This window comes from Rhizobium sp. RHZ02, from assembly GCF_014851575.1.
GTDB lineage: Bacteria > Pseudomonadota > Alphaproteobacteria > Rhizobiales > Rhizobiaceae > Rhizobium > Rhizobium altiplani.
The window spans coordinates 1-55,991 of record NZ_JACUZX010000030.1 but is presented as its reverse complement, the minus strand read 5'-3'; the positions used below and the strand labels follow the sequence as shown (position 1 = coordinate 55,991).

The 55,991-nt window shown below is 60.4% G+C and carries 57 protein-coding genes (1 of these 57 running past the window's edge); 40 read left to right on the top strand and 17 right to left on the bottom strand.

All coding sequences use genetic code 11. The annotated features are described in order from the left end of the window. Together IB244_RS27575 and lpxB are read left to right on the top strand one after the other, a co-directional pair. Positions 1-728: the 3' portion of an LpxI family protein gene (locus IB244_RS27575; RefSeq protein ID WP_192240713.1), read on the top strand. It extends 154 nt beyond the left edge of the window; the window shows 728 of its 882 coding nt (coding positions 155-882); its start codon lies beyond the left edge, outside the window; it ends in the stop codon at positions 726-728. Beyond that, a complete protein-coding gene (gene lpxB / locus IB244_RS27570; RefSeq protein WP_192306304.1) occupies positions 725-1,906 on the top strand; it encodes a lipid-A-disaccharide synthase in 1,182 nt (393 codons plus the stop codon). Before IB244_RS27575 ends, lpxB begins: the two co-directional genes overlap by 4 nt. Positions 1,907-1,935: 29 nt before the next feature. On the opposite strand, the gene gltA is transcribed toward lpxB, so the two are convergent. Beyond that, the gene (gene gltA / locus IB244_RS27565; protein WP_018858813.1) at positions 1,936-3,225 is read right to left on the bottom strand and encodes a citrate synthase; all 1,290 of its coding nucleotides are present in this window, start codon (positions 3,223-3,225) and stop codon (positions 1,936-1,938) included. A 675-nt stretch (positions 3,226-3,900) separates the two neighbouring features. Here gltA and IB244_RS27560 point away from each other — a divergent pair. The 3 genes from IB244_RS27560 to IB244_RS27550 all read left to right on the top strand — a co-directional run bounded on the left by IB244_RS27560 (position 3,901) and on the right by IB244_RS27550 (position 4,982). Continuing rightward, on the top strand, positions 3,901-4,257 hold the full coding sequence (locus tag IB244_RS27560) for a ComEC/Rec2 family competence protein (RefSeq protein ID WP_192241963.1): 357 nt from the start codon (positions 3,901-3,903) through the stop codon (positions 4,255-4,257). Beyond that, a complete protein-coding gene (locus tag IB244_RS27555) occupies positions 4,248-4,508 on the top strand; it encodes a hypothetical protein (RefSeq protein ID WP_192306302.1) in 261 nt (86 codons plus the stop codon). The genes IB244_RS27560 and IB244_RS27555 overlap by 10 nt, the downstream gene beginning before the upstream one ends. A gap of 66 nt (positions 4,509-4,574) precedes the next feature. Next, positions 4,575-4,982, top strand: a complete 408-nt coding sequence (locus IB244_RS27550) for a hypothetical protein (protein WP_192306300.1) — start codon at positions 4,575-4,577, stop codon at positions 4,980-4,982. Here the strand turns inward: IB244_RS27550 and lexA are convergent. Continuing rightward, the gene (gene lexA / locus IB244_RS27545) at positions 4,963-5,679 is read right to left on the bottom strand and encodes a transcriptional repressor LexA (RefSeq protein ID WP_018858812.1); all 717 of its coding nucleotides are present in this window, start codon (positions 5,677-5,679) and stop codon (positions 4,963-4,965) included. The genes IB244_RS27550 and lexA overlap by 20 nt on opposite strands. Before the next feature lie 199 nt (positions 5,680-5,878). Here lexA and IB244_RS27540 point away from each other — a divergent pair, with 199 nt between their 5' ends. Further along, positions 5,879-6,763 (top strand): VOC family protein, encoded by an 885-nt coding sequence (locus tag IB244_RS27540; RefSeq protein WP_018858811.1) that lies wholly within the window; start codon positions 5,879-5,881, stop codon positions 6,761-6,763. Beyond that, complete coding sequence (gene kdsA / locus IB244_RS27535; RefSeq protein WP_169683859.1) at positions 6,760-7,605, top strand: 3-deoxy-8-phosphooctulonate synthase; 846 nt, start codon at positions 6,760-6,762, stop codon at positions 7,603-7,605. Before IB244_RS27540 ends, kdsA begins: the two co-directional genes overlap by 4 nt. 20 nt (positions 7,606-7,625) lie before the next feature. On the opposite strand, the gene IB244_RS27530 is transcribed toward kdsA, so the two are convergent. Further along, complete coding sequence (locus IB244_RS27530) at positions 7,626-9,470, bottom strand: methyl-accepting chemotaxis protein (protein WP_192306298.1); 1,845 nt, start codon at positions 9,468-9,470, stop codon at positions 7,626-7,628. A gap of 415 nt (positions 9,471-9,885) precedes the next feature. On the opposite strand from IB244_RS27530, the gene eno reads away from it, so the two are divergent. The 12 genes from eno to IB244_RS27470 all read left to right on the top strand — a co-directional run bounded on the left by eno (position 9,886) and on the right by IB244_RS27470 (position 20,766). Then, complete coding sequence (gene eno / locus IB244_RS27525) at positions 9,886-11,160, top strand: phosphopyruvate hydratase (protein ID WP_112659422.1); 1,275 nt, start codon at positions 9,886-9,888, stop codon at positions 11,158-11,160. Between the two features lie 145 nt (positions 11,161-11,305). Beyond that, a complete protein-coding gene (locus tag IB244_RS27520) occupies positions 11,306-11,626 on the top strand; it encodes an FtsB family cell division protein (protein ID WP_007532419.1) in 321 nt (106 codons plus the stop codon). A 146-nt stretch (positions 11,627-11,772) separates the two neighbouring features. After that, positions 11,773-12,819: a pyruvate dehydrogenase (acetyl-transferring) E1 component subunit alpha gene (gene pdhA, locus IB244_RS27515; protein WP_018858807.1), complete on the top strand. Its 1,047-nt coding sequence runs from the start codon at positions 11,773-11,775 to the stop codon at positions 12,817-12,819. A gap of 17 nt (positions 12,820-12,836) precedes the next feature. After that, a complete protein-coding gene (locus tag IB244_RS27510; protein WP_192241959.1) occupies positions 12,837-14,219 on the top strand; it encodes a pyruvate dehydrogenase complex E1 component subunit beta in 1,383 nt (460 codons plus the stop codon). An 18-nt stretch (positions 14,220-14,237) separates the two neighbouring features. Continuing rightward, on the top strand, positions 14,238-15,578 hold the full coding sequence (locus tag IB244_RS27505) for a pyruvate dehydrogenase complex dihydrolipoamide acetyltransferase (protein ID WP_192306296.1): 1,341 nt from the start codon (positions 14,238-14,240) through the stop codon (positions 15,576-15,578). 19 nt (positions 15,579-15,597) lie between these two features. Further along, entirely contained in the window at positions 15,598-16,239 is a 642-nt protein-coding gene (locus tag IB244_RS27500) for an SGNH/GDSL hydrolase family protein (RefSeq protein ID WP_018858804.1), read from the top strand. Between the two features lie 2 nt (positions 16,240-16,241). After that, positions 16,242-16,823: a GNAT family N-acetyltransferase gene (locus IB244_RS27495; protein WP_018858803.1), complete on the top strand. Its 582-nt coding sequence runs from the start codon at positions 16,242-16,244 to the stop codon at positions 16,821-16,823. A 15-nt stretch (positions 16,824-16,838) separates the two neighbouring features. Beyond that, entirely contained in the window at positions 16,839-18,284 is a 1,446-nt protein-coding gene (gene lpdA, locus IB244_RS27490; protein ID WP_192306294.1) for a dihydrolipoyl dehydrogenase, read from the top strand. 121 nt (positions 18,285-18,405) lie between these two features. Continuing rightward, entirely contained in the window at positions 18,406-18,654 is a 249-nt protein-coding gene (locus IB244_RS27485; protein ID WP_018858801.1) for a GlsB/YeaQ/YmgE family stress response membrane protein, read from the top strand. A 42-nt stretch (positions 18,655-18,696) separates the two neighbouring features. Beyond that, positions 18,697-19,668: a lipoyl synthase gene (lipA, locus tag IB244_RS27480; RefSeq protein ID WP_192241956.1), complete on the top strand. Its 972-nt coding sequence runs from the start codon at positions 18,697-18,699 to the stop codon at positions 19,666-19,668. 72 nt (positions 19,669-19,740) lie between these two features. Next, on the top strand, positions 19,741-20,313 hold the full coding sequence (locus tag IB244_RS27475; protein WP_026371999.1) for an ATPase AAA: 573 nt from the start codon (positions 19,741-19,743) through the stop codon (positions 20,311-20,313). Between the two features lie 9 nt (positions 20,314-20,322). Then, a complete protein-coding gene (locus tag IB244_RS27470; protein ID WP_007790436.1) occupies positions 20,323-20,766 on the top strand; it encodes a type II toxin-antitoxin system RatA family toxin in 444 nt (147 codons plus the stop codon). On the opposite strand, the gene IB244_RS27465 is transcribed toward IB244_RS27470, so the two are convergent. Both IB244_RS27465 and IB244_RS27460 read right to left on the bottom strand, forming a co-directional pair. Next, the gene (locus IB244_RS27465; RefSeq protein WP_169683865.1) at positions 20,757-21,257 is read right to left on the bottom strand and encodes a CinA family protein; all 501 of its coding nucleotides are present in this window, start codon (positions 21,255-21,257) and stop codon (positions 20,757-20,759) included. The two genes, IB244_RS27470 and IB244_RS27465, sit on opposite strands and share 10 nt — an antisense overlap. Before the next feature lies 1 nt (position 21,258). Continuing rightward, positions 21,259-22,470: a bifunctional 2-C-methyl-D-erythritol 4-phosphate cytidylyltransferase/2-C-methyl-D-erythritol 2,4-cyclodiphosphate synthase gene (locus tag IB244_RS27460; protein ID WP_169683866.1), complete on the bottom strand. Its 1,212-nt coding sequence runs from the start codon at positions 22,468-22,470 to the stop codon at positions 21,259-21,261. Between the two features lie 236 nt (positions 22,471-22,706). On the opposite strand from IB244_RS27460, the gene dusB reads away from it, so the two are divergent. The 8 genes from dusB to hflX all read left to right on the top strand — a co-directional run bounded on the left by dusB (position 22,707) and on the right by hflX (position 32,739). Continuing rightward, the gene (gene dusB / locus IB244_RS27455) at positions 22,707-23,633 is read left to right on the top strand and encodes a tRNA dihydrouridine synthase DusB (protein ID WP_018858796.1); all 927 of its coding nucleotides are present in this window, start codon (positions 22,707-22,709) and stop codon (positions 23,631-23,633) included. Then, positions 23,630-24,784 carry a two-component system sensor histidine kinase NtrB gene (locus IB244_RS27450; RefSeq protein ID WP_169683867.1) on the top strand — a complete coding sequence of 385 codons (1,155 nt, stop codon included), beginning with the start codon at positions 23,630-23,632 and terminating at the stop codon, positions 24,782-24,784. Before dusB ends, IB244_RS27450 begins: the two co-directional genes overlap by 4 nt. Next, positions 24,781-26,232, top strand: a complete 1,452-nt coding sequence (ntrC, locus tag IB244_RS27445) for a nitrogen regulation protein NR(I) (protein WP_018858794.1) — start codon at positions 24,781-24,783, stop codon at positions 26,230-26,232. Before IB244_RS27450 ends, ntrC begins: the two co-directional genes overlap by 4 nt. A gap of 190 nt (positions 26,233-26,422) precedes the next feature. Beyond that, a complete protein-coding gene (locus IB244_RS27440; protein WP_018858793.1) occupies positions 26,423-28,693 on the top strand; it encodes a sensor histidine kinase NtrY-like in 2,271 nt (756 codons plus the stop codon). Beyond that, positions 28,683-30,047: a sigma-54-dependent transcriptional regulator gene (locus IB244_RS27435; protein WP_062375417.1), complete on the top strand. Its 1,365-nt coding sequence runs from the start codon at positions 28,683-28,685 to the stop codon at positions 30,045-30,047. The genes IB244_RS27440 and IB244_RS27435 overlap by 11 nt, the downstream gene beginning before the upstream one ends. Positions 30,048-30,110: 63 nt before the next feature. Next, the gene (locus IB244_RS27430; protein ID WP_025659011.1) at positions 30,111-30,974 is read left to right on the top strand and encodes a D-amino-acid transaminase; all 864 of its coding nucleotides are present in this window, start codon (positions 30,111-30,113) and stop codon (positions 30,972-30,974) included. A 110-nt stretch (positions 30,975-31,084) separates the two neighbouring features. Then, on the top strand, positions 31,085-31,327 hold the full coding sequence (gene hfq, locus IB244_RS27425) for an RNA chaperone Hfq (protein WP_192306292.1): 243 nt from the start codon (positions 31,085-31,087) through the stop codon (positions 31,325-31,327). Positions 31,328-31,404: 77 nt separating this feature from the next. Continuing rightward, positions 31,405-32,739 (top strand): GTPase HflX, encoded by a 1,335-nt coding sequence (hflX, locus tag IB244_RS27420; RefSeq protein WP_169683870.1) that lies wholly within the window; start codon positions 31,405-31,407, stop codon positions 32,737-32,739. 63 nt (positions 32,740-32,802) lie between these two features. Here hflX and mazG read toward each other — a convergent pair whose 3' ends face one another. Together mazG and IB244_RS27410 are read right to left on the bottom strand one after the other, a co-directional pair. Next, on the bottom strand, positions 32,803-33,636 hold the full coding sequence (mazG, locus tag IB244_RS27415) for a nucleoside triphosphate pyrophosphohydrolase (RefSeq protein ID WP_192306290.1): 834 nt from the start codon (positions 33,634-33,636) through the stop codon (positions 32,803-32,805). 6 nt (positions 33,637-33,642) lie between these two features. Further along, positions 33,643-34,230 (bottom strand): nucleoside deaminase, encoded by a 588-nt coding sequence (locus IB244_RS27410; protein ID WP_018858788.1) that lies wholly within the window; start codon positions 34,228-34,230, stop codon positions 33,643-33,645. A 262-nt stretch (positions 34,231-34,492) separates the two neighbouring features. On the opposite strand from IB244_RS27410, the gene cysG reads away from it, so the two are divergent. The 5 genes from cysG to IB244_RS27385 are packed head-to-tail and all read left to right on the top strand — an operon-like array spanning position 34,493 to position 39,698. Further along, the gene (gene cysG / locus IB244_RS27405) at positions 34,493-35,929 is read left to right on the top strand and encodes a siroheme synthase CysG (protein ID WP_169683871.1); all 1,437 of its coding nucleotides are present in this window, start codon (positions 34,493-34,495) and stop codon (positions 35,927-35,929) included. A gap of 2 nt (positions 35,930-35,931) precedes the next feature. After that, entirely contained in the window at positions 35,932-36,246 is a 315-nt protein-coding gene (locus tag IB244_RS27400; RefSeq protein WP_018858786.1) for a DUF2849 domain-containing protein, read from the top strand. Positions 36,247-36,254: 8 nt separating this feature from the next. Then, entirely contained in the window at positions 36,255-37,925 is a 1,671-nt protein-coding gene (locus IB244_RS27395) for a nitrite/sulfite reductase (protein WP_169683872.1), read from the top strand. Positions 37,926-37,935: 10 nt separating this feature from the next. Continuing rightward, a complete protein-coding gene (locus IB244_RS27390; RefSeq protein ID WP_018858784.1) occupies positions 37,936-38,448 on the top strand; it encodes a DUF934 domain-containing protein in 513 nt (170 codons plus the stop codon). 38 nt (positions 38,449-38,486) lie between these two features. Further along, entirely contained in the window at positions 38,487-39,698 is a 1,212-nt protein-coding gene (locus tag IB244_RS27385) for a UbiH/UbiF family hydroxylase (protein ID WP_169683873.1), read from the top strand. Here the strand turns inward: IB244_RS27385 and IB244_RS27380 are convergent. The 5 genes from IB244_RS27380 to IB244_RS27360 all read right to left on the bottom strand — a co-directional run bounded on the left by IB244_RS27380 (position 39,678) and on the right by IB244_RS27360 (position 42,678). After that, complete coding sequence (locus tag IB244_RS27380) at positions 39,678-40,628, bottom strand: AEC family transporter (RefSeq protein WP_018858782.1); 951 nt, start codon at positions 40,626-40,628, stop codon at positions 39,678-39,680. The two genes, IB244_RS27385 and IB244_RS27380, sit on opposite strands and share 21 nt — an antisense overlap. 40 nt (positions 40,629-40,668) lie before the next feature. Beyond that, the gene (locus IB244_RS27375) at positions 40,669-41,418 is read right to left on the bottom strand and encodes a cytochrome c biogenesis CcdA family protein (protein ID WP_112666929.1); all 750 of its coding nucleotides are present in this window, start codon (positions 41,416-41,418) and stop codon (positions 40,669-40,671) included. A 167-nt stretch (positions 41,419-41,585) separates the two neighbouring features. Continuing rightward, a complete protein-coding gene (locus tag IB244_RS27370; RefSeq protein WP_169683876.1) occupies positions 41,586-41,870 on the bottom strand; it encodes a hypothetical protein in 285 nt (94 codons plus the stop codon). A gap of 218 nt (positions 41,871-42,088) precedes the next feature. Continuing rightward, the gene (locus IB244_RS27365; RefSeq protein ID WP_018858778.1) at positions 42,089-42,316 is read right to left on the bottom strand and encodes a hypothetical protein; all 228 of its coding nucleotides are present in this window, start codon (positions 42,314-42,316) and stop codon (positions 42,089-42,091) included. Positions 42,317-42,522: 206 nt separating this feature from the next. Beyond that, positions 42,523-42,678, bottom strand: a complete 156-nt coding sequence (locus tag IB244_RS27360; RefSeq protein ID WP_018858777.1) for a hypothetical protein — start codon at positions 42,676-42,678, stop codon at positions 42,523-42,525. A 499-nt stretch (positions 42,679-43,177) separates the two neighbouring features. On the opposite strand from IB244_RS27360, the gene msuE reads away from it, so the two are divergent. The 8 genes from msuE (at position 43,178) to IB244_RS27325 (ending at position 48,952) form a co-directional block, all read left to right on the top strand. Then, on the top strand, positions 43,178-43,741 hold the full coding sequence (gene msuE / locus IB244_RS27355) for an FMN reductase (RefSeq protein ID WP_112659451.1): 564 nt from the start codon (positions 43,178-43,180) through the stop codon (positions 43,739-43,741). A gap of 19 nt (positions 43,742-43,760) precedes the next feature. After that, a complete protein-coding gene (locus tag IB244_RS27350; protein WP_018858775.1) occupies positions 43,761-43,931 on the top strand; it encodes a hypothetical protein in 171 nt (56 codons plus the stop codon). 20 nt (positions 43,932-43,951) lie between these two features. After that, positions 43,952-44,110 carry a hypothetical protein gene (locus IB244_RS27345; RefSeq protein ID WP_169683877.1) on the top strand — a complete coding sequence of 53 codons (159 nt, stop codon included), beginning with the start codon at positions 43,952-43,954 and terminating at the stop codon, positions 44,108-44,110. A gap of 9 nt (positions 44,111-44,119) precedes the next feature. Further along, positions 44,120-44,251, top strand: a complete 132-nt coding sequence (locus IB244_RS32825) for a hypothetical protein (RefSeq protein WP_018858773.1) — start codon at positions 44,120-44,122, stop codon at positions 44,249-44,251. A gap of 40 nt (positions 44,252-44,291) precedes the next feature. Beyond that, positions 44,292-44,891 (top strand): RBBP9/YdeN family alpha/beta hydrolase, encoded by a 600-nt coding sequence (locus tag IB244_RS27340; RefSeq protein WP_026371995.1) that lies wholly within the window; start codon positions 44,292-44,294, stop codon positions 44,889-44,891. 153 nt (positions 44,892-45,044) lie between these two features. After that, a complete protein-coding gene (locus IB244_RS27335) occupies positions 45,045-45,704 on the top strand; it encodes a peroxiredoxin (protein WP_018858771.1) in 660 nt (219 codons plus the stop codon). A 37-nt stretch (positions 45,705-45,741) separates the two neighbouring features. Then, positions 45,742-47,073, top strand: coding sequence for an LLM class flavin-dependent oxidoreductase (locus IB244_RS27330; protein ID WP_169683878.1), 1,332 nt, complete (start codon positions 45,742-45,744; stop codon positions 47,071-47,073). A gap of 229 nt (positions 47,074-47,302) precedes the next feature. Further along, positions 47,303-48,952, top strand: a complete 1,650-nt coding sequence (locus tag IB244_RS27325; RefSeq protein WP_192306288.1) for a Na/Pi cotransporter family protein — start codon at positions 47,303-47,305, stop codon at positions 48,950-48,952. Positions 48,953-49,034: 82 nt separating this feature from the next. Here the strand turns inward: IB244_RS27325 and IB244_RS27320 are convergent, their stop codons facing one another. The 5 genes from IB244_RS27320 to IB244_RS33255 form a co-directional block, all read right to left on the bottom strand. Further along, entirely contained in the window at positions 49,035-49,907 is an 873-nt protein-coding gene (locus IB244_RS27320) for a transporter substrate-binding domain-containing protein (protein WP_018858768.1), read from the bottom strand. 301 nt (positions 49,908-50,208) lie between these two features. After that, a complete protein-coding gene (locus IB244_RS27315; protein ID WP_192306285.1) occupies positions 50,209-51,741 on the bottom strand; it encodes an FAD-dependent oxidoreductase in 1,533 nt (510 codons plus the stop codon). Between the two features lie 876 nt (positions 51,742-52,617). Continuing rightward, a complete protein-coding gene (locus IB244_RS27310; RefSeq protein ID WP_169683881.1) occupies positions 52,618-54,531 on the bottom strand; it encodes a heavy metal translocating P-type ATPase in 1,914 nt (637 codons plus the stop codon). 828 nt (positions 54,532-55,359) lie between these two features. After that, positions 55,360-55,488, bottom strand: coding sequence for a hypothetical protein (locus IB244_RS32820; RefSeq protein WP_018858765.1), 129 nt, complete (start codon positions 55,486-55,488; stop codon positions 55,360-55,362). Between the two features lie 383 nt (positions 55,489-55,871). Then, on the bottom strand, positions 55,872-55,985 hold the full coding sequence (locus tag IB244_RS33255) for a DUF2950 family protein (RefSeq protein ID WP_409564090.1): 114 nt from the start codon (positions 55,983-55,985) through the stop codon (positions 55,872-55,874). Positions 55,986-55,991 lie beyond the last annotated feature (6 nt).

Sequence of the window (55,991 nt, the reverse complement as noted above, 5' to 3'; positions counted from 1 at the left end):
TTGACCATGCGGTTATCGGGGTCGGAGATTTTGCCGCTCTCAGTCGGATATTCGAAGGCAACGGCATCGACCGCGTCGTGATGTCTGGTGGTGTACGCCGGCGTCCGGAATGGCGCGAAGTGCGGCCGACGCTGAGGACCCTCGTGAAATTACCGTCGACAATCCGGACGCTGCTCGCTGGTGGCGACGATACCGTGTTGCGGATGGTCATCACGCTGATCGAAGAGAATGGGCGCCGGGTCGTCGGCGCGCACGAGATCGCACCGGATCTGCTGGCATCGGTCGGTCCGCTGGGCGCCGTGCGACCAAGCCTCGATAATGCGAAGGACATCGCGCGAGCCGCAGAAGCAGCGGATGCGCTCGGCAGGCTGGACGTCGGTCAAGGGTCGGTGTCGGTCGGCGGTCGCATTGTCGCGCTCGAAGGCGTGGAAGGCACGGACAGCATGCTGGAGCGTGTCGCCGAGCTGCGGTCGGCGGGGCGAATTTCTCAGCGCCGCCACGGCGTGCTGGTGAAACTGTGCAAACCGCAGCAGGATATCCGCGCGGACCTGCCATCGATCGGCATTTCGACGATCGAGAACCTGCAGAGAGCAGGACTTGCCGGAGTGGCTGTGGAGGCGGGCCGCTCGCTCATCCTGGAGCGCGACGCCGTCATCAAGGCTGCCGATGAAGCCGGTATCTTTGTATGCGGACTGGATAGGGGATTGCCATCCTGGGGGCTGGCGTGAGCGAAGCTTCACTGAGAGTTGCCATTGTTGTTGGAGAGGTTTCGGGCGACCTCCTGGGTGCCGACCTGATCGCCGCTCTGAAACGAAAGTTTCCTGGCGACGTGGAACTCATCGGCGTTGGCGGCGAGGGGCTGGAGGCGCAGGGTCTGCGCTCGCTTTTCGATTTCGCCGACCTTCAGGTCATGGGCATCACCCAGGTGCTTTCGAAGCTGCCGCGGCTCGTTCGGCGTATCGGTGAGACGGCGTCGGCCATCATCGCCGCAAAGCCTGATGTGCTTATTATCGTCGACAGTCCCGACTTCACGCACAGGGTCGCAAAGCGTGTTCGCACGGTGCTGCCCACCTTGCCTGTCGTCAACTACGTTTGCCCCAGCGTATGGGCGTGGAAGGAATACCGGGCGCAGCGCATGCTCGCCTATGTCGACCATGTGCTCGCTGTGTTGCCATTCGAACCGGACGTGATGCGCAAGCTGGGCGGGCCGCCGACAACTTATGTCGGCCACCGCTTGACAGCCGATCCCAACCTGTTGGATGCACGACGCCAGCGCGCGCAGACGAAGCCGCGAAACCAGGCCGACCGCAAGACAGTCATGCTTCTGCCGGGTTCGCGCTCGTCGGAGATCGCCAAGCTGCTGCCACACTTTGGCGATGCCATTAGCGAGTTGGTAGCGCGCAACGGCGAGATGCGTATTATTTTGCCGACGATGCCACGCCGCGAAGCCATGATCCGTGAGCTCGTCAAGGATTGGACGGCCAAGCCGGAGATCGTGACGGGAGCCGAGGCGAAGTGGCGAGCGTTCACGGAGGCCGATGCCGCCATGGCTGCCTCCGGCACTGTCGTGCTTGAGCTGGCTTTGACGGGCGTTCCCTGTGTTTCGGCGTACAAGACGGACTGGATCATCAGGCTCATGACCAGCAAGATCAAAACGTGGAGTGCTGCGCTTCCGAACTTGATCGCCGATTACGCTGTTGTGCCCGAGTATATCAACGACGTGGTCCGAGGCGGCAGCTTCGCTCGCTGGATGGAGAAGCTTTCAGCGGATAGCCTGCCACGGCAGGCAATGATGCAGGGCTTCGACGTTCTCTGGCAGAGAATGCAGACCGAGAAGCCGCCGGGAGAACATGCGGCAGAGATTGTTCTTGACGTTCTCCAAAAGAAAAAGCCCGGTCATTTCTGACCGGGCTTTTTGCTGTCTGTGATCGCCGATTAGCGCTTGGAAACCGGCACGTAGTCGCGCTCCGGTTCGCCGACATAAAGCTGGCGCGGGCGACCGATACGCTGCTCTGGATCTTCGATCATCTCGTTCCACTGGGCAATCCAGCCGACCGTACGGGCCAGGGCAAACAGCACGGTGAACATAGTCGTGGGGAAGCCCAGGGCCTTCAGCGTGATGCCGGAGTAGAAGTCGATGTTCGGATAGAGCTTCTTCTCGATGAAGTATTCATCGGTTAGGGCGATGCGCTCGAGTTCCATCGCAACTTCGAGCAACGGATCGTCCTTGACGCCGAGTTCGCCGAGAACCTCATGCGTCGTCTTCTGCATGATCTTGGCGCGCGGATCGTAGTTCTTGTAGACGCGGTGACCGAAGCCCATCAGGCGGAACGGATCGTTCTTGTCCTTGGCGCGGGCGATGTATTCCGGAATGCGGTCAACAGTGCCGATCTCAGTCAGCATGTTCAGCGCTGCTTCGTTGGCGCCGCCGTGTGCCGGGCCCCAGAGGCATGCAATGCCGGCTGCGATGCAGGCAAACGGGTTTGCACCCGACGAGCCGGCGAGGCGGACGGTCGAGGTCGACGCGTTCTGCTCGTGGTCGGCGTGCAGGATGAAGATGCGGTCCATGGCGCGGGCCAGAACCGGATTGACCACATATTCCTCGCAAGGAACTGCAAAGCACATGCGCAGGAAGTTCGACGCGTAGTCGAGATCGTTCTTCGGGTAAACGAAGGGCTGGCCGATGTGATACTTGTAGGCCATGGCGGCCAGCGTTGGCATCTTGGCGATCATACGCAGGCTTGCGACCATGCGCTGATGCGGATCGGTGATGTCGGTGGAGTCGTGGTAGAACGCCGACAGCGCGCCGACGCAACCGCACATGACAGCCATCGGATGTGCATCGCGGCGGAAGCCCGTGAAGAACCGGCTCATCTGCTCATGCACCATCGTGTGATGCGTCACGCGATAGTCGAAGTCCTTCTTCTGGGCTGCGGTCGGCAGTTCTCCGTAGAGAAGCAGGTAGCAGACTTCGAGGAAGTCGCCGTGCTCGGCGAGCTGCTCGATCGGATAGCCGCGATGCAGCAGTACGCCGGCGTCACCGTCGATATAGGTGATTTTCGATTCACAGGACGCGGTCGAGGTGAAACCAGGATCGTACGTGAAGGAAGCCGTGTTCTTGTACAGGGCGCCGATATCGATGACGTCAGGACCGATGGTGCCGCTCTTGACGGCGAGATCGACTGATTTGTCACCGATTTTCAGTGTTGCGCTTTGTTCCGTCATTATGATCCTCCAAACTGGCGGTTGGCGCCATAAAAGCGCCATAGGGTTAAGCGTCGTCGATGATTGCTATATGATCGCGCGCCTAATGCCAAGTTACCGTGACGCCATTTTGTGCATCGCAGTATCAACTTTTGGGCACTTCTGCGATGACCCCTGCGCATAGCAGAAGCTGATGATTATCCTTAGCTTTTCCGGCTTCCGATTTTCCTTCAGATTTCAATCGATTATTCTTGCTTGGAAGCCCGTTAGCTTTCATTCTGGTTGTACGGGCGGCTGTTTTTGGGCGCAATGCATGCCGGGGTTGAGGCCATTGGAGGTGAGGGAAGCCACACCCGGCGCGGACGCGTTTGGGCGCGCGCCACAGCCTTCTTTTCTCGTGCCACGAGTTCCTGCGGAACCTCCGCTAACTTTCCAGACGCAATCCTTCGTGCCGTGGCCGACACGGATAAGGACTGCGTCGGATCGTTGTACCGTGTGGCTTCGTCTCGCCGTGGCAACGGAGATAGAGCATGCGCGGTTCTTCCTGGTTTCGTCCGTCTTCGCTGGGGCGGGCGCGATCCTCTGGTTCGTGCTTGGAAGTGCCCCCGGCCGAGCTCCGGATGTCGTTTGCGGCGACGCTTGCCCTCGTCGCCGGTTTACGCGATCTGGTCAAGAAGGCCGCCGCACGAACATCCCTTGCTGCAGGTCGCCGCAGTAACGCCCGTCGTTTTCATCATATGCTTCTTTGGTGGCATCCTGCTGACCGCGATGATCGGCGGCTTCTCGACCGCGCTTTTCGCCGTCGAGCACTTCCACCGGCTCAGCGCTTATGGTCTGCCGGCAAATCTCATGGCCATGCCGGTGGTCTCTTTCGTGGTGATGCCGATGGGCATGCTCGCTATGCTGCTGACACCTTTTGGCCTCGACGTCATTCCATGGAAAATTGCCGGTTTCGGGCTCGACATCGTGATCGCCATTGCCCAGATGGTCTCGACCTGGGCGGCAATATCGATATCGGCAGATTGCCGGGTTGGTATTTTCCTGTGGCGGTAGCAGGGTTCCTCTTACTTGCCCTTCTGCGCACCAAGATCCGCTACCTCGGCGCTGGCATTGCGGGGCTGGCAACAGTGCTTGTTGTGGTTGCGCCGAGCGAGCCGCCGCCCGACATGGTCATTGCCGAAGACGGCAATCTCGTCGCGATTGTGAGAGGACAAGTCCTTGCACCGAACCGGCCGCATCCGCCTGACTTCATTTTCGACCAATGGCGAATGGCGCTCGCCGCGGAGCTAGATCAACCAACGTAATTGTTGGAGGGTGTCAACGCTATCAGGCGGCGGGACAGTCAAGGCAGATCGGAGAGGTTATCTGCCGTGGAATTGCGCAATGCCCGCGATGCGTTACGTCAGGCTGCGACGAGCGCTGAGAACCGATTTGTATGCCTGAAAGGCGCCTGGTGCACAGCCACGCACGATAGCGGCTACGTCGTGACGATCGTCGAAAATCCCGCTTACTTCGGCGCTGCCTGCGATACGGCCGATATCGTCGTGACACCCGCTCGCCTCCGCACGACGGGGTGCCGGTCGGGCGCACTTTTGTTCACCGGCGAAACCTTGCGTCGCTTTGGTGCCGCTGAGGTAAGGATCGACGATCAAGGTAGCTCCGTCGTCACGACGGCCTATACGAGGCCCGACCGCCCTTGGATCCGCCATCGGGCGTATAATTGGCGAAGCGGCACCTTTGACGGCGAGCCGCTTGCCTTCAATGATAGCGGCGAATGAGGCCGACAAGCTTGCCCTGGACCTTGACACGGTCAGGCCCGAAAATGCGCGTCTCGTAAGCCGGGTTTGCCGCCTCAAGTGCGATGGAGGCGCCTTTCCGGCGGAAGCGCTTGAGCGTCGCTTCCTCATCATCGACAAGCGCAACAACGATGTCGCCGGCATTGGCGGTGCTGCCGTTGCGGATGATTACCGTGTCGCCATCAAAGATGCCGGCCTCGATCATCGAGTCGCCCTTGACCTCAAGCGCATAGTGCTCGCCTGGGCCAAGCATGTCCGCCGGAACCGTGATGTCATGGGTATTGTTCTGAATTGCCGAAATCGGTACGCCGGCAGCAATCCGTCCCATGACCGGTACAGAGGCAGGACCGCCGTTGTCAGCCTGCGGCGCTGGCTTCGGCGCCACAACTGGCTGTGGTTTGCCGAGGCTGCCTTCGATAACGCTCGGCGAAAAACCGCGGCGGGGCTGCAGGCTCGGGTTATATGCCTCGGGCAGTTTGATGACTTCCAGAGCGCGGGCTCGATTCGGCAGTCGGCGAATGAAGCCCCGTTCCTCCAGCGCGGTAATCAGGCGGTGGATGCCTGACTTCGACGCGAGGTCCAAGGCATCCTTCATTTCATCAAAAGAAGGGGGGACACCGGACTCCTTCATTCGCTCGTGAATGAAGAGAAGAAGCTCCTGTTGCTTGCGCGTCAGCATCGAAGTTGAACCCCAGAGTCGTGAAACAAAGCCAGAACAGACACTATATGTTCCATATGTGTTCCGCAAGTACCTAAATTTTCGTAAATCTTGCCTGCAACTTGCTGAGTTTTTGCGTCTCATTTGACCGAAAGCGTAGAAGGGGGTTGCATTGTCCTGTTGCCCGGCGCACATCTTCGCAAATTCCGGAGAAGTTGCCATGAGCGAAGCACATCCGCTGGACCACATCGTGCTGCCGGTTCCAAATATCAGGCTCTCGCGCGAGCGTCTCGGAAAGCTGGGATTCACCGTCGCGCCCGACGCCCGGCACCCGTTTGGGACCGAGAATGCCTGCATATTCTTCGCCGACGAAACTTATCTGGAGCCTCTCGGGGTCGCCAATGCCGAACTGCATGAAGCTTCGGCGCAGAAAGGCAATGTCTTCACCGCGCGGGACCGTGCCTTTCGATTCCGATGTGGAGACGATGGGCTGTCTGCCGTGGTCTTTGCGACGGCGGATGCCGATCGCGACCATGCCCGGTTTCTGTCCGAAAAGATCAATGGCGGCGAGATGCTGCAGTTCGAGCGGCCGATGAAGATGCCCGATGGCTCGGAGGTGACGGCTGCATTTAAGCTCGCCTTTGCAGTTGACCTGCGCGCTCCAGATTTCTTTTTCTTCACATGCCAACGTGTCAACCCGCTGCCAGCCGACCGGAAAGCCCTGCAAGTGCATGCAAATGGGGTGGTTGGGATCGCAGAGATCGTGCTTGGGGCACCCGACCCCAAGGCGTTTGGACCATTCCTGCGCGCCGCCGCCCACAGCTTGGGAACGACCAATGAGGCCTTCGGTGTGAGTGTGACAACTCCGAATGCCAGAGTGAGTGTTCTCTCCCCGGATGGACTGGACGCCTACTTCGACATCCCTGCGCCTTCCGACGATCGCGGTCTGCGTGGTGTTGCCATCGTTTTCAAAGTAGGCGATCTCGCCGTGACAGAAGCGCAATTGGCTGCTAACGGGATGACCTATACGCGCAAGAACAATCGAATTCTGGTGAAGGCCGCGCCCGGACAGGGCGCTCTCTTCGCCTTCGAGGAGAAACGATGAGCCAGACAAATTCCGAAGTCGTGGTCGGCGAAGGCGCCGGCCGCGTCACCTTTTCGAATTCCGGCAAGCTGTCGCTGATTGCCGGGCCTTGTCAGATGGAGAGCCGCGAGCATGCCTTCATGGTCGCCGGTGTGCTGAAGGAACTCTGCGACAAGCTTGGTCTCGGCCTCGTCTACAAGTCCTCCTTTGACAAGGCGAACCGGACGTCGCTGTCAGCGCAGCGCGGTATCGGCCTCGAAACGGCGCTTGAAGTGTTCGCCGATCTCAAGAGGGAATACGGCTTTCCTGTCCTGACCGACATTCATACCGAAGAGCAGTGTGCCGAGGTGTCCACCGTCGTCGACATCCTGCAGATCCCAGCTTTCCTCAGCCGTCAGACCGACCTGCTCGTTGCCGCCGCCAAGACCGGCCGCGTCATCAACGTCAAGAAGGGGCAGTTCCTCGCGCCCTGGGACATGAAGAACGTCCTCAACAAGCTGAATTCGAGCGGAAATCCGAACATCTTGCTTTGCGAACGCGGTGCTTCCTTCGGCTACAATACGCTGGTCTCCGACATGCGATCGCTGCCTATCATGGCGGCGATGGGCGCCCCCGTGGTCTTCGACGCCACGCATTCGGTCCAGCAGCCGGGCGGGCAGGGCGGTTCGAGCGGAGGGCAGCGCGAGTTCGTGGAGACGCTCGCGCGTGCGGCGGTCGCCGTCGGCGTCGCTGGCGTATTCGTGGAAACCCACGAAGATCCTGACAATGCGCCTTCGGATGGTCCCAACATGGTCTATCTGCGGGATATGCCGCGGCTTCTCGAAAAGCTGCTGGCCTTCGATGCGATTGCCAAGGCGGGATAAATGGATGGACGTGCACGCCGTCAACCGGCGAGCGCCAACCTCGTCTTTGTGGGATATGCCGATCCTGCCGTCCTCTCCGTGCCTTCGAGAGCGAAGCGGGAGAGCAGGTGATTGAGGTGTAGCGCCTCGTTGCCAAGCTCGCGGCAGGCTGCGCTGGTTTCCTCCGCCATCGCGGCGTTTTGTTGGGTGACGCTGTCCATGGTGTTGACGGCGGCATTGACCTCGACGAGCGCGGTCGTCTGTTCAGAGGAAGAGCGCACGATCGCCTCGATCAGCGTCGTCACCTTCAGCACCTGCTGATCGATACTGTTCAAGGCTTCGCCGGTGCGGTTCACCAAGGCAACGCCGGTTGACACCTGACTGGACGAAGTCTCGACCAACTGCTTGATTTCCTTCGCCAGCTTGGCAGAGCGGCCGGCGAGGTCGCGCACTTCTTGCGCCACGACGGCAAAACCCTTTCCGGCCTCGCCGGCACGAGCGGCCTCAACACCAGCATTGAGCGCGAGCAAGTTGGTCTGGAAGGCGATCTCGTCGATGACGTTGATGATTTCGCCGATCTGCACGGATGATGCTTCGATCTTCTCCATCGCAGCTACGGCCTCGTGCACGACAGTTGCCGAATAGCTGGCGCTTTCCTTCGTCACCGTCATCATCGCGTTTGCTTCATGGGCGCGTTCCGACGAGTTTTTGACCGTAACCGTGATCTGATCTAGCGCCGAGGCTGCCTGCTCCAGCGATGCGGCCTGATGTTCCGTTCGCCGGGCCAGATCATCCGTGCTTGTTGCGATTTCGCTAGTGCCAGTCCTGACCGTAGTGGTTGCCGTCGCGATATCCCTCATTGTGCCGGAAAGCGTGCGGACGCTCGAATTGAACTGCTCGCGTAGCCTCTCGTAGTCTGGCGCGAACGCTTCGTTGAGCTGGACGGTGAGGTCGCCGCGGGAAAGACGGTCCAGGCCGCGGCTGAGGCTCACGATGATGCGTTCGCGGCCGGCATCCTCATCAGCATTGGAGGCGGCCAGCGCCGCATCGCGCTGGGCTTGGGCCTGGCGCTCCGCATCCTGGTGTTCGCGGATTTTGTTCCGTTCTTGCGCCGATTCGCGAAACACGGTGACGGCGCGTGCCATTTCGCCAATTTCATCGACACGGTGGCTGAAGGGGACTTCCTTGGAATAGTCGCCGCCCGCCAGGATCGCCATGTAGTCGCGCATCGCCGAAAGTGGCACGATGGCGCGCCGGCGGAAGGCGTAGAGGCCGCCAAGAAGCAGGCAAAGCGAGACCGCCGCAGATGCAACCGTGATCGCCGAGAGAATGCTTGTCTGTTCGGCCGCGTCTTTTTCAGCCTTTGCCAGGAAGGCGTTCGCCATATCAACGAGCTCGTTGACCGCCGTTTCGTGGATATGAAAATTGGTCGCAAGCTTCTCGAAGGCTGTCGGGATGACCGCAGAGTCGTGGTTAAGGATGGCGGGCGCGAGTTCGTCCTGCATCACCTTCCAGAACGCATCGCCTTTGATGAGGACGTCGTTCAGAAGTTTTTCCTTGAGGTCTGCGCTGAGCGCGGTTGCCTGCCAATACTTGCGGCGATCCTCATAGGCGGGCTTCAGGACATTTTGAATGCGGTCGATGTTCTTTCCGGCGACCTCCGGGCGCTGCACCGCCTCGAGTGCAAGCATGTAGGATTCAACGACATAGAGGGGCGGCGGCAGAATATCGGCAACGAGATCCTTGCCGTAGACGATTTGCCGGTACATCTCGCCGTTCACGCGTAGCTTATTGAAGGCGTAGTTTTGTATGCCGATCGAAGCAATGAGCCCGGCGGCGACGACCACCGCGAAGATTGCAAGGCTTCGTGCAATATTGAGTTTCATCCTATGCCCCGTAAATAGTAAATAGTGAACGACGTCGTTTCTGAAACCATTGGAAATTTTCGAGCAGCAGCTATGGATCGTGACAGGCGGCTTGGCCGCATAAGGAAGCGCATCATGCAATAACGCCTGCCGAAGAAGGTGTTATTTCCTTTCGGCCGTTAACTATAAATATGATTGGTTACTGGTCGATAAATTTACAACCAGCTTGAAAGTCAAAATTTATATTTCCAAAACTTCAGGTTTTGAAAGTTGATAAGCGTTGTCTCTAACCAACGGCCGGGCGTGGCTTCAAAGGCCTGACATATTCACCCGCTAGGGCCGTGGCATGCCATCTGTCGTCAGTGTGGCATTGTAATTTGTGTGCCTTCGATTAAACAGGCTTCCAACGTTATCACCCACCGAGCAGGAAGAACCGATGACTGCAATTACCGACATTATCGCCCGCGAGATTCTCGACAGCCGTGGCAATCCGACCGTCGAAGTCGATGTCTATCTCGAAGACGGCAGCATGGGCCGTGCGGCGGTGCCGTCGGGCGCTTCCACCGGTGCTCACGAAGCTGTTGAAGTTCGCGATGGTGGCAATCGCTATCTCGGCAAGGGTGTTGAAAAGGCTGTCGAAGCCGCCAACACCGAAATCTTTGACGCGATCGGCGGCATTGATGCCGAAAACCAGATCCAGATCGACAACATCATGATCGAACTGGACGGTACGCCGAACAAGTCGCGCCTCGGCGCCAACGCCATCCTCGGCGTATCGCTCGCGGTTGCCAAGGCTGCTGCCCAGGCTGCCGGCCTGCCGCTCTACCGTTATGTCGGTGGCGCCAGCGCCCACCTGCTGCCGGTCCCGATGATGAACATCATCAACGGTGGCGCGCATGCCGACAACCCGATCGACTTCCAGGAGTTCATGATCCTGCCGGTCGGTGCCGATTCCATCCGCGAAGCCGTTCGCATGGGCTCGGAAGTATTCCACGTCCTCAAGAAGGAGCTGTCGGCTCAGGGCCACAACACCAACGTCGGCGATGAGGGTGGTTTCGCGCCGGGCCTGAAGAGCGCCCCTGAAGCCCTCGACTTCATCATGAAGTCGATCGAGAAAGCCGGCTACAAGCCGGGCGAAGACATCTACCTCGGCCTCGACTGCGCTGCGACCGAATTCTTCAAGGACGGCAAGTACGTTCTCGAAGGCGAAGGCCGCACGCTGGAATCGGGTGCCATGGCTGAATACCTTGCCCAGCTCGCCGCCCAGTATCCGATCATCTCCATCGAAGACGGTATGGCTGAAGACGATTGGGACGGCTGGAAGGCACTGACGGATCTGGCCGGCAAGAAGGTCCAGCTGGTCGGTGACGATCTATTCGTCACCAACTCGGCCCGTCTGCGTGATGGTATCCGCATGGGCGTTGCCAACTCGATCCTCGTCAAGGTCAACCAGATCGGCTCGCTGACGGAAACGCTCGACGCCGTCAACACTGCGCATAAGGCTGCCTACACCGCAGTCATGTCGCACCGTTCCGGTGAAACCGAAGATTCGACGATTGCCGATCTGGCGGTCGCCACCAACTGCGGTCAGATCAAGACCGGCTCGCTGTCGCGCTCGGATCGCCTGGCCAAGTACAACCAGCTGATCCGCATCGAAGAGGGCCTCGGCCCGCAGGCCCGCTACGCCGGCCGTTCGATCATCCGCGGCTGATCAATCGCGCCTGAATTGAGCGACTTGGACCCGCGTCTACGAAAGGCGCGGGTTTTTTCGTGCCTGATTTTTCATAGTCAACGGACAGTTAATCTCTGCCCGGTAGTCTTCAGCGCATCGAGGTAATGCGTTCGAGCGTGCGTTTATGTGGACAAAGCATCACAAGAAGAAAAAGATCGGTCGTTTCGTGGTTCCCGCGATGACGGTCGCGTTTCTCTCCTACTTCGGCTATCATTGCATTCATGGTGATTACGGTCTGCGGGCAACCGAGGGGTTCGAGCGCCAGCGGATAGCGCGCGAAAGGGAGTTGGCGGTTCTGAAAGGCAAGCGCGAGCATCTTGAAAAGCAGGTCGCGCTGCTGAGCGACGGTTCGATGGACAAGGACATGCTGGACGAGAAAGCGCGTCTTCAGCTTAATGTTTCTCGCGCTGACGAGATCGTCATATTCAATCACTATTCGAATTAACCGAAATTCAGTTAATCGAAATAAAGCGTTATTTATCAGTGATTTACTGATGAATACGAGCCATGCATTTATGGCATTGCTGTGGCTAAATTTCTTCCCTATGGTGTGCGCCACCAAAGAACCGACAAACCCATAGGGAGGGTTGAATGGCGCCGCGAAAAACCGCGACCGTTTCCAGCCGTAAAACTAGCGCAAAGCCGGCAAACAAGGCCTCGAATGGTGGTCCTGTCGCTGATTTCACGCGCGACGAGGAGCTCAAGGCCTACCGCGAAATGCTGCTGATCCGCCGCTTCGAAGAGAAGGCCGGGCAGCTCTACGGCATGGGCTTCATTGGCGGTTTCTGTCACCTCTACATCGGTCAGGAAGCTGTCGTCGTCGGCATGCAGATGGCGCAGAAAGAAGGCGATCAGGTTATCACCGCCTATCGCGATCACGGCCATATGCTGGCGACCGGCATGAGCGCGCGTGGCGTCATGGCCGAACTGACCGGCCGCCGTAGCGGTTATTCGCGCGGCAAGGGCGGCTCGATGCACATGTTCTCGAAAGAGAAGCATTTTTACGGCGGTCACGGCATCGTCGGCGCCCAGGTTTCGCTTGGAACGGGTCTCGCTTTCGCCAATCGCTACCGCGGCAACGACAGCGTTTCCGTCGCTTACTTCGGTGACGGTGCTGCGAACCAGGGCCAGGTCTACGAGAGCTTCAACATGGCTGCTCTCTGGAAGCTCCCGATCATCTACATCGTCGAAAACAACCGTTACGCCATGGGCACCTCGACTGCCCGCGCGACCGCGCAGTCGAACTACTCCCTGCGTGGCTCCGGCTTCGGCATCCCCGGCATCCAGGTCGATGGCATGGATGTCCGCGCCGTAAAGGCCGCAGCCGACGAAGCCCTCGAGCATTGCCGCTCCGGCAAGGGTCCGATCATCCTCGAGATGCTGACCTACCGCTATCGCGGTCACTCGATGTCCGACCCGGCGAAGTACCGCACGAAGGAAGAAGTGCAGAAGATGCGCTCCGAGCAGGATCCGATCGAGCAGGTGCGAGCGCGCCTCCTTGAGAAGGGTTGGGCCTCGGAAGACGATCTGAAGGCGATCGACAAGGATGTCCGCGATGTCGTTGCCGACAGCGCCGACTTCGCCCAGTCCGATCCGGAGCCGGATGCATCCGAGCTCTACACTGACATTCTGCTCTAATCGGGGAGGGACGACCCATGCCAATCGATATTCTCATGCCCGCCCTCTCTCCGACGATGGAAGAAGGCACGCTTTCCAAATGGCTCAAGCAGGAAGGCGACACCGTCAAGTCTGGTGACGTGATCGCCGAAATCGAAACCGACAAGGCAACGATGGAAGTCGAAGCCGTCGATGAAGGCGTCATCGGCAAGCTCCTGGTTCCGGCCGGCACAGAAAATGTGAAGGTCAATGCCAAGATCGCGGTCCTGCTTCAGGACGGTGAATCGGCGTCCGACATCTCTGCCGCACCTGCCGCGCAGCCCGCACCTGCCGCTGCCGCTCCGCAGGCGGAAGAAAAGCCTGCTGCCGCTGCTGCTCCGGTTCCGGCGGAGCCGAAGGCTGCCGTGCCGAACGATCGGGAAATTCCGGCAGGTACGGAAATGGTCTCCATGACTGTTCGCGAAGCGCTTCGCGATGCCATGGCCGAAGAAATGCGCGCCGACGACAGCGTCTTCGTCATGGGCGAAGAAGTTGCCGAATACCAGGGCGCCTACAAGGTCACCCAGGGTCTTCTGCAGGAATTCGGCGCCCGCCGCGTCATCGACACCCCGATCACCGAGCACGGCTTTGCCGGCGTCGGCGTCGGTGCTGCCATGTCCGGTCTGAAGCCGATCGTCGAGTTCATGACCTTCAACTTCGCCATGCAGGCGATCGACCAGATCATCAACTCCGCCGCTAAGACGCTCTACATGTCCGGTGGCCAGATGGGTGCTCCGATCGTCTTCCGCGGCCCGAACGGTGCAGCTGCCCGCGTCGGTGCCCAGCACAGCCAGGACTACTCGGCATGGTACAGCCAGATCCCGGGCCTCAAGGTCGTCATGCCCTACACGGCATCCGACGCAAAGGGTCTGCTCAAGGCTGCCATCCGCGATCCGAACCCTGTTGTCTTCCTCGAGAACGAAATCCTCTACGGTCAGCATTTCGATGTGCCGAAGCTCGATAATTTCGTTCTCCCGATCGGCAAGGCTCGCATCCATCGTCCGGGCAGGGACGTCACGATCGTCTCCTTCGGCATCGGCATGACCTATGCCACCAAGGCCGTCGCCGAACTCGAAAAGATCGGCATCGATGCCGAGCTGATCGATCTGCGCACGCTGCGCCCGATGGACCTTCCGACCGTGATTGAATCGGTCAAGAAGACCGGCCGTCTGGTCACCGTCGAGGAAGGCTATCCGCAGAACTCGGTCGGCACCGAAATCGCTACCCGCGTCATGCAGCAGGCCTTTGACTACCTCGATGCGCCGGTTCTCACGATCGCCGGCAAGGACGTTCCGATGCCCTACGCCGCCAATCTCGAGAAGCTCGCACTGCCGAGCGTCGCCGAGGTCGTCGATGCCGTAAAGGCCGTTTGCTACAAGTAACAAGGGGAGGGTATTTCGATGCCTATCAACATCACGATGCCTGCCCTCTCTCCGACGATGGAAGAAGGCAATCTGGCCAAGTGGCTCGTCAAGGAAGGCGACACGGTCAAGTCGGGCGACATCATTGCGGAAATCGAAACCGACAAGGCAACGATGGAAGTCGAAGCCGTCGATGAGGGCACGGTTGCCAAGATCGTCGTTCCTGCCGGCACGGAAGGCGTCAAGGTCAATGCCTTGATCGCCGTGCTTGCTGCCGATGGCGAAGATGTATCCGCTGCTGCAAGCGGTGCAGGCTCTGCCGCACCGGCGCCGAAGGCTGCTGAAGCCCCGAAGACGGAAGCAGCGCCGGCAGCACCGGCTCCGGCTGCTGCCGCACCGGTTCCGGCAGCGGCACCTGCAGCCGCTCCCGCGGGCGGAAATCGCACCTTCTCCTCGCCGCTTGCGCGTCGACTGGCCAAGGAATCCGGTATCGATCTCTCGGCCGTATCAGGCTCCGGCCCTCACGGCCGCGTTGTCAAGAGCGATGTCGAGGCGGCCGTGTCAGGTCGTGGTGCAAAGGCTGCTCCGGCTGCTGCTGCTCCGCAGGCTGCCGCACCGGCTCCTGCTGCAGCCCCGAAGGGCGCATCGGACGAGAGCGTTCTCAAGCTGTTCGAACCGGGCTCTTACGAGCTCGTGCCGCATGATGGCATGCGCAAGGTCATCGCCAAGCGCCTCGTCGAGTCCAAGCAGACTGTGCCCCACTTCTACGTCACCGTGGATTGCGAGCTCGATGCACTGATGTCTCTGCGTGCCCAGCTGAACGATGCCGCTCCCCGCAAGGATGGTGCGCCGTCCTACAAGTTGTCGGTCAACGATATGGTCATCAAGGCTATGGCGCTGGCTCTGCGCGATGTTCCGGATGCGAACGTCTCCTGGACCGAAGCCAACATGGTCAAGCACAAGCACGCCGATGTCGGCGTTGCCGTCTCGATCCCTGGCGGCCTGATCACCCCGATCATCCGCAAGGCCGAGGAGAAGACCCTGTCGGCCATCTCCAACGAGATGCGTGATCTCGGCAAGCGCGCCAAGGATCGCAAGCTGAAGCCCGAAGAATACCAAGGCGGAACCAGCTCGGTCTCCAACATGGGCATGATGGGCGTCAAGCAGTTCGCAGCCGTCATCAACCCGCCGCATGCGACGATCCTCGCAGTCGGCGCAGGCGAGCAGCGCCCCGTCGTCAAGAACGGCCAGCTGGCTGTCGCAACCGTGATGACGGTCACGCTGTCGACCGACCATCGCTGCGTCGACGGCGCGCTTGGTGCGGAGCTGCTGCAGGCGTTCAAGGGCTACATCGAAAATCCGATGGGTATGCTCGTCTGAGACCGGAGCGGAGGCGGAAATGACGAAGACCGTTCTTTGCTATGGTGACTCGCTGACTTGGGGCTATGACGCCGACACGATCGGACGTCATGCCTACAAGGATCGTTGGCCAAGTGCGCTTCAGGCGGCACTCGGCAACGAAGTGCGGATCATCGCCGAAGGATTGAATGGGCGAACCACCGCCTTCGACGACCATCTCGCCGACTGCGACCGGAACGGCGCACGCATCCTTCCGACGATTCTGCAGAGCCATGCGCCGCTTGATCTCGTCATTTTGCTGCTTGGCACCAACGACATGAAGCCTGTCGTGGCGGGTTCGGCCTTTGCCGCCTGCCAGGGCATTGCCCGGCTGGTGCGTCTGATCCGCAATCATGCCTGGCCCTTCGAATTCGATGGGCCGGACATTCTGATCGTCGCGCCGCCGAAGGTGCGTGAGACGGCAAACGTGCCATTTGCGGCGTCGTTCGTCGGCGCCATCGAGGAGTCGGCGAAGCTTCCGACCCTTTATCGTGATCTCGCGGACGAACTCGGCTGCGGCTTCTTTGACGGCAATTCGGTGGCGAAGACGACACCGGTCGATGGCATTCACCTCGATGCGGACAATACCCGCGCTCTTGGGCGCGGCATGGAGTCGACTGTGCGGATGATGCTGGGGCTTTGAGCATGGGATCCTTCGCTTCGCTTCGTCCCGCGACGCGGGAGGATGCGACGGAGCTGGCTTTACTCACGGACATCGCTTCCCATGGTTTCGCCTCCTGGCTCTGGCTGGTGGAGCTTGGAAACGGTGGCGGCGATACGCCGATGGAGCGTGGACGGCAGAAGCTGCGTGGCGACCAGGGGCAAGGCAACTGGAGCGACGCCGTGATTGCCGAAGCCCATGGCGAGATCGCGGGAGCCGCGATCGGCTACGGTCTTGGCGAAGGCATACGGAATATTGAGGCGGATCGCCCGGCGCTGAAGCCGGTCATCGATCTGCAGAAAATGGTGGTGGGAAGCTGGTTTGTCGGAACGCTCGGTGTCTACAGCCATCTGCGTGGCATCGGGATCGGTCGAAGGCTTCTCATGGATCAGATTGAGCGTGCGGAAAATGCGCCGGTCAGCCTGATTACCGCAGGTTACAACGAGGCGGCTCTGTCGCTTTACAAGAAGAATGGATTTTCGGAGGCGGCGCGAACGAATGCCGTGGCCTTCTTCGAAAACGGCAGGAAACACGAGTGGGTGCTTCTCACCCGCGACGCCCGATAGCAAAGGCAGGGAAACATGGCTGAGAACTACGACGTCATCATCATCGGCTCCGGACCCGGGGGCTATGTCGCCGCTGTGCGCGCCACCCAGCTCGGTCTCAAGACCGCGGTCGTCGAACGCGAGCATCTGGGCGGCATTTGCCTGAACTGGGGCTGCATTCCAACCAAGGCTCTGCTCCGCTCGGCCGAAATTCTCGACCATTCCAACCACCTGAAGGACTACGGTCTCGTGCTGGAAGGCAAGGTCAGCGCCGACGTGAAGGCGGTCGTTGCCCGCTCGCGCGCCGTCTCCGCACGCCTCAACGGAGGCGTCGGCTTCCTGATGAAGAAGAACAAGGTCGACGTGATCTGGGGCGAGGCCAAGATCACCAAGCCGGGTGAGATCGTCGTCGGCAAGTCGTCGAAGCCGGTCGTCGAGCCACAGCATCCCGTGCCGAAGGGCGTCAAGGGCGAGGGCACTTACACCGCCAAGCACATCATCGTTGCAACAGGTGCGCGTCCCCGCGCCCTGCCGGGCATCGAGCCGGACGGTAAGCTGATCTGGACCTATTTCGAAGCGCTGAAGCCGGATGTACTGCCGAAGTCGTTGATCGTCATGGGCTCGGGCGCGATCGGCATCGAATTCGCAAGCTTCTATCTGTCGATGGGCGTGGACGTGACGGTGGTCGAAGTCTTGCCTACCATCATGCCGGTCGAGGATGCGGAAGTTACTGCGATCGCCCGCAAGCAGATGGAAAAGCGCGGCATGAAGATCTTCACGAGCGCAAAGGTCGCGAAGGTCGAAAAATCCGCCAACAGCATCACCGCGCATGTCGAGACGTCGGATGGCAAGATACAGCAGATCACGGCGGATCGCATGATTTCGGCTGTCGGCGTGCAGGGCAACATCGAAAACCTCGGCCTTGAGGCTGTCGGCGTCAAGACGGATCGCGGCTGCGTCGTCATCGACGGTTACGGCAAGACCAACGTTCCTGGCATTTACGCGATCGGTGACGTCGCCGGCCCGCCGATGCTCGCTCACAAGGCGGAGCACGAAGGCGTCGTCTGCGTCGAGAAGATCGCCGGCCTGCCGAACGTTCATGCGACCGACAAGGGCAAGGTCCCGGGCTGCACCTACTGCAACCCGCAGGTTGCCTCCGTCGGTCTCACGGAAGCCAAGACCAAGGAATTGGGCCGCGACATCCGTGTCGGTCGCTTCTCCTTTGCCGCCAACGGCAAGGCGATCGCGCTTGGCGAAGATCAGGGTCTCTGCAAGGTCATCTTCGACAGGAAGACCGGCGAGCTGCTCGGCGCCCACATGGTTGGCGCGGAGGTCACCGAGCTCATCCAGGGCTTTGTCGTCGCAATGAACCTAGAGACCACGGAAGAGGAACTGATGCACACGATCTTCCCGCATCCGACGGTTTCCGAAACGATGAAGGAAGCGGTTCTGGATGCTTATGGTCGTGTCCTGAACGCTTGATCGTTTCTTCCCTATTGTCGAAGGTGGAAAAAGCAAAAGTCGATCATCATGTTTATGGTGTGTCGGCGCCATCATCGTGGTTCTGATCGCAAGGGCGATATCGTAAAGAGGCGAGGGCAGGATGGAAGGCGTAGGCTGGATCGCAGCGATCATCATCGGCGGCTTTGCGGGTTGGCTCGCGGGCAAGCTGATGGAGGTTCGCTACGGAGTATTGCTCAATATCGTGCTCGGCATCGTCGGCTCGGTGGTCGCAACCGCGATTCTGGCGCAATTTCATATAGAGGTGGCCGGCGGCAGGCTCGGTTACTTCGTCACGGGTTTTCTTGGTGCCTGCTTGCTGATATTCGTCGCGCGGCTCGTCCGCCGATAGATAGGGCTTTTGCCGCATGGAGCGGCGGAGATTTGAACTGCCATGGTAACCATTCTCGATACGATCAATCCTGATTCCAAGCGTGTGCGGCATCCCGAAAAGGCCCATCGGCCTGACCAGGAGGTCCTGCGCAAGCCGGATTGGATCCGCGTCAAGGCGCCAACCTCCAAGGGATACGCAGAGACGCGCTCGATCGTGAAGGAGCACAAGCTCGTCACCGTCTGCGAAGAGGCTGGTTGCCCCAATATCGGCGAGTGCTGGGACAAGAAGCACGCGACCTTCATGATCATGGGCGAGATCTGTACCCGCGCTTGCGCCTTCTGCAACGTTGCGACCGGCAAGCCGAATGCGCTTGACATGGCCGAGCCGGAGAATGTCGCCAAGGCGGTGAAGGAGATGGGGCTCTCCCACGTCGTCATCACTTCGGTCGACCGCGATGATCTCGAAGACGGCGGCGCCGAGCATTTCGAGAAGGTGATCTGGGCGATCCGTGTTGCCTCGCCGACGACGACCATCGAAATCCTGACGCCCGACTTCCTGAAGAAGCCCGGTGCCCTGGAGCGCGTCGTTGCCGCAAAGCCCGACGTCTTCAATCACAACATGGAAACGGTTGCCGGCAACTACCTGACGGTTCGTCCGGGAGCTCGTTACTTCCACTCCATCCGCCTGCTGCAGCGCGTGAAGGAACTGGACCCCACCATGTTCACCAAATCGGGCATCATGGTCGGTCTCGGCGAGGAACGAAACGAAGTGCTGCAGCTGATGGACGACTTGCGGACCGCAGAGGTCGACTTCCTGACCATCGGCCAGTACCTGCAGCCAACCCGCAAGCACCACGCGGTGATGAGCTTTGTTACGCCTGACGAATTCAAGTCCTACGAGACGGTCGCCTATACCAAGGGCTTCCTGATGGTGGCTTCGAGCCCGCTGACGCGTTCGTCGCACCATGCCGGCGACGACTTCGCACGCCTGAAGGCCGCACGCGAGAAAAAGCTGCTGATCGCAGCAGAATAATCAACGATCGCTTGCATTTTTCAAAAGCGGCGGCGATCTTCCCGCGGCTTTTTGTTTGCGGAGGCGACGAGAATGCCGGCTTATATCGACGATATGCGCAAGGTTGCCGCACTGCTGCGCCAGTCCGAGCGCATCATGGTCATCGGCTGCTCCGGCGGCGGCAAGAGCACCTTGTCGCTAAAACTCAGCAGCAAGCTCGATCTTCCTTATTTTTCCATGGATAAAGAGTTCTTCTGGCTGCCGGGCTGGGTCAAGCGCCCGAAAGAGGAAGAGCGCCATCTGATCGGTAACGTCGTCGCCGGCGAACGGTGGCTCATGGACGGAACCGGCCCATCCACGTTCGATATTCGTGTCGCCCGCACGGAACTGGTCGTCTGGGTACGTATGCCGCGCTGGCTTTGTCTGTGGGGAATCTGCAAACGCGCGTTCCTCCATCTCGGAAGGACTCGGCCAGACATGGCGCCCGGATGCCTGGAGCGAGTGCCGGATCGGGAGTTTCTCACTTACATCTGGACGTTCGAGAAGCGGTTCGCGCCCCTGGTGATTGCTGCGCTCGACAAGCATGGCCCGAATGTTCCGGTTTTTCAGCTGAAAAGCCGGCGGGAGGTGAACCACCTTCTTGATCTTCTCGGCGCTCCTACTTAACTGCCGATCATGCCTCAGTTCGAAACGCATCACTCCGTCCCGCATTCCGCCGATCAGATGTTCGATCTCGTCGCCGACGTCGAGCATTATCCTCAGTTTCTTCCGCTCTGCGAGGCGCTGAGCATTCGCAGCCGCAAGGAGCGTGACGGCAAGGTTCTGCTGATCGCCGATATGACCGTCGGTTACAAGGCGATCCGCGAAACCTTCACGACGCAGGTGCTGTTGAACCGGGCCGAGCGCCTCATCGAGGTCAAGTATATTGATGGACCATTCCGCTATCTCGACAACCGCTGGCGTTTCGAGGAGACGGCAACAGGCTCCAACATCCACTTCTTCATCGACTACGAGTTCAAGAGCCGCATCCTGGGGGCGGTCATGGGGTCGATGTTCGATCGCGCCTTCCGCATGTTCTCGGAAGCCTTCGAAACGCGGGCGACGAAGATTTACGGCTGAGCCAATTCCTGGATCATACCAAGCGCGGTCCTGACCGTCGCAAGCCGCACCTCACCGCGACCGATGTCGCCGTAGAGCATCTTCCGATGAATAAGCCCGCCAGAGCGCGACTTGGCCGCGAGGTGGACGAGGCCGACCGGCTTCTCCACCGATCCGCCGCCTGGCCCGGCAACGCCCGTCACAGCGACGGCAATGGCGGCGCGGGAGCGGAAGAGGGCGCCGTGCACCATCTGCCGCGCCGTCTCCTCGGAGACCGCGCCGAAGCGGATCAGCGTTTCCTCCTGCACGCCAAGCATCTCCATTTTGGCGGTATTGGTGTAGGTGACGAAGCCTCTGTCCACGACAGAGGACGATCCTGAGATTTCCGTGAGCGCGCCAGCGACCAGTCCGCCGGTGCAGGATTCCGCGGTCGAAACCATCAGCCCAGCTGCCGTGAAATCGCGAATGATCGCTTCTGCTTGCACGATGATGTCGTTCGGGAAGGTGCTCATCTCATGTGCTCCGATAGACGACGGTTGCCGTGGCGATCGCGGCGATGCCCTCGCGCCGGCCGACAAAGCCGATCTTCTCGTTGGTCGTCGCCTTGACTGAGCAGCGGTCGATCGAGATGCCCAGGAACTCGGACAGATTGGCGCGCATCTCGTCGCGATGCGGCCCGACTTTCGGTGCTTCGGCGATCAGCGACACGTCGGCGTTCATGATGGCGCCGCCACGCTCGCGCACGATCTTTGCCGCATGTTCGATGAAGATGCGCGACGGCGCGCCCTTCCACTGCGGATCAGATGGCGGAAAATGATCGCCGATGTCGCCCGCTCCACAGGTCGCAAGCAGTGCGTCAGTCAACGCGTGGAGCGCTACGTCCGCGTCGGAGTGACCCTTGAGCTTCTGGTCATGCGGTATGAAGACGCCGCAGAGCGTTACGCCGTCGCCCGGCTCGAGCTGATGGACGTCGTAGCCGTTGCCGGTGCGCACATCGGGGAGCGCCTGTACTGAAAGTCTGCTGTCTGCCATTGCGATGTCCCGTTTGACCGTCAGTTTTACATTGTCCGCCAGACCCTCGACGATCCGCACCGGAATACCGGCCCATTCGGCAATGGCGGCGTCGTCGGTGAAATCGGTGAGATTTGCCACAACCGCCTTTTCGTGGGCGGCAAGGATGGGCTCGAAGGCGAAAGACTGCGGCGTTTGCGCTGCGTAGAGATGATCGCGGGAAACGGTGTCGAGGACCGTTCCATCATGATCTGCTCGCTTCAGTGTGTCGGCGACGGGCATGGCGGGGAGAATTGCCGGCACGCCCTCCGAGAGCAGGCCAGCGATGCGATCGAGAAGCGCATGATCGAAGAAGGGCCGCACTGCGTCGTGGATCAGAACATGCGAGATATTCTTGCCGCGCAAATGGCGTAGTCCCGCTAAGACGGATTGTTGGCGCGTAGCGCCGCCGTGAGCCGCATCGATCGGCGTGCCGGACTGGACCTGCCCGGCAGCTTTAGCAAACAGCGCCTCGTCGTCGGGGTGAATGACCACGACGATGTGGCGGGCAAGCTCCCAGCTGGCGAACTTCTCCAGTGTGTGAGTGATAACAGGCCTGCCGCCAATCGCCCGATACTGCTTCGGTCCCTCTTCGGAGGCGCCCGCGCGTTCGCCGCGGCCGGCCGCGACGACGACGATACCTATTGCTGGTTGCTTTTGATGCATTTGCGGCATAAATCCTCAAAGCGCGATTTTTACACCGGTGCTTAGCGGCTTGGCGCATCGAATTCCAGCATTTGCTCGAAAAATGTCAATTCGCGCACTGCCCTCTTGGCAAGCCATTCAAACCTGTCTAAAAATAGTGCACGCATTTCGCGTGCCTGAAAGATAATCAATTGTTGAGCTTCGACCTCGCATCACCTTTGCGGATTGGACCTGTGGAAGTCAGGAACCGTGTTGTGCTGGCGCCTATGTCTGGCGTGACGGACATGCCGTTCCGGCAACTGGCGTGGCGTCATGGCGCAGGGCTTGTGGTCACCGAAATGGTAGCAAGCCGCGAACTGGTCAACAGCACTGCCGAATCATGGGCACGCCTCGAAAGCGCGGGGTTTGAGCCCCACATGGTTCAGCTCGCTGGCCGTGAAGCCCATTGGATGGCGGAGGCCGCGAAGATCGCTGCCGACCATGGCGCCGACATCATCGATATCAACATGGGATGCCCCGCCAAGAAAGTGATTGGCGGTTACTCCGGCTCCGCCTTGATGCGCGATCCCGATCACGCCCTCAGCCTCATCGAGGCGACAGTCAAGGCCGTCAGCGTTCCCGTGACCCTGAAGATGCGGCTCGGTTGGGACGAGAATTCGATCAACGCGCCCGAGATCGCGCGCCGCGCCGAACAGGCTGGCGTTCAGCTTATTACGATCCATGGCCGCACGCGCATGCAGTTTTACGAGGGTCGGGCAGACTGGGATGCGATCCGCGCGGTTCGCGATGCCATTACCGTGCCCTTGGTTGCAAACGGCGATGTCGAAACCGTCGAGGATGCACATGAGATTCTGCGTCGCTCGGGAGCCGATGCCGTCATGATCGGTAGGGGCTGCCAGGGCAGGCCGTGGCACGCCGGCGTATTAGCTGGGCAACCGGCGCCCGAAGTGTGGGAAGTCCCCGACATTGCGACCGAGCACTACAGAATGATGCTCGAATTTTACGGTGAGGCAGTCGCCGTTCGCCATGCAAGGAAGCACCTTGGCTGGTATCTCGACCGTTTTGCGCCTGGTCTTGCAGCGCAGGAAAAGGCCGCGATCATGACGGCGCGGGAGCCCGACGACGTAGCTGCAAGGTTTTATAACGCATTTATGGCTGCGGCATCGAACACGCAGACGCGGGAGGCTGCATGACGAATGACGTGCCATCGTCGATCGACAACGGCGTTAGCGCAGTTGCGATCGCTGTGCTCAACGCGATCCAGAATCCGGTCGTGATGGTCAACGAGGCTGGCCTCGTCGCCTTCGCAAATTGGGAAGCGGAAGCCTTCTTCGGTGCCAGCGCAGCCCACCTCGCGCGGTACAAGATCTCGACCTTTATCCCATTTGGCAGTCCGCTGCTGGCCTTGATCGACCAGGTTCGTGAACGGCGAGCACCGATCAACGAGTATCGCGTCGACTTGAGCTCGCCGCGCCTCGGACAGGACAAGCTTGTCGACTTGTATGTTGCCCCTGTCGTCAGCGATCCAGGCTCCGTCGTGATCGTGTTCCAAGAGCGGTCGATGGCGGACAAGATCGACCGGCAGCTGACGCATCGTGCGGCGGCCCGCTCGGTCACGGGGCTTGCCTCCATGCTGGCGCATGAGATCAAGAATCCGCTTTCCGGTATTCGCGGTGCAGCGCAGCTGCTAGAGCAATCGGTCGTCGACGACGACCGCGCATTGACGCGGCTGATCTGCGACGAAACGGACCGCATCGTCTCGCTCGTGGACCGCATGGAAGTCTTCTCGGACGAACGCCCCGTTGATCGGATGCCGGTCAATATCCACTCCGTTCTCGATCACGTGAAGGCCGTGGCGAAGGCGGGATTTGCGCGGCACCTCCGGATCACCGAGAACTACGACCCGTCGTTGCCGTCGGTCTACGCGAACCGCGATCAGCTTGTTCAGGTGTTCCTCAATCTCGTAAAGAATGCCGCCGAAGCCGTCGGCGATCGCCCGGATGGCGAGATCGTTTTGACGACGGCTTACCGCTCCGGCATTCGTCTGTCGGTCGCCGGCACGCGCGAAAAGATTTCGCTGCCGCTGGAATTTTGTGTTCAGGACAACGGTCCGGGCGTGCCGGCGGACCTTCTGCCGCATCTGTTTGATCCGTTCATTACGACCAAGACGAACGGCAGCGGCCTTGGCCTCGCGCTCGTCGCTAAGATTATTGGGGACCACGGCGGCATTATTGAATGCGACAGCCAGACCAACCGCACGACATTCCGCGTCTTGATGCCGGCCTCCAAGGACGCATCGGTGGACGACGCAACGACCATAACTCCCACAGGACCTACTCGATGACAGCAACGATCCTCGTCGCGGATGATGATGCGGCAATTCGTACCGTGCTTAATCAGGCTCTGAGCCGCGCCGGCTATGACGTGCGAATTACCTCCAACGCCGCCACGCTCTGGCGTTGGGTGTCGGCAGGCGAGGGCGATCTTGTCGTAACCGATGTCGTGATGCCGGATGAAAATGCGTTCGATCTCCTGCCGCGCATCAAGAAGGCCCGCCCGGATCTCCCCGTGCTTGTCATGAGCGCCCAGAACACCTTCATGACGGCGATCAAGGCTTCCGAAAAGGGCGCCTACGATTACCTGCCAAAACCATTCGACTTGACGGAACTGATCGGCATCATCGGCCGTGCGCTGGCCGAGCCGAAGCGCAGGCCAGCCAAGCTTGACGAGGACATGCAGGACGGAATGCCGCTTGTCGGCCGTTCGGCCGCGATGCAGGAAATCTATCGCGTCCTTGCGCGCCTGATGCAGACCGATCTGACGCTGATGATCACCGGCGAGTCCGGTACCGGCAAGGAACTGGTGGCGAGGGCGCTCCATGACTACGGCAAGCGCCGCAACGGGCCGTTTGTCGCGATCAACATGGCGGCGATCCCGCGCGATCTGATCGAATCCGAGCTCTTCGGCCACGAGAAGGGTGCGTTCACCGGCGCCCAGACGCGTTCGACCGGTCGCTTCGAGCAGGCCGAAGGCGGCACGCTTTTCCTCGACGAAATTGGTGATATGCCGATGGATGCCCAGACGCGCCTCCTGCGCGTCCTGCAGCAAGGCGAGTACACCACTGTCGGCGGCCGCACACCGATCCGCACCGACGTTCGGATCGTCGCGGCGACCAACAAGGATCTGAAGCAGGCGATCAATCAGGGACTTTTCCGCGAGGATCTCTACTATCGTCTAAACGTCGTTCCGCTGCGTCTGCCGCCGTTGCGTGATCGTGCGGAGGATATCCCGGATCTTGTGCGCCACTTCGTCCAGCAGGCGGAAAAGGAAGGCCTTGGCTCCAAGCGCTTCGATCAGGAGGCGCTCGATCTGATGAAAGCCTACGCCTGGCCGGGCAACGTGCGCGAGCTCGAGAACCTCATTCGCCGGTTGATGGCACTTTATCCACAGGATGTGATCACCCGCGAAATCATCGAAGCCGAGCTTCGGTCCGATGTGCCGGACAGCCCGATCGACAAGGGGCCGATCCGTAACGGCAACATGACTATCGCCCAGGCTGTCGAAGAAAACATGCGGACATACTTCGCCGGTTTCGGCGACGGCCTGCCGCCACCCGGGCTTTACGATCGTGTATTGACGGAAATGGAGTATCCGCTGATTCTAGCCGCGCTGACGGCGACGCGCGGCAACCAGATCAAGGCGGCTGACCTTTTGGGGTTGAACCGCAATACGCTGCGCAAGAAGATCAGAGAGCTTGGCGTATCGGTGTACAGAAGCTCCCGCACTGCTTGACAATGTGACTGGCGACGTTGCATTTTCGCCACAATGCGTTGCTTAGAAGTCACGCATGGGGTTCGGGTTTTCGGAGCTGTCTAAGAGAGCAGCGGCACTTGCCGTTGCGTTGCGGAGGCAGGCTGGCGGCTTCCGCCCTGGTCCGCGGGAGCGGCGGAGGCGATTGCCTGCTGCCAGGAGAAATAAGCGAATGGAACAGGATGCAATGCCGCCTGCGGCGGAAGGCGAAGCTGTCACGGCCGTGACCGATCGCCGTGCCCTGTTTGCGCTGCCGGGCCTGATCCTTGCCGGTGGTGCGCTTCTCTGTGCCACGCTGACGCTCTTCGTTCTGCTCGGGCTGACCCCGATCGCGCCGACTTACCATGTCGTTGTCACCTCGGTTGTCGTGAACTCGTTTTTCGTGTTGGGTCTGATGGCCCTCATCGCACGCGAGGTCTCCCGCCTGCTCAAGGCGCGGAAACGCGGGCGAGCGGCGGCGCGCCTTCATATCCGCATCGTTGTGCTCTTCTCAATCGTCGCGATCACCCCGGCGATCCTTGTTGCGATTTTCGCCAGTATTACGCTGAATGCCGGCCTCGACCGGTGGTTTGCGCTCCGCACGCAATCGATCGTCAGTTCCTCCCGAAACATCGGGCAGGCCTACATGATGGAGAATGCGAGCTACCTGCAGGGCCAGACTGTCTCGATGGCGAATGACCTCGAGCGCAACAGGGCTCTGTTCAATCTCGATCGCACCGGCTTTTCCGATTTGATGACGCGGCAGGCGCGGGGCCGCGGGCTGCTCGGTGCTTTCCTTGTCCAGTCTGACGGCTCGGTGATCACCCAGGCTGATATCAAGACCGAGAAGCCGTTGCCGGCAATTCCCCAGGATGCGTTGAACAAGGCCGCGGCCGGCCAGCCGACCTTGATTCCGCCGGGCATAACCAACCTGGTGGGCGCCATCATCAAGCTCGATGCGATTGACGGCGCGTTCCTCTACACGGTCCGCGCGGTCGATCCCAAGGTCATGGGCGCAATGCGTCTCATGGAGGAGAACGCCACAGAATACAAATCCATGGAGGCAGGGCGTTTCTCGCTGCAGATCGCCTTCGCGGTTCTCTACATCGGCTTTGCCCTTATCGTTTTGCTGGCCGCCATCTGGACGGCAATTGCCGTGGCTGACCGTATCGTGCGTCCGATCCGTCTGCTGATTACGGCGGCGGACAGCGTGGCCTCCGGCAACATGGATATTGTCGTGCCTGTCCATTCCGTGGACGGCGATGTTGCCAACCTCTCGCGGACCTTCAACAAGATGATCTCGGAAATTCGCACGCAGCGCGACGAGATCCTGGAGGCCAAGGATGAGGTGGACGACCGCCGTCGTTTCATTGAAGCGGTTCTATCCGGTGTGACCGCCGCGGTCATCGGTGTCGAGCACGATCGCAGGGTCACCATCGTCAACAGTTCCGCAGAAGCGCTTATGGCATTGCCGGCGTCGGACATGCTCGGCAAGCAACTCTCCGAGATCGCGCCCGAAGTCGACCAGGTCCTGACGGAAGCCGCCTCCCGCTATCGCGGCGATTTCCGCAAGCAGATTGCCCTCGTGCGAGCTGGCACCGTGCGGACGCTGAGCGTCCAGGTGACGCGCGAGGAAGTACGCGACATGAGCGAATCCTATGTCATCACGCTCGACGACATCACCGACCTCGTTATCGCACAGCGCTCGACGGCATGGGGCGACGTCGCCCGCCGCATCGCTCATGAAATCAAGAATCCGTTGACGCCGATTCAGTTGTCGGCAGAACGCATTCAGCGCCGCTACGGCAAACAGATCAACCAGGATGACCGCAGCGTCTTCGACCAGTGCACCGAGACCATCATCCGGCAAGTGGGTGACATTGGCCGCATGGTGGATGAGTTCTCGTCGTTTGCCCGGATGCCGAAGCCGATCAAGGAGCCGAGCGATCTCCGCAAGATCCTGCATGATGCGGTGTTCCTGCGCGAGATGGGCAACAGCCACGTGAGCTTCCAGCAGGAACTGGGCGACCAGCCGCTGGAAGGGCTGTTCGACAGCCGCATGCTCGGTCAGGCATTCGGCAATCTGATCAAGAATTCCGTGGAGGCGATTGAAGCCGTGCCGAGCGGAGAGCGCGACGAGCGCAAGATCCTCGTTCGTGCCTCGCTCGATCCGGCGCGGGATCGCTTCACCGTCGATGTGATCGACAACGGTCGCGGCCTGCCGGTCGAAAACCGCCACAGCATTCTGGAACCCTATACGACGATGCGCGAGAAGGGCACCGGACTTGGCCTGGCGATCGTAAAGAAGATTATTGAGGAACATGGTGGGCAGCTCGAATTGCATGATGCGCCCGCTGATTTCGACCAGGGAAGAGGGGCCATGATCCGCGTGCATCTGCCACGTCTGGAAACTGCGCCTTCTGCTCCGGCCGCAAGTGACAAGGAAAGTGTTTATGGCCTCTGATATTCTGGTCGTCGACGACGAGCACGACATCCGCGAGATCGTCTCCGGTATCCTGTCTGACGAAGGACATGAGACCCGTACGGCACATGACAGCGACAGTGCGCTGGCTGCGATCTCCGATCGTGCGCCGCGGCTGATCTTCCTCGACATCTGGATGCAGGGCAGCAAGCTCGACGGTCTGTCGCTTCTGGACGAGATCAAGACGCGCCACCCGGACATCCCTGTCGTCATGATCTCGGGTCACGGCAACATCGAGACGGCTGTTTCCGCCATCAAGCGGGGCGCGTTCGACTTCATCGAAAAGCCATTTAAGGCCGATCGACTGATCCTGATCGCGGAGCGCGCGCTAGAGAATTCGAAGCTGAAGCGCGAAGTATCCGAACTCAAGCGCAAGGCTGGCGATCCGGTCGAACTTATCGGTACCTCCGTTGCCGTCTCGCAGCTCCGCCAGACGATCGAGAAGGTATCGCCGACCAACAGCCGCATCATGATCTTTGGTTCGTCAGGTTCCGGCAAGGAGCTTGTGGCCCGTATGATCCACAAGAAGTCGACGCGCGCGAATGGTCCCTTCGTGGCACTGAATGCCGCCAATATCACGCCTGATCGCATGGAGATTGCGCTGTTCGGTACGGAAGGGTCGCCTGGCCAGGCGCGCAAGATCGGCGCACTGGAAGAGGCACACCGTGGCATTCTCTACCTCGACGAAGTCGGCGAAATGCCGCGCGAGACGCAGAACAAGATCCTCCGCGTTCTTGTCGATCAGCAGTTCGAGCGCGTGGGGGGCTCCAAGCGGGTGAAGGTCGATGTGCGCATCATCTCGTCGACGGCCTACAATCTCGAAACCCGCATCGCCGAGGGTTGGTTCCGCGAAGATCTCTATCATCGCCTTGCCGTGGTGCCCGTGCGCGTACCGGCACTCGCCGAACGGCGCGAAGACATTCCGTTCCTGGTCGATCAGCTGATGCGGCAGATTTCCGAACAGGCCGGCATCCGTCCCCGCCGCATTGGCGACGACGCGATGGCCGTGCTACAGGCCCATGATTGGCCGGGCAATATCCGCCAACTGCGCAACAACATCGAGCGGCTGATGATCCTTGCCCGTTCCGACGGTCCGGATGCGCCGATCACTGCCGAGATGCTGCCGACTGACCTTGGCGACATGTTGCCAAAGGTTTCGGCCAAGAACGACTATCACATCATGACGCTGCCGCTTCGCGAGGCACGAGAGATGTTCGAGAAGGACTACCTGATCGCGCAGATCAATCGCTTTGGCGGCAATATCTCGCGCACCGCGGAGTTTGTCGGCATGGAGCGCTCGGCGCTTCACCGCAAGTTGAAGTCGCTCGGCGTCTGAGACACGGGCGGCGCTGCGGCGCCGTCCTAATTCTCTCTGCTATAACTCCCGCACAGGTTCACCATGCCCAGAATAGCCTATGTGAACGGCCGCTATGTCACGCACTCGAATGCAATGGTCCATATCGAGGATAGAGGCTATCAGTTCGCGGATGGCGTCTATGAAGTCTGTGAAATCAGGCATGGCTATATCGTTGATCTTACACGCCATCTGAACAGGCTGGACCGATCGCTTGGTGAGTTGCGTATTGCCTGGCCAATGAGCCGCAACGCGCTGACCCGTGTCATTCGCGAAACGCTGCGGCGCAATCGCGTCCGCAACGGTCTCTTTTACCTGCAAATCACCCGTGGGGTTGCACGGCGCGATCATGTGTTTCCCGCAGAAGGAACGCTGCCCTCGCTGGTCATCACCGCCAAGAGCACCGATCCTTCGATCATCGCGAGGAAGAACGCGACAGGCATCAAGGCGATCACCGTGCCCGACAATCGCTGGGACCGTGTCGATATCAAGTCCGTCGGTCTCTTGCCGAACGCCATGGCGCGCCAGCACGCGAAGGAAGCCGGTGCGCAGGAGGCGATCTTTGTGGACGCCGATGGCATGGTGAAAGAGGGAGCTGCGACCAATGTCTGGATCGTCGATCGCGACGGCACTCTCATTACGCGTCCGGCTGAACACGGCATTCTGCGCGGCATTACCCGCACGACGCTGATCGATGTCGGCGCCAAGCTGGGCCTGAAGATCGAGGAGCGGAAATTCTCGGTCGCGGAGATGCTTGCGGCGCGTGAGGTGTTCATCACGGCGGCCACGAGCATCTGCTTTCCGGTTGTGTCGATCGATGGCCAGCCGATCGCAAATGGCCATCCAGGCAGCGTCTCCCAGAAAATTAGGGAGGCCTTTTTCGACGTTGCGGAAAAGATTGCGATTTGATACCAAGACTTTCTGGGCAGATGGGATGAGGGTTGTCGGCTGCCTGCAGGCGAGGTTGATTAGTATTTCACCGGCGGAATGAAGCCGGCAATAAAGAAAGAAGCGGCGCGATGGCGGAACGTTCTCAGAATCTGCAGGACTTATTTCTCAATACTGTACGCAAACAAAAGATTTCACTGACAATCTTCTTGATCAATGGCGTGAAGCTGACCGGAGTTGTCACCTCGTTCGACAATTTTTGCGTTCTGCTTCGCCGTGACGGCCATTCGCAACTCGTGTATAAACACGCAATCTCGACCATCATGCCCGGCCAGCCGATGCAGATGTTCGAAAGCGAAGAAGCTTCTTCCTAACGGGACCTGCAATTATCTCGACACGCGATACCAAAAACGATTCGATCATCCCGGAAGCAGCCAAGCACCGGGATGATATGCGCGCGACCGTCGTCGTGCCCGTGCTCAAGCAGGGGCGCGCCGGACGCAGTGCGGGCGATGCTGCGCCTGTGGTCACCCGCACGCCCGAGAGCCGCCTGGAAGAGGCGACCGGTCTTGCGCAGGCGATCGACCTCGATGTGGTGAATGGCACGATCGTCACCGTCAGCGATCCGCGACCCGCAACATTGATGGGCACGGGCAAGATCGAAGAGATCAAGGCGACGTTGGATGCGAATGATTCCGGTCTCGTGATCGTCGACCATCCGCTGACACCGGTACAGCAGCGCAATCTCGAGAAGGAATGGAACGCCAAGGTCATCGACCGCACCGGCCTCATCCTCGAGATCTTCGGCCGTCGCGCTTCCACCAAGGAAGGCACGCTGCAGGTCGATCTAGCTCATCTGAACTATCAGAAGGGCCGTCTGGTTCGCAGCTGGACCCACCTTGAGCGTCAGCGCGGCGGTGGCGGCTTCATGGGTGGTCCTGGTGAAACCCAGATCGAAGCCGACCGTCGCTTGCTGCAGGACCGCATCGTCAAGCTCGAGCGTGAGCTGGAACAGGTGGTCCGCACCCGCCAGCTGCATCGCGCCAAGCGCAAGAAGGTGCCGCATCCGATCGTGGCGCTCGTCGGCTATACCAACGCCGGCAAGTCGACACTGTTCAACCGGATCACCGGGGCAGGCGTGCTGGCCGAAGATATGCTGTTCGCAACGCTCGATCCCACGCTGCGCCGAATGAAGTTGCCACATGGCCGCACGGTGATCCTCTCCGACACCGTCGGTTTCATCTCGGACCTTCCAACCCACCTCGTCGCCGCTTTCCGCGCTACGCTGGAAGAAGTGCTGGAAGCCGACTTGATCCTTCATGTCCGCGATATGTCCGACGTCGACAATCAGGCGCAGAGTGCCGACGTGCTCCGCATCCTGAAGGACCTCGGCATCGACGAGGAAGAGGGCGACAAGCGCATCATCGAAGTCTGGAACAAGATCGATCGCCTTGAGCCGGAAGCGCACGATGCCATCGTCCAGAAGGCGAGTGGTGCCGAGAACGTCGTCGCCCTATCCGCAATCAGCGGCGAGGGTATCGATACGCTGATGGGAGAGATCAGCCGCAGACTGTCAGGCGTGCTGACCGAAGCGACTGTGCGCTTGCCTGTCGACAAGTTGGCGCTGCTGCCTTGGCTCTACGATCATGCGATCGTCGATAACCGCGAGGACAACGAGGACGGGTCGATCACGCTCGATGTACGTCTCTCGGAAACCGAAGCGGTCGAACTGGAGCGCCGCCTGGGCAACGGGCCGAAAGTCGCGAAAGAGGATTGGGAACGCTAGAGCTCCCTGCAGCGGGCTTTGCATTATGCCCGGACTGGGCCTCACGCAGGTAAGGATGTCGGCTCAGCCCAGTTGCCGCTCGATAGCCTTCGCCGCCTGCCAGATTTCTTCCATCCGCTCCAGACTCGCCGCGTCCAAAGTTTCGCCTTCCGCGTCAAGAACGGCTTCGATATGAATGAAACGTCTACGAAATTTTGTATTCGTTCCGCGCAAGGAATCTTCCGGGTCAGCCTTTACATGCCTGCCGATATTGACCACGGCGAAGATGAGGTCGCCGAGCTCATCACTGACCTTTGCTTGATCGCCTTCCGCTAAGGCGACACGCAACTCGCCGATTTCCTCCTCGATTTTGTCGAGGATCGGTTCGGGCGTTGACCAATCGAAGCCCACCTTTGCAGCGCGTTCCTGCAGCTTCAGCGCCTCTGTCAGGGCAGGGAAGCTCCGCTGGACCGATCCGAGGAACCCCGCCTTGAAATCCTCGCTGACGCCGCGCTTGGCTCGCCGTTCGGCGCGCTCGCGCTTTTCTGCCTGCTTGATGTCGTCCCACTGCTTCTTCACCGCATCGGGCGTGTCGGCATCAGAACGGGCGAAGACATGCGGATGGCGGCGGATCATCTTGCGGGTGATTGCCTCAACGACGTCGCCAAAGGAGAATTCTCCCGCTTCCTCGGCCATGCGCGCATGAAACACGACCTGCAGCAGCAGGTCGCCCAACTCCTCGCAGAGGTCGTCCATGTCATTGCGCTCGATTGCGTCGGAGACTTCATAGGCCTCCTCGATCGTGTAGGGCTTTATCGTCTCGAACGTTTGGACGATGTCCCAGGGGCAGCCGGTTGCTGGATTGCGCAGCGCGGCCATGATCTCGATCAGGCGCGAAATGTCTTTTGAGGCTTCCATGGTCACTCAGTTCAGTGGAATGTCGTTGTCGCTCTTCGACGCCTGGTAGCTTTCCGAGAGCGCATCGTACCGCGCCTTGATGCGCGCAGTCTGTGTTTTCAGTTCGGCCTTCAAATGCTCTTCTTCGGTCTCGACGAGATCGGCAATGGCAAAGCTGTTCCAGAATGCATTGCTGCGCCTGTAGCCACCCGGTTCCAGACCGAAAACCTCCTTCAGGATCTTCAGGTCGTGAGGAATGGCGAAGGCGTCGCGCGAATCCTCGTGGCTGAAGAAATAGTAGAAATTGTCGAACCCGGCCCAGGTGATCGCCGACATGCACATGGTGCAGGGTTCGTGCGTCGACAGAAAGATGAGATCCTTGGTGGCTGGCTTCTCGCCCAGTTCGTACAAGCGCTTCAGCGTGTGCACCTCGCCATGCCACAGCGGATTTTCAAGCTCGTTGTTGGTCTCGGCGATGACGAGCGAGAGGTCGGACTTGCGCAGGATCGCAGCGCCGAACACCTTGTTGCCGGCAGCGACGCCGCGTTCGGTCATCGGCAGGATGTCCTGTTCCATGACGTTGAGCAGGCGGGCGGCGATGGTCTGGTCGGACATGGCTTTCTCCTTGGTGGCCGCACTCTACCGGTAGCGGTAGGCGAGGCAAATGCCGATTTCGACGGGGAGCGGGATTTGTCACAGCCTTTCTGCTGCGCTGCGGCAGACGCAGGTGTGTCCGCTGCGCCGCACCGGTGACTTTTACTCAAATCATTGAGAGAGCGAGTAAAAGAATACGTGCGCGCGCGGGCATTGGAATTTCTGTTTCTTCATTTGCCTGGGCAGAGAGTGCATATTCCGGCAACTTCGAAATGGATTGATGATGTCTCCCAAGACTGAACAACTGTCGGTATTCCCTGCCTTCTTTCGCGTCGAGGGCAGGATCGCGGCCGTCTTCGGCAATGGCGACGAGGCTTTCGCCAAGGTTCGCTTGCTGCTGAACACGCAGGCACGGGTTGTTGCCTATACCGATCATCCTGAGGCCGATTACCACGCCTATCTGATCGCCAATCGGATTGAGACGGTGCGCGCAGTTTTTGTGGACGAGCAAGTCCGTGGGGCAACACTCGTCTTTGCTGCGACCGGAGACGCGGCGCAGGATCGCGCCATCGTTGAGGCCGCGCGCGCCGAAAAGGTGCCCGCCAACGCCGTCGATCAGTCTGACTACTGCGATTTCTTCACGCCTGCTCTCGTCAATCGCGCGCCGGTCGCTGTCGCTATCGGCACCGAAGGCGCGGGACCGGTGCTCGCACAGATGATCCGTGCACAGGTCGATCAACTTCTTGCACCATCACTTGGGCGGCTGGCCGATCTTGCCATCGGCTATCGAAAGACCGTCGAGCATCTCGTCCCGAAGGGCGCTGCGCGCCGCCTGTTCTGGCGCCGCTTCTTCTCCGGCGCGGTCGCCGATGCTGTCGCCCGCGAGAACCTGCCGCAGGCTCGCCGTGCAGCCAACGGCCTGTTTCGGTCCGCTGAGAAGGTCGAGGGGCACATCTGGCTCGTCGGCGCCGGGCCGGGTGCTGCGGACCTGCTGACGCTGCGCGCCCAGCGCGTGATGATGGAGGCCGATGTCATCGTCTATGATGCCCTCGTGCCGCAGGAAATCGTCGACATGGGCCGCCGCGACGCCGAGCGCCTGTCGGTCGGCAAGCGCAAGGGATGCCATTCGAAGTCGCAGGAAGAGATCAACGATCTGCTCGTATATCTCGGTCGCGAAGGCAAGCGCGTGGTTCGCCTGAAGTCCGGCGATCCGCTGGTCTACGGCCGGGCAGGTGAGGAAATGGCGGCGCTGCGGGCTACGGGCATTTCGTATGAAGTGGTCCCCGGCATCACCTCGGCCTTCGCCGCCGCCGCCGATTTCGAGTTGCCGCTGACGTTGCGTGGCGTGGCATCCTCGCTGGTCTTCACGACCGGCCACGATCTGACGGGTGATGTCCTGCCGGATTGGGCAAGCCTCGCCGTCTCAGGCGCAACGATCGCCGTCTATATGGGGCGCACCGTCGCCGCTTCCGTCGCCGAGCGCCTGATGCAGGCTGGCCTTCCGGCAGAAACCACTGTCGCCGTCATCGAGAATGCCAGCCGTCCCAATCGCCGGCTGTTGCATGGGATTCTGCGGGATCTTCCTGATCTGCAGCACCGTGACGAGTTGACCGGCCCGGTTATGGTCATTATCGGCGATGCTGTAGCAGGCGCCAATTTGGAACTGTCGGAACCGCTCGTGCGCGAACTCGCCCGGTCCGAGGAATTTGCAAGGAGCTGAACATGGTGGACAAGGTCCTGACTGCCAACCGACTGACGGATGGCATCGCCGTCTGGCTGAACGCCAACGGCCAATGGGTGACCTCGCTGCAGGAAGCCCTTGTTGCTCGCCATACAGAAGCCGTCGATGCGCTGGAAGCAATTGGCAAGAAGTCCTATGCCGACAATCAGGTCGTGGACGTAGCCGTCGTCGAGGTTCAGGAGAGCAACGGCGTGCTGTGGCCGCTGCGCTTGCGCGAACGCATTCGTGCCCAGGGCCCAACCATGGAATACGCGCCGGGCTACAAGCCCGCCGACCCCGCATTCATCGCAGTCTGAGGAAGCAGATGTATCGTTACGACGAATTTGACCACGCTTTTGTCGCCGAGCGCGTCGAGCAGTTCCGCGACCAGGTGCAGCGCCGCCTTTCCGGTGAGCTTGCCGAAGACGCGTTCAAGCCGCTGCGCCTGATGAACGGCGTCTATCTGCAGCTTCACGCCTACATGCTGCGTATCGCGATTCCTTACGGGACGCTGAGCTCGCGCCAGGTGCGGATGCTCGCTCATATCGCGCGCAAGTACGACCGCGGCTACGGCCACTTCACGACCCGCCAGAACCTGCAGTTCAACTGGCCGAAGCTCTCCGAAATCCCGGATGCGCTGTCCGAGCTGGCATCCGTTGAGATGCACGCTCTGCAGACGTCGGGAAATTGCATTCGCAATGTTACTGCCGACCATTTTGCAGGTGCAGCCGCCGACGAAATCGCGGATCCGCGCCCCTACGCCGAGATCCTGCGCCAGTGGTCCTCGGTGCATCCGGAATTCTCGTTCCTGCCGCGCAAGTTCAAGATTGCCGTCACCGGTGCAGAACGTGACCGCGCCGCGATCCAGGTCCACGACATCGGCCTGCATCTGAAGAAGAACGAGAAGGGTGAAATCGGCTTTGCCGTATATGTCGGTGGGGGCCAGGGCCGCACGCCGATGATCGCCAAGCTGATCCGCGACTTCCTTCCGGAAGAGGACCTGCTGTCCTATACGACAGCCATCGTGCGCGTTTACAACCTGCATGGCCGTCGCGACAACAAATACAAGGCTCGCATCAAGATCCTCGTGCACGAAACAGGCGCGGAAGAGTTGGCGCGTCAGGTCGAGGGAGAGTTCGCGGAACTCAAGGAATCCGAGCTGAAGTTGCCGGAAGCTGATGTCGAAGCCATCGCCGCCTATTTTGCGCCGCCGGCCCTGCCGGATCGCGCCGAAGGCTGGGAAAATCTCGCTCGCTGGAAGAAGGCCGATCCGGCTTTCTCTCGCTGGGTGCAGCAGAACGTGCAGCCGCACAAGCATCCCGACTACGGCATGGTGACGATCTCCCTGAAGCCGATCGGCGGCATTCCGGGCGATGCTTCGGATAGCCAGATGGATGCCATTGCCGATATCGCTGAGGAATATGCCTTCGACGAAATCCGCGTCAGCCACGAGCAGAACCTGATCCTGCCGCATGTGGCGCTCGCCGATCTCGAAGCGGTCTATCGCGGTCTCGTCGCCATCGGCCTCGCCGAGGCCAATGCCGGTCTGATCACCGATATCATTGCCTGTCCGGGGCTGGACTACTGCGCGCTCGCCAATGCGCGCTCCATTCCTGTTGCGCAGGAAATCTCCCGGCGCTTTGGCGATCCGGATCGGCAGGCTGAGATCGGCGAGCTGAAGATCAAGATCTCCGGCTGCATCAATGCCTGCGGCCATCACCATGTCGGCCATATCGGCCTGCTGGGCGTGGAGAAGAAGGGCGCTGAGCTCTACCAGATCACGCTTGGCGGTTCGGGCGACGAGCATACGTCGATCGGCGAGATCATCGGCCGCGGCTTCGAGCCCGACAAGGTGACCGACGCGATCGAAACGATCGTCAACACCTATCTGACAATCCGCAAGGAGCCGTCTGAGATCTTCCTCGAAACCTATCGCCGCGTTGGTCCTCAGCCGTTCAAGGACGCGCTGTATGGTTCGGCGGCAGAAGCGGCGTAAGGAGGGGACGATGACCAAGATCTGGAGAGAAACCGGCTTCGTAGAGAACGATCCCTGGGTGATCGAGACTGAAGAGGTGAAGGCAGGCGAGGGGCAGAAGCCCCTTCTCGGCCTGGACGAGCTGATCGCCAGGGCCGACGAGAGCAACGAGGTCGGCTTCGGCGTGCTGATCAAGCCGGCGGACGATATTCGCAAGCTCGAGCCCTACCTCTATCGGCTTGAGATCGTCGCTGTCGCCTTCCCGGCGTTCAACGATGGCCGGGCCTTCAGCCATGCATCCCTCCTGCGCGACCGCCTTGGATACACCAACGAACTGCGCGCCGTCGGCGACGTGCTGATCGACCAGATTCCGCTGATGCAGCGGGTCGGCATCGACAGCTTCGCTGTCACCAACGAGACTGCGATAAAGCGCCTCACGGAACATCGCCTGCCGGGAATTCCGCATCATTATCAACCGGCTGTGCGTGACGCGGACGCTGGCAAGGGCTATAGTTGGCGCCGTCAGGCGAAGCCGGCTGCATAAGCACCGGATCGCCGTCAAAGAATTGACGGAACGGTGCAATGAAGACTTTTGAAATCGCGGTGATCGGTGGCGGGCTTGCTGGCATGATCGCCGCCATCGCCTTGGCTCGCGGCGGACGCAACGTGGCTCTCGTTGCCCCGCCATCGCCGAGCCAGGACCGGCGCACGACCGCGCTCATGGATCAATCGATCCGTTTCCTCGACAGGTTGACGTTGTGGGAAAAGTTGCGGCCAGCGGCCGCGCCGCTTTCCACCATGCGCATCATCGACGGCACGAATCGCCTGCTGCGGGCGCCGATCACCACATTCCGTTCGGTCGAACTCGATCTTGAGGCCTTCGGCTACAATTTCCCGAACAAAGCCTTGATGGGGGTGCTGGAGGCCGCGATCGCCGGTGAGGGGAACATCACGCGCTTTACGTCGTTTGCCGACGTGATCGATATCGGCACCGAATCGGTGACGGTCACGCTTGCCGATGGCGAAATCCTGTCGGCGACGTTCGCGGTTGGCGCTGATGGGCGCAAGTCGAAGCTGCGCGAAACCGCCGGCATCGACGTTCGCACCTGGTCTTATCGGCAGTCGGCCATGGTGCTGAACTTCGAACACTCGCTGCCGCATGAGAATATCTCGACGGAGTTCCATACGGAAAGCGGACCCTTCACTCAGGTGCCGCTGCCCGCCAATCGCTCCAGCCTCGTTTGGGTCCAGAACCCATCGGATGCCGTCGCCCGCAATGAACTCTCGCTCGTTGAACTGAGCAATGTCGTCGAGGAGCGCATGCAGTCACTGCTCGGTAAGGTGACCGTCGAGGAAGGTGTGCAGCTCTGGCCTCTATCAGGCATGATGGCCCATCGCTCCGGCAAGGGGCGGATTGCCCTCATTGGCGAGGCATCGCATGTCTTCCCGCCGATCGGCGCGCAGGGGCTGAACCTCAGCCTGCGCGATGTCATGGCGCTTCAGGACATTCTTTGCACGCGACCCGAACTGCCGATCGCGGCTGATGCCGGCGACCGTTTCGATCGGAAGCGTCGCGCCGATATCATGAGCCGCACCGCGAGCGTCGATCTTCTTAATCGCTCGCTATTGTCCGATTTCCTGCCTGTTCAGATGATGCGCGCTGCCGGCCTGCACATTCTGTCGGCACTCCCCCCACTGCGCAGCATTGTCATGCGTGAGGGCATCGAGCCTGGTCGTTCGTTCCGCGATATTCCCGGCGCGATCAAGGAAAAGCTAAGCCGGAAGAAAGCCTGATTTGATCGCAATCAGGAAGAGCGAGACGGTCACGACGGAAAGCGCCGTCGTGATCAGGATCGTTGCCGAAGCGCGTTCCTTCCAGACGCCATATTGCTGCCCGATGACGAAGACGTTGGTTGCCGTCGGCAGGGCGGCAAGCAGTACCGCGGCATATATCCAGACCGGCTCGAAGCCACCGATGGCGGTCAGCGCGAGATAGACGACAATCGGGTGCACGATGAGCTTCGCCAGAACGATATAGCCGATTTCGGCCGGTATGCGCCTCACCGGCCGAAGCGCCAGCGTGACGCCCATGGCAAACAAAGCGCAGGGGGCGGCAGCCTGCGCGAGATAGTCGACGAAATGCTGGAATGCGGCCGGCTGATCGATGTGAAAGCCGGCAGCAACGAAGCCGAACGCCGTCGACAGGATAAAGGGGTGGAAGGCCACTTTCCGAGTAATGTCGATCGCCAGCCGTCCCGCGGAACGCCGGTCATCGCCTGCCGCTGCCATCAGCGCCGGCGCGACGATAAAGTGCAGCGCGTTCTCGAGGCAGACGATCAGCGCGACCGGTATGGCCGCTGCTTGGCCGAGCGCCAGCAGAGCGAGGCCAGGCCCCATATAGCCGATGTTGCCGTAGGCGCCGGCAAACGACTGGATCGTGCAGTCGGCGAGCGAATTACCCCGGATCCAGCGACCGATCGCGAACAGTGCAATGAAGATCGAATAGGTTGCCGCGAGATCGGTGGCGATGAAGTCGATCCTTGTCAGATCTTCGAAGGGCGTGCGTGAGACGAGCTTGAAGAACAACGCCGGCAGCGCTGCATAGATGATGAAGGTGTTCATCCAGCCGAGCGCGTCGGCCGGCTGCTTCGTCACCTTGCCTGCGATATAGCCAATGAGGATCAGGCCGAAGAACGGCAGGAGCAGACTGACAATATCGAACAACGGCTATTCCAAATGCAACTTTCTTCGGGGTGATTTCGGCTTAGCCGATTTTCATCAGGATTGGAAAGGTCTGCTGGAACCAGATTGCGACGTCACTGACGAAACCGAACATGAAGGCGAGGCCGGTCAGGACGAGGAATACGCCCATGACTTTCTCGACCGTTCCGAGATGCCGGCGAAAGCGCGTCAGGAAGTTCATGAAGGCGCCGGAAAAGCCAGCGGCGATCCAGAACGGGATGGCAAGGCCGAGGGAATAGACGGCCAGCAGCCCAGCACCTGAGCCAACCGTCTCCCGCGAGGCCGCAACGCCAAGGATCGCACCGAGTACCGGACCGATGCAGGGTGTCCAGCCAAAAGCGAAAGCCAGGCCCATGATATAGGCACCGGTCAGCGTCGCGGGCTTGCCGCTGCCCTGGAAGCGCGCCTCGCGGGCCAGAATTCCAATCCGGAAGACTCCGAGGAAATTCAAACCCATGACGATGATGATCAGGCCGCCGATCTTTGCCAGGAGATCGAGATGCTGGCGAAGCGCCATGCCGATGCTGGATGCACCAGCGCCGAGCGCCACAAAAACGGTCGCGAAGCCGAGTGTGAAGAAAAGCGCCGAAAACAGCACGCCCCGCCGCGCGTCCGGCGCAACGGCAACGGCGCTGCCACCGCGAAACTGCTCGACGGAAATGCCGGCCATATAGCAGAGATAGGGGGGAACGAGAGGCAGGACGCAGGGCGACAGGAACGACAGCGCGCCGGCAAAAAGGGCGCTCAACAAGGAAATATCGGCAATCGACACTTAGGCACTCCGGCGGCAGGCAATGATGCGCGAAGTCCTATCGCAACCTAACCATCCGGGCCAATCACCTTTTTGCGCTTTCGTTGAAAAAGGAAGGCAGGACGCAGGATGCGGAACCGGTGATCGTGCGCCGCCGGGCGCACCATCATTGCCTTCCGCACTGCATGTTAGCGATCGCGGCAGACCGTCCTGTATTTGGTGATGTAGTGGTGATGGCTCTTTTTCTGGTAGGGCTGGTCCCAGCACACCTGTCGCGCATAACGCGGGCGATAATAATCATCGCCATCATCGTCGTACGCATAGCGCGGGCCGTGCCTATAGTAGCGCGGCGGAGGCGGATCGTCATAATGGCGTGGGCCGGAGCCGAACTCGAAGTATACGCCGTCCGCGAAAGCCGGTGAGGCTACGAGCAGCGTCGCTAGTCCGGCGGCTGCAACAACTAGCTTTCTCATGATCGGTCTCCATCTGTATCTGTCAACGCAACGCCTTCGGAGCGCTGATGGTTGGGCAGATTAGATGTGGCGAATGAATGCGCACTGAAACCGGCGTTCATGTCCCAGTCATGCGGATGATCGCGCCGAATCATGATTCGGTTGAGTTTGGTCGGCGGCAGACGCAGCGAAAGCACCTGGAGTCAGCGGCGCGCCATTTCTGTCGTTGCCGTCACCGCTCAGTGATCCGTATCCGAGATATGGGGAATGTGCAGTACCTGCCCATCGAGCAGGAGCAGAAAATGATCTTCATCGAGTCGATTCACGATCTCGCCTTCCTCGGTCATATAGTCGGTCTTGGGCGAAGGCGCGTTTTGGCCAGAAATCCTGATCTGCTGAATGACGACATAGGTTTTTCCTCTGTCGTCCTGACACCGAAACCGCCTTTCCTCTTTATAGTTCGACATGGCTAGGCCTCCATCGCATCCAGACGAATCTTTGCTTCGATCGATGCGATTTCAAGGCCCGCCGGCTATTTCCGTCGATTAACGCGAAGAGATTGAAACGCTCCTTTCGAACGCGCTCAGGCTGTCCACCAAAAAACGCGTCTCGGCGGGTTTCAGACCGGGAAGCATGCAGGGCCCGGTTGTTGGCGGCGAAGCCATCAACGAGATTAGCGGGACGCAGCATTCGCTACACGATTGCCGGCGTTCTGGGTCGCATTGACGGTATTGGCCGTATCGCGCCCAATGCCCTTGATCGTGTTTGCGCAAGAACTCAGTGCCATGAGCATGCATAGGGCGGCGGCAACTTTGGCGGTGATCGTCATTGGGTTGTTTCCTGGTTGCTGACGATAGTTAATGCTCGAGACCGCAAGTTGTTCAAAACGAACGACAATCGAAGGAGAAAAAGCGGGGGAAGGGACCAAGAAAAGCCCGGCGGGATAGAAACCACCGGGCCTTTTTGACGAACCTACATAGGCGATGCTGGTCCGGCAGCGCGGATTTCAAACGCTGCAATCACACAACGAGCGGCGCGGCCAAAGGTTCCAAGAAAAACGCGTATGCCGAGACAGAAAGCTTGCGGCACGCCTTGGAACTTTTGAACGGCCGGGCCGTAGCAGGCGCACGCGATTACACGGTCTGGCCGCGCTCTCTGCCGCCTCGTAGGTTTGCTGTTCAACAGCTTAGGAGAGTTGCAGAAGCCGCTGCGTGACGGCGCGCCCGAGGGCATCGAATTTCACGGTTCTCCTAGATAACGGAACGTCATTTCTTTTGTTCATAAAATTTATAGACAATATTCGGTCTAACAACAAAGGAGAGAGATCTATGTCGCTGCGATTGGTGGGTATTGCCGGTAGCTTTAACCGTCCGTCCAAGACCTATGCCCTGGTCGAGCATATTGCGGGGCTTGCTGCTGAAAACTACGGCTTTTCAAGCAAGATCTACGATCTGAAGGACGTCGGTCCGTCGCTGGGCACTGCGCTCTGGCGTCGCGACCTGGATGAACAGGCCAGCCAGGTTCTTGATGATATCGTCAAGGCGGATGTCCTGGTCATCGGCTCGCCGACCTACAAGGGCTCGTATCCCGGCCTGTTCAAGCACTTGATCGATCTAATCGAGCCGAGCGAACTGCGCTCGAAGCCCATCATCATTTCTGCCACCGGAGGCGGAGACCGCCATGCCCTGATTGTCGAGCATCAGCTGCGGCCGCTGTTCGGATTCTTCATGGCCCACACGTTGCCGACGGCCGTCTATGCCGCTGACCGCGATTTCGTCGACTACAAAATCGCTTCGGAGGCGCTGTCTGGCCGTATCGGTTCTGTCGTCGACGAACTGGCAGCCTTCTCTTTCGTCCCGTCGGCAAGGGCCTCGCTTCAGGCGGCCGAATGAGATTTGGAGGAATGGTGGCATGGACAGTGCGGAGAAACGGGCGATGGGGAGCGAGCTTTGGAGCGTCTTCGACTTTGCGCGTCGCTATCGGCTGACGATGCGCGAGCAAAATCGACTGCTGATGCTGTTCGGCCCCGTCGCCAGCGCCGCGGACCTGCTTTCGAATGCGAGGCGCAACCAGCTGATCTGAGGTGCGGCAAGGAGAAAACGATGATGCAGTCTCTTCTTCTTTGGTTCCGGTCGATGGTCCTCATCGGTCCTTCCCAACCGGCAGCCGCGCCACGGTGCGAGCCGCATGGCGACGGCGAACTGACGGCACGCGACTATGAAATCTACTATTGGAGCTCGTCTCCGGCGCCTTGGTACTGAGGGATCGTCATGGCCGTTTTCGATGCTCGCCATATTGCTCCGCGTAGCCGGCGTGCCGATGCCGCGGCGGATGTGGCCGCTTCCGCGGCGACGGTGTTCGCCTTCGGGTTCCTCTTCGCAATCACCCTCGGCGTTCTCTAGGAACAGATACTCCTTCACACGATGCGGATAAGGATTGATGATGGCGCCAGTACTAATTCTTCCCGGGCTCTTCGGATCAGAAGATGCGCACTGGCAAACCGCATGGCTGCGGGATCATCCCGAAAGTCGCCTCGTCCAGCAGGACAATTGGGATCATCCGCACCTCAGCGTCTGGCGGGTGAGGCTCGAGGCCGTGCTCGAAGATGCCGGTGAAGCCTATATCGTTGCTCACAGTCTTGGATGTCTGCTTGCGGCAAGCCTTGCCGGGCGGCCTTCTGCGGCGCGGGTGAGGGGAGCGCTGCTGGTGGCGCCGTGCGACCTGCTGGTGACCGAGAAGCTGCATCCCGGGCAGATTGCGTTTGGTACGATGCCGACGGCCGAGCTGCCGTTTCCGAGTATCGTCGTCGGCAGTCTGAACGATCACTATATGTCGCTCGATCGCCTGACACTGTTTGCCCGTCTCTGGGGCAGCGAGCTTCGCAATGCCGGTCTGGCCGGGCACGTCAATGTCGCCAGCGGCTATGGCCGGTGGCCGGGGGGCTACCGTGCCTTTGAAACCCTGAAAGCCAGAACGCGGCATCTTGATAAGATACCGCCGAAAAAGCCGTCTCTTGGTAAAGAGGCCTCGTCCGCGTGGTAGTCGATGTCATCGACGATGCCAACTGGTCGGCACGCGATCTTTGCGGCCATTAATCACCGGCATCGTGGCACAAGTGCTTGAACAGCGCCAGAAAACGACTACAGAATCGCCGGTCATTGAACACCAGCGCCATTTCCAACAAGGTCACTACTCATGAGCCTCCGCATCAACGATATTGCCCCTGATTTCACCGCCGACACCACGCAGGGTCCCATTCAGTTCCACGACTGGATTGGTGACGGCTGGGCGGTGCTCTTCTCGCATCCGAAGAACTTCACGCCGGTTTGCACGACCGAGCTTGGGGCGATGGCAGGGCTGGAGCCCGAATTCCGCAGCCGCGGCGCCAAGATCATCGGCATCTCTGTCGATCCGGTGGAAAGCCACAGCAAGTGGAAGAGCGATATCAAGACGGCGACCGGCTTCGATGTCGACTATCCATTGATCGGCGACAAGGACCTGAAGGTTGCCAAGCTCTACGACATGCTGCCGGCTGGAGCCGGAGAAACGTCGGAAGGCCGCACGCCAGCTGACAACGCAACCGTTCGTTCCGTCTTCATCATCGGCCCGGACAAGAAAATCAAGCTGATCCTCACCTACCCGATGACGACGGGGAGAAACTTCAACGAGATCCTCCGCGCGATCGACTCCATTCAGTTGACGGCAAAGCATCAGGTCGCGACGCCGGCGAACTGGCAGCAGGGCGATGACGTCATCATCACGGCTGCCGTCTCCAACGAGGACGCGGTAACGCGCTTCGGATCGTTTGACACGGTGCTGCCGTACCTGCGCAAGACCAAGCAGCCGCAGGCGTAGTCGGCGGGCACGGGCAGGCATAAGGCGGGACGACTTGATGGCACACGAGCGACAATTGCATCTCGGCGCCTTCATGCGCCCCGTCAGTCTGCATACCGGAGCCTGGCGCTATCCCGGCGCCTACCCGGACGCGAACTTCAACTTCAAGCACTTAAAGGAGTTTGCGCAAAGGCTGGAGGCGGCGAAGTTCGATGCCTTCTTCATGGCTGATCATCTGGCCGTGCTCAACATGCCTGTGGAGGCACTGAAGAGGAGCCAGACGGTAACCTCCTTCGAGCCGTTCACACTGCTGTCGGCGCTTGCCGCCGTCACCGATCGGATCGGGCTCGTTGCGACAGCCTCGACGACCTTCGACGAGCCCTATCACGTTGCGCGCCGCTTCGCCTCGCTTGACCATATCAGCGCCGGGCGCGCGGGCTGGAACATTGTGACGACGGCTAATCCCGACGCCGCGCTGAATTTTGGCCTCGATGAACATGTCGAACACGGCGAACGGTATCGCCACGCCCGCGAGTTTTACGACGTCGTCACCGGCCTCTGGGACAGTTTCGCCGACGACGCATTTACGCGCGACGTGGAAAGTGGCCAGTTTTTCGACCCGACCAAAATGCATGTCCTCAATCACAAGGGCGAGGAGCTCAGCGTGCGCGGTCCGCTCAATATTGCCCGCCCGCCTCAGGGATGGCCGGTGATCGTGCAGGCGGGGCAGTCAGAGCCGGGCCGCCAGCTTGCCGCCGAGACAGCCGAAGTCGTCTTCTGCTCGCCGCGCGATCTCCCGGCGGCGCAATCACTCTATGCCGATATCAAGGGGCGGATGGCCGCCGTCGGCCGCGATCCTGATAGCCTCAAGATCCTGCCGGCCGCCTTCATCGTCATTGGCGACAGCATTGAGGAGGCGCGCGCGAAACGGGCGCTGCTCGACAGCCTCGTTCACTATGACAGCGCCGTCGCTTCGCTCTCGATCGCCCTTGGTCATGATGCTTCCGGCTTCGATCCGGACGGGCCGCTGCCTGAGATACCCGAGACGAACGCCAGCAAGACCGGCCGCGCGCAAGTGCTGAAGTTCACCCAGGAAGAGCAGTTGACCGTTCGGCAGCTCGCGCAGCGCTATGGGGGCTACGCGGGCCTTGCGTTCGTAGGAACGCCGGAAACGATCGCCGATGAGATGGCGCAATGGCTGACGGCACGCGGCAGCGACGGTTTCAACATCGTCTTCCCCTACCTTCCCCAAGGTCTCGACGATGTCGTTGATCGGCTTGTACCCGAGCTGCAGCGACGAGGCATTTTCAGGAGGGATTACGAGGGTGCGACGCTACGTGAACACCTTGGCCTATCTCGGCCCGCCAACAGGTTTTTTGCAAGCCGCTGAGTCGCAACAACTGGCGGAGAAGCATCCTCTTACGGCAAGGAGAGGCAAGGGGGGAGGCCGGCCGCCGCGGATCAGATCCGGAAAAGATAAGCACCGAATCGAAGGCCGCGCGTTGGCTTCCCGTGTGCTCACTCACCCAAAGGAAGGGCATTCCAAGCCCGCTTGCACGGCGAGGTTGGTCCTATTAGCTTGAAGAGATAAAGAGCGAAGCGAAGGGAGCCAAACGCCGATGTCGACAGCGGTTGCCATTCTCGGTGGAATTGGGCTCTTTCTCCTCGGCATGACCGTCATGACCGACGGCCTCAAGGCATTGGCGGGATCGGCGTTACGGACCGCCTTGGGCGCGGCAGTCGCCACGCCGCTCTCCGGCGCTTTCTGGGGCGCTGTCGTCACCTTGCTCGTCCAGTCGTCGAGCGCGGTGACGATGACGACGATCGGTCTCGTCAACGCCGGGCTCTTGACCTTCCCGCAGGGGCTTGGGCTCGTTTTCGGCGCCAATGTCGGCACAACGGGAACGGGATGGCTGGTTGCGCTGATCGGCGTGAGAGTCTCGCTCTCACCCTACGCGCTGCCGATGATATTCATCGGAGCGCTGGCCAAGCTACTGAGCGGCGGGAGGATCGCGGCGGGGGGCAGTGCGCTTGCGGGTTTCGCGCTCATTCTTTACGGGCTGACGACGCTGCAGCAGGGCATGGGGGGGCTGGCGGAGACGTTGCATCCGTCCGATCTGCCCTCGGTGCTTGGTTCTCCGGGAGTTAGCTGGGGTGCGGGTTTGGCTGGCCTCATGATGCTGATCGGCGTTGGCTTGGCGATGACGGCGGTCATGCAGTCCTCGACGGCGGCGATCGCCGTGACCATTTCCGCCTTCTACGCCGGGGCAGTGAGCCTGGAGCAAGGCGCAGCACTGATCATCGGCCAGAATATCGGGACGGCGACGAGTTCCGCCTTAGCCGCGATCGGCGCCAGCACGACGGCCAAGCGCCTCGCCCTGGCCTATGTGCTGTTCAAGATGATCGCGGCGCTTATCGCGATCATCGCCTTTCCGTTCACGACTGTACTGATGAAACGCTTTTCCGCGTCGGTCGACGGGATGACGCAGCTTGCTGCCTATCACACGGCCTATAACGTCGTAGGGGTTGCGGTGCTGCTTCCGGCGACGCAATGGTTTACCCGCGTTGTCGAGCGTATGTTGCCGTCGAGGCAGACAGCCGTTCAGCGCGCGCTTGATCCAAGCGCCCTTGCCAGTCCGGTCATCGCGATCGAGACGGTCAGGCGCGTCCTGGCGGACGTCCTCGCGATGAACACTGCCTCGGTTTCTGCTGCGCTCTCAGGCCCGACGAGGCTTGCGACCGGAGGCGTTTCGACCGGCATTGTGCTGACGGAGATACGGGATTTTCTCTCCGAATTGAAGGAGCCGCCCGAGACTGAGGATGAGCGGTTGCGCATGACGAGCATGCTGCACGCGCTCGATCACGCTTCGCGCCTTGCGGACGTCCTGGAGGAGGGGGAGCTCCCCGGCCGGCCGGTCGAAGCCGTTCTCGAACGCCGCGCGACCGAGCTATGCGCACGTGTGATGATCGCGGCCGAAGCGATTGGTCGCTCGATCACTTCTGAAACCGCCCTCAGCGCGCAGGCCGCGGCTATCGGTTGGAGCGTGTCACCCGAGGTCGCCGCGACGCTTTCGGACGCCGAACGGGCGGCAAAAGAACTCAGCGCGCTGAAGCAGGACCATCGCGCGACAACTCTTGCCTCGGTTGCACTGGGAGAGCTGGTAGCTGCAAATGCCTTCGCGCGGATCGACGCCGCTCGACGACTCGACCGAATCGCGCATCACACCTGGCGGTTGGCTGCCCATCTTCTCGGGCGCGGCGGGCATTAGCCATCAGGATACCCCTTTGCGGTCGGTCGTTCCGCAAGGCGGTGCAGCTGCTTGTGTAATCCCTTGATTGAGGTGATTAAAATCAATCGGGAACATGCTCCATGATGATTTGCGTGTGCAGCATCGGCGCCTCGGATCCGAAATAGCCTTCCAGCAGCGGCAGAAAATCGTCCGACAGATAGAATGCCGTCAACGCACGGTCGGCCAGCAGGCGGAAGTCGGCGTCGTCGCGACGCAGCGCTATTGCATAGGGTTCATGCGTAAAGAGCCGATCACCGATCTCGAGCGACGATGAATCGCGTGCCCTCTTGGCCAGGCTGATGAGTAGCACCTGATCGGCGATATAGGCGTCGATCTTGTGATCCTCCAGCGCCTTAAGCCCGTCCTCGTGCGTTTCGAAATCGGAAAGCTTCGTCTTCGAGGCTTGGATGGCCAACGCCTCGCGCAGGGTCGTTCCAGTTGTTGTGCTTGCCCGCACCCCGATTACCCGTGTGGAGGGGACACGCTGGCTGACCGGGCGAACAGCGGGCTTCTCGAGAAAAAGAGTCTGCAGATAGTTAGGCGAATCTTTGCGGAGCAGCGCGGTCGCCCCCGTCAGAAAGATTGGCTGTGAGAAGTCAACGATTTCTCGCCTCTTCAAATTGACTGTGATCGCGCCGCAAAGCAGGTCGATCTGTCCGTTTTTCACTGCATCGAAGCCGTTGGCGAGCGTCATTTCAACGTATTCGCGCTTCAGTTGCGGAACCCGATACTCTATTTCGTCGGCGATCTTGCCACACAGGTCGATGGCATATCCCGTCGGATCGGCGCCCGATTTGACGGAGGAAAAGGGCGCCTCGTCGGTAATGTAGCCGATACGCACACTGCCGCGCTGGGTGACCGTATCGAGCGTCGCAGCGCCGGCCGCGATCGCGGAAAGCCACAGGGCAACATTCGCCAGCAGAAATCGTCTCATGCACTTTGCCATGGGCATGAACCTCACCACGAAAAAAAACGGCGATCTAAAAGGCGTACGCGCAGATTATGGGCAGTCAGCCATTTGTCAACTCAGGGCACCTCGCTGTCGCGGGACGGAAAAGCCCCATCTTGCACTGCAGGTCGGGCGCCTGGATCAACATGTGAAGCCGTTGGCAGCCATTACAGCGGCGCGCGTGACGCCCACGTCGGCAGCCCACACGGTGCTGCTTTATGGATCAACTCCACGGCGCTATTTTGCGACAGGAGAGATCCGGGTTGGCATAGAGCCATTACGCGCGTTATGCCTTGTTGTGTTCCATCGCCAGTTCTGCCTCGAGGCTTTCCGCATCGCGGAAGATCGTGACAACCGCCAGAACGCGTCCGCCGTGCGTGAAGCGCAGGAGGCAGTCCTTCGCAGCAATGTCGCCCTCGATCTCGATCGCGTCCCATCTCTCGGCGTGTCCGACATAATTGATCGGGATGTCGTAATGCTGGCTCCAGAAAAACGGCACATCCGTGAACTCCTTCCGGCGTCCGAGCATGTTCAGCGCAGCGGTAGCACCCTGCCGCTCGGCCACGACCCAATGCTCAACTCTGATGTTCTCGCCGCTGTGGGGGTCGGGCCACCGCGCGATATCGCCGGCCGCATATATCCCCGGCGCGCTGGTCTCCAGATAGGCATCGACCACGACACCCCGATCGATGGTAAGCCCCGCTCTTTCGGCGAGATCGACCCGCAGGCGCACGCCGATGCCGGCAACGACCAGGTCGGCAGTCAGCGTGCTGCCGCTCGTCAGCAAAACCTCGCTGGCGCCGATGCTCGCAGCGGTATCTTTCAAATGGAAGACGACACCATGTTCATCATGCAGGGCGCGGATGAAGTCGCCCATCTGGGGACCTAGCACCCGTTCCATCGGCCGTTCCTCAGGCGCCACGACATGCACTTCGACACCGCGGGTCCGAAGCGCGGCAGCGACCTCGAGGCCGATGAAGCTGGCGCCCAGCACGACAGCGCGCCGCGCCGCGCCGCTCTGCGCGATGATCGCGCGACTGTCGGCAAGCGAGCGCAGTGTGTGGACATGAGGCTGGTCGGCACCCGGTATGCTGAGGCGCACCGGTTCGGCGCCGGTCGCTAGCAGCAATTTGTCGAAGGCAACCCGGCCGCCATCGGCGAGCACGACCTCTCTGGCGCGGACATCAATGTCGGCAACCTTCGTTCCGAGGCGTACCTCGATGCCGTTCTTGGCATAAAAGCCTTCCGTGCGCAGTGGGATCCAGTCTTCGGGAGCCTTGCCCGCAAGATAGTCCTTCGAGAGGTTGGGGCGGTCGACCGGCAACGCCTCGTCGTCGCTGATCATGACGATGGCGCCCTGATATTGTTCGCGCCGCAGTCTTTCGGCTGCGGCAAAAGCCGCCGCGCCACCGCCGACGATGACGATTCTTCCCGGCAAGACCTCGGCATTGCTATCGCGCGAGGCTTGCGACGATTTCTTGCGTTTATCGCCAACGAAAATCCTATCGCCGCGCTGCTCGACCGACCAGCACGTGAGCGGCGACAGGGCCGGTGCGCGCAGGGCCTCTCCGGTTCGCAGGTCGAAGCAGGCATGATGCCAGGGGCAACGAACACTGTCGTCGACAACCAGGCCGTCGACCAGCGGTCCGCCATAGTGCGAACAGGTGGCGGCAACGGCAAATATCTCTGCTCCACGACGCACGAGAAGCACGGGCTCGCCGTCTTTGTGACCAACCAGCTTGCCTCCATCGGGAAGGTTGTCGAGTGCTATTCCGAGGGCGAGATCGGGTCCCTTCGGATCTGAGCGGCTATCGGTCATTTTCTCCTCCGTCAAAAGGCAGCTGCCGGTATCGCCTGCTGCGAGGAGGTTGCCCAGGCAGCTCCCTTAAATTCTCGGGCTATTCTGCCCTTTAGGTAAGTGAATATGGCTCGAAGTAAACGTCGCCAAATACATCTGGAGTCGCTTTCGCTGTTTCCAATGATGCCGCGTTCGGAACAGGTGGCCCGCTTGTTTCGCACCTTGACCCAGCGCAAGCTTGAGGACCCCAGGGAGGGCAGCGATTATCTACAAAGCTGTCCAGCGCGACATGGCGGTGGAGTTTTCGGACTCGCCATCAAATCGCTGCGCCTTGGGCGCCGCGCCAGTTCGTCGCGCGAGGGTGCAGCGAATTTCCTCGGATTGTGCTTGTCGAGCTTAAAATGAGGTTGTCTGGATAGAACGCAACCGCCTCGGGCAACGCTCTCCTTGTGACAGTCTAGGGGCGTCCAATACGATGCAAGTCACTGCGCTGCAGCGTTGTGCTGCAAAAGCGCGGAGCCTTCCATAATGAGATATCTACAGGAAAAACTGACATCCAAACGAAACGACGGCAATGGCCAATGGCATCGTTAGCATGGCGATGCTTTGCCAGTCGGTTTGATGTCCATAGTCTCGCGCTTCCGAGTTCATTCCAGCTACCCCCTCATGGAAGCAGCCTACCCGACTTAGTGGCCGTGTCGTCTCAAAATAAGTTTCTGGTTGTAATATTCGCGGCAGATCGAGACCGCGTTCGGCGCTCAGCCTAAACCTTTCTGACATCTTGCAATTTGAGGCTTTCAATGACGGGCTTCCGGTCCCTCAAAGGTATTGCCGCGTGCATCGCCGATGCAGATCGGCGTCGAGACACCATATGCGTCTCAGCTAGGGAGAGGCTAGTCATTGAGAGGCACCGTAGCGTTCTGCCTGGGATTGGAGCTCGACAGGGTTAACCCGTGTGCCCACTGCCGACACGTTTCTTGGTGTTATTCGCAGCGCGCGCAAGGCGTTCAGGATGACCGCAACATCGATTGCCTCCTGAAGGAGCGCGCCCTGGACTGGCGTGAGGTAGCCAAGGGCTGCGGCAACCATTCCGGCCATGGAAAGACCGATGCCCGCGAAGACGCTTTCGAGCGCGATCCCGCGTGATCGCTTAGCCACTTCTAGCCCCGAAACGAGCCGACCGAGGTCGTCAACCAGCAGAACAACGCTAGCAGCCTCGGCGGAGGCGGCCGCCCCCCGTGCTCCCATTGCTACGCCGATATCGGCGGCCGCCAATGCGGGAGCGTCGTTGACGCCGTCGCCCACCATCATCACCGGCCCGTTCTTGCGTTCGGTCAGCACCAGAAGAACTTTCTGGTCGGGCGTCAGGTCGGCGCGGACGGCATCAAGCCCGAGCCCTTCAGTAACGGCCTCGGCGACGGCGTGACGGTCGCCTGTGGCAAGCACAATCCGTCTAATGCCACTGCGGCGGATGCCGGAAAGGAAGCCTGCCGTTTCCCGGCGCAACGGGTCGGACAGGACCAGATTTCCCGCGAGCTGGCCGTCCACCGCGACCGCGACCAGCACAGAGCCCGCTTCGGATTCCTGATCCGGAGCCCGCGATCTGCCAATCTTGCTGATCACGAAATCTGTCCCGCCCACGACGACGGATCGGCCGTCCACCTGAGCCGCGACCCCGTCTCCTGGAACTTCCTCGATATGCGTCGGTATTGGCAGGGGCATGCCCTGCGCGCGTGCCGAGGCAACGATCGCCTGTGCCATGGGGTGCTTCGATGCCTGATCGGCTGCCGCAGCCAAGCGAAGCACTTCACCCGGCTGCAAGTCGGCATAAGTGTCGACCGACACAATCTGCGGACGGCCGTCCGTCAGTGTGCCGGTCTTGTCGAGGATCAATGTTTGGGCCTGCGTGAGTGCCTCGAGGGCCCTCGCGCCCTTGATCAGCACGCCAAAGTGCGTTGCCCTCGATAGGCCCGCGACCAGCGCGACCGGCACCGCAAGGATCAGAGGGCAGGGTGTGGCTACGACCAGCACGGCTACGGCCCGGATTGGGTCATCGGTCATCCACCACGCGGCAGCGGCAAGCGTGGCCGTAACGACGAGGAACAGGATCGAATAGCGATCTGCCAGTCGAGACATCGGCGCCTTCGACCGCTGCGCCTCCTCGACCAGACGGACGATTCCTGCATAGGTGCTCTCCGCAGCGCGGCGGCTTGCGCGCAGATCGAAGGCATCACCCACATTGGTCGAGCCGCTCATCGCCTCTTGCCCGTGCATCAGTCTCACAGGCATCGATTCACCTGTCATGGCTGACTGGTCGACGACCGCGCGCGCGCTCTCGACAGTTCCGTCGACAGGCGCGACGTCCCCTTGCCGAATGAGGAGAAGGTCGCCGGGTGCGATTTGGTTGAGCAACACCTCTTCCAACGCGCCGTCGCGGTATCGGGCGGCGGTGCGTGGAATACGTGAGAGGAGGTCTTGCATGTTACGGCGGGCACGGCCTTCGGCAAAGCTCTCGAGGAATGTGCCTCCAGTGTACATCAGCGCGACGACGGCCGCGGCGAGCGTCTCACCGAAGACAAGCGCGGCCGACATGGACAGAGCCGCCACGATGTCGAGGCCGACCTCGCCTCTCCAGAGGCTTCGGACAATCTCGATGATTAGGACGGCAAGGACAGGAACGACCCCCGCGACCCAGACCATCTCGGCGAGATCAACATTTCCGGCAAGCCTCAGGCTGGCCCCAACCGTAAGGCCGGTAAGGGCAACAGCCAGAATGGCAATCTTGAACCTGTCCCTGCCTTGCCCGCTCATCTCGCCTTCGGTTTACTGGTTTATGTTACCCCGACTCAGGGCGCCCGGAATTGTGCCCTAGCGTTTGTCGCAGTTCTCATCGCCGTTGATGAGGAGTGCGTCCAGGCCGACTTTAGGGGGCATTGAGGCGCCCTCCAAGTGTTCTTGACCACCAGCACACTCACTCGTCCAAGCATCATCCAGCCTGCTGTCACCACGGTCATGCCGACGAGGCATTCAGCGGCCGCGACGCGCCGAGGAGGCCATCTGTATGCGAGAGCCCCCAGATCGACAGTCGCCGGAGGTCACATAGCGGCTTCGACGTGCAGCCAAATGACACGCGGATGTAACCGAACTACAGAGGCTTCAAGCACATGTCGATCGCGGGTCGGGAGCAGCCGAAATCGAAGCCCTCCTGAAAATGCCGAGGCCGCGGCTATTGTCGCGGCCTGGCTGTAGAACAGAGAAGCGCAAGGCTCGACGGGGTTCTGAGGGGCCCTGAGTTAACCCTGCTCACAGAGGGACTGCGAACAAGTTTCAGAATAACCTATTGGGGCGAAGGGCAGGATGCCTCCGTTTGAGGGGGAGGGCTAGTCATTCGGTGGGAGGCGCAAAGGACGAGGCCCGCAGGGGTGTGCACGGACCTCGGAACACTATCACAGGAAGTGGCCGCATTTTCTGGCCGGGGTCATAAAAGCACAGCCGACCATCGATCGCACGTACGCCAATGTTGGTAACTGGCGCTGCAGCTGGTAGGAACTGTTTCGAGAGTTCTGAGAGGCGTAGGCGTTGCGGCCGAGTTCACCCCTTGGGTGTCTCCCGATCAGGCAAGATCTTCGTCTGACAAGACTAGAAAGTGGTTTCCTGCACCAACCACCAGACAGGAAGAAATGCCAACGCGATCGCTGCCAGCCAGACCGAGGCGAACTTGATCAGGTACTGCCGTCTCGCTTTGGCTTCGTTCCACTCGTAGTACATCGCCAACTCCCAACTTTAGCCTGTTGTTACTGGAGCATTGCTTTAACGGCGAGTCGAGTGCGGAACTGCAACACTCGTGATCTCGCTTGGGGGGCGGTTTCCAAAATCGGGTCCGTGAACCCTATTCCTGACGCCGCGAGGTGGTTCGTCGCGCCTGGCGGCTACGGAATTTGCAGCAGTGGCGAACATCGCCCAGATGTCGTCTGAGAAGTCTCAATTTAGGCGCCAATCGCAGCGCCGCTCGCGCCTGGCAACTCGTAGCCATAGACGGACGAAAGGAATGCAGGCTTGTCTTTCCCAGTCACAGGCGGCAAAGGACGCATCGCATTCGAATTTTGTCCGAACGTTGCGAAATGACTCCCATCGGCGGGGCGGTGCCAAAATCAGTTGGGTACGATGTCCCATTTTTCGTCAGGGTTGAAGCGCGTCATTTTCGCGACCGCCGCGGCGGTGTTGGTGCCGAGATCGCGTTCGTAGACGACGCCCTTCTCGCTCACCAGGAA

Bases quoted from the DNA above. Each gene is read 5' to 3' on its own strand.
- IB244_RS27395 (WP_169683872.1), top strand. From the start codon at position 36,255: ATGTATCGTTACGACGAATTTGACCACGCTTTTGTCGCCGAGCGCGTC.
- IB244_RS27385 (WP_169683873.1), top strand. From the start codon at position 38,487: ATGAAGACTTTTGAAATCGCGGTGATCGGTGGCGGGCTTGCTGGCATG.
- msuE (WP_112659451.1), top strand. From the start codon at position 43,178: ATGTCGCTGCGATTGGTGGGTATTGCCGGTAGCTTTAACCGTCCGTCC.
- eno (WP_112659422.1), top strand. From the start codon at position 9,886: ATGACTGCAATTACCGACATTATCGCCCGCGAGATTCTCGACAGCCGT.
- IB244_RS27410 (WP_018858788.1), bottom strand. From the start codon at position 34,230: ATGTCCGACCAGACCATCGCCGCCCGCCTGCTCAACGTCATGGAACAG.
- ntrC (WP_018858794.1), top strand. From the start codon at position 24,781: ATGACAGCAACGATCCTCGTCGCGGATGATGATGCGGCAATTCGTACC.
- cysG (WP_169683871.1), top strand. From the start codon at position 34,493: ATGTCTCCCAAGACTGAACAACTGTCGGTATTCCCTGCCTTCTTTCGC.
- IB244_RS27460 (WP_169683866.1), bottom strand. From the start codon at position 22,470: ATGCCGCAAATGCATCAAAAGCAACCAGCAATAGGTATCGTCGTCGTC.
- hflX (WP_169683870.1), top strand. From the start codon at position 31,405: ATGCGCGCGACCGTCGTCGTGCCCGTGCTCAAGCAGGGGCGCGCCGGA.
- pdhA (WP_018858807.1), top strand. From the start codon at position 11,773: ATGGCGCCGCGAAAAACCGCGACCGTTTCCAGCCGTAAAACTAGCGCA.
- IB244_RS27435 (WP_062375417.1), top strand. From the start codon at position 28,683: ATGGCCTCTGATATTCTGGTCGTCGACGACGAGCACGACATCCGCGAG.
- IB244_RS27310 (WP_169683881.1), bottom strand. From the start codon at position 54,531: ATGAGCGGGCAAGGCAGGGACAGGTTCAAGATTGCCATTCTGGCTGTT.
- IB244_RS27430 (WP_025659011.1), top strand. From the start codon at position 30,111: ATGCCCAGAATAGCCTATGTGAACGGCCGCTATGTCACGCACTCGAAT.
- IB244_RS27330 (WP_169683878.1), top strand. From the start codon at position 45,742: ATGGCACACGAGCGACAATTGCATCTCGGCGCCTTCATGCGCCCCGTC.
- dusB (WP_018858796.1), top strand. From the start codon at position 22,707: ATGTCTGGCGTGACGGACATGCCGTTCCGGCAACTGGCGTGGCGTCAT.
- IB244_RS27315 (WP_192306285.1), bottom strand. From the start codon at position 51,741: ATGACCGATAGCCGCTCAGATCCGAAGGGACCCGATCTCGCCCTCGGA.
- IB244_RS27465 (WP_169683865.1), bottom strand. From the start codon at position 21,257: ATGAGCACCTTCCCGAACGACATCATCGTGCAAGCAGAAGCGATCATT.
- IB244_RS27520 (WP_007532419.1), top strand. From the start codon at position 11,306: ATGTGGACAAAGCATCACAAGAAGAAAAAGATCGGTCGTTTCGTGGTT.
- lpdA (WP_192306294.1), top strand. From the start codon at position 16,839: ATGGCTGAGAACTACGACGTCATCATCATCGGCTCCGGACCCGGGGGC.
- IB244_RS27530 (WP_192306298.1), bottom strand. From the start codon at position 9,470: ATGAAACTCAATATTGCACGAAGCCTTGCAATCTTCGCGGTGGTCGTC.
- IB244_RS27470 (WP_007790436.1), top strand. From the start codon at position 20,323: ATGCCTCAGTTCGAAACGCATCACTCCGTCCCGCATTCCGCCGATCAG.
- IB244_RS27370 (WP_169683876.1), bottom strand. From the start codon at position 41,870: ATGAGAAAGCTAGTTGTTGCAGCCGCCGGACTAGCGACGCTGCTCGTA.
- IB244_RS27485 (WP_018858801.1), top strand. From the start codon at position 18,406: ATGGAAGGCGTAGGCTGGATCGCAGCGATCATCATCGGCGGCTTTGCG.
- IB244_RS27365 (WP_018858778.1), bottom strand. From the start codon at position 42,316: ATGTCGAACTATAAAGAGGAAAGGCGGTTTCGGTGTCAGGACGACAGA.
- hfq (WP_192306292.1), top strand. From the start codon at position 31,085: ATGGCGGAACGTTCTCAGAATCTGCAGGACTTATTTCTCAATACTGTA.
- IB244_RS27325 (WP_192306288.1), top strand. From the start codon at position 47,303: ATGTCGACAGCGGTTGCCATTCTCGGTGGAATTGGGCTCTTTCTCCTC.
- IB244_RS27540 (WP_018858811.1), top strand. From the start codon at position 5,879: ATGAGCGAAGCACATCCGCTGGACCACATCGTGCTGCCGGTTCCAAAT.
- IB244_RS27400 (WP_018858786.1), top strand. From the start codon at position 35,932: ATGGTGGACAAGGTCCTGACTGCCAACCGACTGACGGATGGCATCGCC.
- IB244_RS27345 (WP_169683877.1), top strand. From the start codon at position 43,952: ATGATGCAGTCTCTTCTTCTTTGGTTCCGGTCGATGGTCCTCATCGGT.
- gltA (WP_018858813.1), bottom strand. From the start codon at position 3,225: ATGACGGAACAAAGCGCAACACTGAAAATCGGTGACAAATCAGTCGAT.
- IB244_RS27500 (WP_018858804.1), top strand. From the start codon at position 15,598: ATGACGAAGACCGTTCTTTGCTATGGTGACTCGCTGACTTGGGGCTAT.
- IB244_RS27440 (WP_018858793.1), top strand. From the start codon at position 26,423: ATGGAACAGGATGCAATGCCGCCTGCGGCGGAAGGCGAAGCTGTCACG.
- IB244_RS32820 (WP_018858765.1), bottom strand. From the start codon at position 55,488: ATGTACTACGAGTGGAACGAAGCCAAAGCGAGACGGCAGTACCTGATC.
- IB244_RS27335 (WP_018858771.1), top strand. From the start codon at position 45,045: ATGAGCCTCCGCATCAACGATATTGCCCCTGATTTCACCGCCGACACC.
- IB244_RS27450 (WP_169683867.1), top strand. From the start codon at position 23,630: ATGACGAATGACGTGCCATCGTCGATCGACAACGGCGTTAGCGCAGTT.
- mazG (WP_192306290.1), bottom strand. From the start codon at position 33,636: ATGGAAGCCTCAAAAGACATTTCGCGCCTGATCGAGATCATGGCCGCG.
- IB244_RS27475 (WP_026371999.1), top strand. From the start codon at position 19,741: ATGCCGGCTTATATCGACGATATGCGCAAGGTTGCCGCACTGCTGCGC.
- IB244_RS27360 (WP_018858777.1), bottom strand. From the start codon at position 42,678: ATGACGATCACCGCCAAAGTTGCCGCCGCCCTATGCATGCTCATGGCA.
- kdsA (WP_169683859.1), top strand. From the start codon at position 6,760: ATGAGCCAGACAAATTCCGAAGTCGTGGTCGGCGAAGGCGCCGGCCGC.
- IB244_RS27510 (WP_192241959.1), top strand. From the start codon at position 12,837: ATGCCAATCGATATTCTCATGCCCGCCCTCTCTCCGACGATGGAAGAA.
- lipA (WP_192241956.1), top strand. From the start codon at position 18,697: ATGGTAACCATTCTCGATACGATCAATCCTGATTCCAAGCGTGTGCGG.
- IB244_RS27350 (WP_018858775.1), top strand. From the start codon at position 43,761: ATGGACAGTGCGGAGAAACGGGCGATGGGGAGCGAGCTTTGGAGCGTC.
- IB244_RS27505 (WP_192306296.1), top strand. From the start codon at position 14,238: ATGCCTATCAACATCACGATGCCTGCCCTCTCTCCGACGATGGAAGAA.
- IB244_RS27495 (WP_018858803.1), top strand. From the start codon at position 16,242: ATGGGATCCTTCGCTTCGCTTCGTCCCGCGACGCGGGAGGATGCGACG.
- IB244_RS27340 (WP_026371995.1), top strand. From the start codon at position 44,292: ATGGCGCCAGTACTAATTCTTCCCGGGCTCTTCGGATCAGAAGATGCG.
- IB244_RS27320 (WP_018858768.1), bottom strand. From the start codon at position 49,907: ATGAGACGATTTCTGCTGGCGAATGTTGCCCTGTGGCTTTCCGCGATC.
- lexA (WP_018858812.1), bottom strand. From the start codon at position 5,679: ATGCTGACGCGCAAGCAACAGGAGCTTCTTCTCTTCATTCACGAGCGA.
- IB244_RS32825 (WP_018858773.1), top strand. From the start codon at position 44,120: ATGGCCGTTTTCGATGCTCGCCATATTGCTCCGCGTAGCCGGCGTGCC.
- IB244_RS27390 (WP_018858784.1), top strand. From the start codon at position 37,936: ATGACCAAGATCTGGAGAGAAACCGGCTTCGTAGAGAACGATCCCTGG.